Source organism: Cupriavidus sp. 291-E7 (genome assembly GCF_057798835.1).
On sequence record NZ_JBYOJV010000009.1, the window covers coordinates 1 to 57,671 of the forward strand.

General features: G+C 65.0%; 48 protein-coding genes and 1 pseudogene (1 of these 49 running past the window's edge). 20 read left to right on the forward strand and 29 right to left on the reverse strand.

The window, feature by feature from the left end:
* Window positions 1-1,003: calcium:cation antiporter (locus AC3FLX_RS16810; RefSeq protein WP_488698373.1), on the forward strand; the 1,003-nt coding region annotated here is incomplete at its 5' end.
* 58 nt (window positions 1,004-1,061) lie between these two features.
* Here the strand turns inward: AC3FLX_RS16810 and pcaD are convergent.
* Genes pcaD through AC3FLX_RS16830 form a run of 4 tightly spaced genes read right to left on the reverse strand, consistent with a single transcriptional unit; the run spans window position 1,062 to window position 4,293 of the window.
* Window positions 1,062-1,838, reverse strand: a complete 777-nt coding sequence (gene pcaD, locus AC3FLX_RS16815) for a 3-oxoadipate enol-lactonase (protein WP_488698375.1) — start codon at window positions 1,836-1,838, stop codon at window positions 1,062-1,064.
* Window positions 1,828-2,820 (reverse strand): tripartite tricarboxylate transporter substrate binding protein, encoded by a 993-nt coding sequence (locus tag AC3FLX_RS16820; protein ID WP_488698376.1) that lies wholly within the window; start codon window positions 2,818-2,820, stop codon window positions 1,828-1,830. The genes pcaD and AC3FLX_RS16820 overlap by 11 nt, the downstream gene beginning before the upstream one ends.
* A gap of 31 nt (window positions 2,821-2,851) precedes the next feature.
* Window positions 2,852-3,130, reverse strand: coding sequence for a muconolactone Delta-isomerase (gene catC, locus AC3FLX_RS16825; protein ID WP_488698378.1), 279 nt, complete (start codon window positions 3,128-3,130; stop codon window positions 2,852-2,854).
* 38 nt (window positions 3,131-3,168) lie between these two features.
* The gene (locus AC3FLX_RS16830) at window positions 3,169-4,293 is read right to left on the reverse strand and encodes a muconate/chloromuconate family cycloisomerase (RefSeq protein WP_488698379.1); all 1,125 of its coding nucleotides are present in this window, start codon (window positions 4,291-4,293) and stop codon (window positions 3,169-3,171) included.
* Between the two features lie 144 nt (window positions 4,294-4,437).
* On the opposite strand from AC3FLX_RS16830, the gene AC3FLX_RS16835 reads away from it, so the two are divergent.
* On the forward strand, window positions 4,438-5,313 hold the full coding sequence (locus tag AC3FLX_RS16835) for a LysR family transcriptional regulator (RefSeq protein WP_488698380.1): 876 nt from the start codon (window positions 4,438-4,440) through the stop codon (window positions 5,311-5,313).
* Between the two features lie 48 nt (window positions 5,314-5,361).
* On the opposite strand, the gene AC3FLX_RS16840 is transcribed toward AC3FLX_RS16835, so the two are convergent.
* From AC3FLX_RS16840 to AC3FLX_RS16860, 5 genes are all read right to left on the reverse strand, one after another.
* Window positions 5,362-6,513, reverse strand: a complete 1,152-nt coding sequence (locus tag AC3FLX_RS16840; RefSeq protein ID WP_488698382.1) for an OpgC domain-containing protein — start codon at window positions 6,511-6,513, stop codon at window positions 5,362-5,364.
* Window positions 6,514-6,637: 124 nt separating this feature from the next.
* Complete coding sequence (locus tag AC3FLX_RS16845) at window positions 6,638-7,210, reverse strand: TetR/AcrR family transcriptional regulator (protein WP_488698384.1); 573 nt, start codon at window positions 7,208-7,210, stop codon at window positions 6,638-6,640.
* A gap of 97 nt (window positions 7,211-7,307) precedes the next feature.
* Entirely contained in the window at window positions 7,308-8,168 is an 861-nt protein-coding gene (locus AC3FLX_RS16850) for a class II glutamine amidotransferase (protein WP_488698386.1), read from the reverse strand.
* A 345-nt stretch (window positions 8,169-8,513) separates the two neighbouring features.
* Window positions 8,514-9,920: a dihydrolipoyl dehydrogenase gene (locus AC3FLX_RS16855; RefSeq protein ID WP_488698388.1), complete on the reverse strand. Its 1,407-nt coding sequence runs from the start codon at window positions 9,918-9,920 to the stop codon at window positions 8,514-8,516.
* Window positions 9,921-10,117: 197 nt separating this feature from the next.
* Window positions 10,118-10,852, reverse strand: a complete 735-nt coding sequence (locus AC3FLX_RS16860; RefSeq protein WP_488698390.1) for a glutathione peroxidase — start codon at window positions 10,850-10,852, stop codon at window positions 10,118-10,120.
* 236 nt (window positions 10,853-11,088) lie between these two features.
* On the opposite strand from AC3FLX_RS16860, the gene AC3FLX_RS16865 reads away from it, so the two are divergent.
* Window positions 11,089-12,825, forward strand: a complete 1,737-nt coding sequence (locus tag AC3FLX_RS16865; RefSeq protein WP_488698392.1) for a dipeptidase — start codon at window positions 11,089-11,091, stop codon at window positions 12,823-12,825.
* Window positions 12,826-13,024: 199 nt separating this feature from the next.
* Here AC3FLX_RS16865 and AC3FLX_RS16870 read toward each other — a convergent pair whose 3' ends face one another.
* The 3 genes from AC3FLX_RS16870 to AC3FLX_RS16880 all read right to left on the reverse strand — a co-directional run bounded on the left by AC3FLX_RS16870 (window position 13,025) and on the right by AC3FLX_RS16880 (window position 15,341).
* Window positions 13,025-13,504 carry a nuclear transport factor 2 family protein gene (locus tag AC3FLX_RS16870; protein WP_488698394.1) on the reverse strand — a complete coding sequence of 160 codons (480 nt, stop codon included), beginning with the start codon at window positions 13,502-13,504 and terminating at the stop codon, window positions 13,025-13,027.
* 146 nt (window positions 13,505-13,650) lie between these two features.
* On the reverse strand, window positions 13,651-14,727 hold the full coding sequence (locus AC3FLX_RS16875; protein WP_488698396.1) for an alpha/beta fold hydrolase: 1,077 nt from the start codon (window positions 14,725-14,727) through the stop codon (window positions 13,651-13,653).
* A gap of 311 nt (window positions 14,728-15,038) precedes the next feature.
* A complete protein-coding gene (locus tag AC3FLX_RS16880) occupies window positions 15,039-15,341 on the reverse strand; it encodes a hypothetical protein (protein WP_488698398.1) in 303 nt (100 codons plus the stop codon).
* A gap of 437 nt (window positions 15,342-15,778) precedes the next feature.
* On the opposite strand from AC3FLX_RS16880, the gene AC3FLX_RS16885 reads away from it, so the two are divergent.
* Complete coding sequence (locus tag AC3FLX_RS16885; RefSeq protein ID WP_488698400.1) at window positions 15,779-16,756, forward strand: hypothetical protein; 978 nt, start codon at window positions 15,779-15,781, stop codon at window positions 16,754-16,756.
* 18 nt (window positions 16,757-16,774) lie between these two features.
* On the opposite strand, the gene AC3FLX_RS16890 is transcribed toward AC3FLX_RS16885, so the two are convergent.
* Together AC3FLX_RS16890 and AC3FLX_RS16895 are read right to left on the reverse strand one after the other, a co-directional pair.
* Complete coding sequence (locus tag AC3FLX_RS16890; RefSeq protein WP_488698402.1) at window positions 16,775-17,767, reverse strand: tripartite tricarboxylate transporter substrate binding protein; 993 nt, start codon at window positions 17,765-17,767, stop codon at window positions 16,775-16,777.
* A 168-nt stretch (window positions 17,768-17,935) separates the two neighbouring features.
* Complete coding sequence (locus AC3FLX_RS16895) at window positions 17,936-19,690, reverse strand: FAD-dependent oxidoreductase (protein ID WP_488698698.1); 1,755 nt, start codon at window positions 19,688-19,690, stop codon at window positions 17,936-17,938.
* 393 nt (window positions 19,691-20,083) lie between these two features.
* On the opposite strand from AC3FLX_RS16895, the gene scpC reads away from it, so the two are divergent.
* Window positions 20,084-21,610: a succinyl-CoA:acetate CoA-transferase ScpC gene (scpC, locus tag AC3FLX_RS16900; protein ID WP_488698404.1), complete on the forward strand. Its 1,527-nt coding sequence runs from the start codon at window positions 20,084-20,086 to the stop codon at window positions 21,608-21,610.
* Window positions 21,611-21,668: 58 nt separating this feature from the next.
* Here the strand turns inward: scpC and AC3FLX_RS16905 are convergent, their stop codons facing one another.
* Complete coding sequence (locus AC3FLX_RS16905) at window positions 21,669-22,418, reverse strand: AAA family ATPase (RefSeq protein ID WP_488698406.1); 750 nt, start codon at window positions 22,416-22,418, stop codon at window positions 21,669-21,671.
* 245 nt (window positions 22,419-22,663) lie between these two features.
* Here AC3FLX_RS16905 and AC3FLX_RS16910 point away from each other — a divergent pair, with 245 nt between their 5' ends.
* From AC3FLX_RS16910 to AC3FLX_RS16930, 5 genes are all read left to right on the forward strand, one after another.
* Window positions 22,664-23,620 (forward strand): patatin-like phospholipase family protein, encoded by a 957-nt coding sequence (locus AC3FLX_RS16910; protein WP_488698408.1) that lies wholly within the window; start codon window positions 22,664-22,666, stop codon window positions 23,618-23,620.
* Window positions 23,604-24,443, forward strand: coding sequence for an AraC family transcriptional regulator (locus AC3FLX_RS16915; protein ID WP_488698409.1), 840 nt, complete (start codon window positions 23,604-23,606; stop codon window positions 24,441-24,443). The genes AC3FLX_RS16910 and AC3FLX_RS16915 overlap by 17 nt, the downstream gene beginning before the upstream one ends.
* Window positions 24,444-24,518: 75 nt before the next feature.
* Complete coding sequence (locus AC3FLX_RS16920) at window positions 24,519-24,920, forward strand: cupin domain-containing protein (protein WP_488698411.1); 402 nt, start codon at window positions 24,519-24,521, stop codon at window positions 24,918-24,920.
* 206 nt (window positions 24,921-25,126) lie between these two features.
* Window positions 25,127-25,498, forward strand: coding sequence for a hypothetical protein (locus AC3FLX_RS16925; RefSeq protein ID WP_488698412.1), 372 nt, complete (start codon window positions 25,127-25,129; stop codon window positions 25,496-25,498).
* Window positions 25,499-25,727: 229 nt separating this feature from the next.
* Complete coding sequence (locus AC3FLX_RS16930; RefSeq protein ID WP_488698414.1) at window positions 25,728-26,939, forward strand: BON domain-containing protein; 1,212 nt, start codon at window positions 25,728-25,730, stop codon at window positions 26,937-26,939.
* Window positions 26,940-27,013: 74 nt separating this feature from the next.
* Here AC3FLX_RS16930 and AC3FLX_RS16935 read toward each other — a convergent pair whose 3' ends face one another.
* Together AC3FLX_RS16935 and AC3FLX_RS16940 are read right to left on the reverse strand one after the other, a co-directional pair.
* Window positions 27,014-28,957, reverse strand: coding sequence for a methyl-accepting chemotaxis protein (locus AC3FLX_RS16935; protein WP_488698416.1), 1,944 nt, complete (start codon window positions 28,955-28,957; stop codon window positions 27,014-27,016).
* 241 nt (window positions 28,958-29,198) lie between these two features.
* On the reverse strand, window positions 29,199-29,963 hold the full coding sequence (locus AC3FLX_RS16940) for an SDR family NAD(P)-dependent oxidoreductase (protein ID WP_488698418.1): 765 nt from the start codon (window positions 29,961-29,963) through the stop codon (window positions 29,199-29,201).
* Window positions 29,964-30,124: 161 nt separating this feature from the next.
* On the opposite strand from AC3FLX_RS16940, the gene AC3FLX_RS16945 reads away from it, so the two are divergent.
* Window positions 30,125-30,736 (forward strand): TetR/AcrR family transcriptional regulator, encoded by a 612-nt coding sequence (locus AC3FLX_RS16945; RefSeq protein ID WP_488698420.1) that lies wholly within the window; start codon window positions 30,125-30,127, stop codon window positions 30,734-30,736.
* Window positions 30,737-30,787: 51 nt separating this feature from the next.
* On the forward strand, window positions 30,788-32,092 hold the full coding sequence (locus AC3FLX_RS16950; RefSeq protein ID WP_488698422.1) for an MFS transporter: 1,305 nt from the start codon (window positions 30,788-30,790) through the stop codon (window positions 32,090-32,092).
* Window positions 32,093-32,108: 16 nt separating this feature from the next.
* On the opposite strand, the gene AC3FLX_RS16955 is transcribed toward AC3FLX_RS16950, so the two are convergent.
* The gene (locus AC3FLX_RS16955) at window positions 32,109-32,978 is read right to left on the reverse strand and encodes a LysR family transcriptional regulator (RefSeq protein ID WP_488698424.1); all 870 of its coding nucleotides are present in this window, start codon (window positions 32,976-32,978) and stop codon (window positions 32,109-32,111) included.
* A gap of 141 nt (window positions 32,979-33,119) precedes the next feature.
* Between AC3FLX_RS16955 and AC3FLX_RS16960 the strand changes: the two genes are divergently transcribed.
* From AC3FLX_RS16960 to AC3FLX_RS16980, 5 genes are all read left to right on the forward strand, one after another.
* Window positions 33,120-33,542, forward strand: a complete 423-nt coding sequence (locus AC3FLX_RS16960; protein ID WP_488698426.1) for a VOC family protein — start codon at window positions 33,120-33,122, stop codon at window positions 33,540-33,542.
* Window positions 33,543-33,588: 46 nt separating this feature from the next.
* A complete protein-coding gene (locus AC3FLX_RS16965) occupies window positions 33,589-34,284 on the forward strand; it encodes a fumarylacetoacetate hydrolase family protein (protein WP_488698428.1) in 696 nt (231 codons plus the stop codon).
* Window positions 34,285-34,467: 183 nt separating this feature from the next.
* Entirely contained in the window at window positions 34,468-34,683 is a 216-nt protein-coding gene (locus AC3FLX_RS16970; RefSeq protein ID WP_488698430.1) for a hypothetical protein, read from the forward strand.
* On the forward strand, window positions 34,680-35,339 hold the full coding sequence (locus AC3FLX_RS16975; protein WP_488698432.1) for a copper resistance protein CopQ: 660 nt from the start codon (window positions 34,680-34,682) through the stop codon (window positions 35,337-35,339). Before AC3FLX_RS16970 ends, AC3FLX_RS16975 begins: the two co-directional genes overlap by 4 nt.
* 237 nt (window positions 35,340-35,576) lie before the next feature.
* Entirely contained in the window at window positions 35,577-36,182 is a 606-nt protein-coding gene (locus tag AC3FLX_RS16980; protein WP_488698433.1) for a TetR/AcrR family transcriptional regulator, read from the forward strand.
* A 229-nt stretch (window positions 36,183-36,411) separates the two neighbouring features.
* On the opposite strand, the pseudogene xth reads toward AC3FLX_RS16980, so the two are convergent.
* Window positions 36,412-37,176, reverse strand: a pseudogene (gene xth, locus AC3FLX_RS16985) (exodeoxyribonuclease III); the annotation flags it as partial.
* An 82-nt stretch (window positions 37,177-37,258) separates the two neighbouring features.
* Between xth and AC3FLX_RS16990 the strand changes: the two are divergent.
* The 3 genes from AC3FLX_RS16990 to AC3FLX_RS17000 all read left to right on the forward strand — a co-directional run bounded on the left by AC3FLX_RS16990 (window position 37,259) and on the right by AC3FLX_RS17000 (window position 41,068).
* Window positions 37,259-39,592: an ATP-dependent DNA helicase gene (locus AC3FLX_RS16990; RefSeq protein ID WP_488698435.1), complete on the forward strand. Its 2,334-nt coding sequence runs from the start codon at window positions 37,259-37,261 to the stop codon at window positions 39,590-39,592.
* A 70-nt stretch (window positions 39,593-39,662) separates the two neighbouring features.
* On the forward strand, window positions 39,663-39,989 hold the full coding sequence (locus tag AC3FLX_RS16995) for a thioredoxin family protein (RefSeq protein ID WP_488698437.1): 327 nt from the start codon (window positions 39,663-39,665) through the stop codon (window positions 39,987-39,989).
* Between the two features lie 128 nt (window positions 39,990-40,117).
* Window positions 40,118-41,068, forward strand: a complete 951-nt coding sequence (locus tag AC3FLX_RS17000; RefSeq protein ID WP_488698439.1) for an MBL fold metallo-hydrolase — start codon at window positions 40,118-40,120, stop codon at window positions 41,066-41,068.
* Window positions 41,069-41,309: 241 nt separating this feature from the next.
* Here AC3FLX_RS17000 and AC3FLX_RS17005 read toward each other — a convergent pair whose 3' ends face one another.
* From AC3FLX_RS17005 to AC3FLX_RS17050, 10 genes are all read right to left on the reverse strand, one after another.
* Window positions 41,310-43,739: a CHASE2 domain-containing protein gene (locus AC3FLX_RS17005; RefSeq protein WP_488698441.1), complete on the reverse strand. Its 2,430-nt coding sequence runs from the start codon at window positions 43,737-43,739 to the stop codon at window positions 41,310-41,312.
* Window positions 43,729-45,387 carry a FecR domain-containing protein gene (locus AC3FLX_RS17010; RefSeq protein ID WP_488698443.1) on the reverse strand — a complete coding sequence of 553 codons (1,659 nt, stop codon included), beginning with the start codon at window positions 45,385-45,387 and terminating at the stop codon, window positions 43,729-43,731. Before AC3FLX_RS17010 ends, AC3FLX_RS17005 begins: the two co-directional genes overlap by 11 nt.
* The gene (locus tag AC3FLX_RS17015) at window positions 45,380-46,087 is read right to left on the reverse strand and encodes a response regulator transcription factor (RefSeq protein ID WP_488698445.1); all 708 of its coding nucleotides are present in this window, start codon (window positions 46,085-46,087) and stop codon (window positions 45,380-45,382) included. The genes AC3FLX_RS17010 and AC3FLX_RS17015 overlap by 8 nt, the downstream gene beginning before the upstream one ends.
* A gap of 220 nt (window positions 46,088-46,307) precedes the next feature.
* On the reverse strand, window positions 46,308-47,678 hold the full coding sequence (pelG, locus tag AC3FLX_RS17020) for an exopolysaccharide Pel transporter PelG (protein WP_488698447.1): 1,371 nt from the start codon (window positions 47,676-47,678) through the stop codon (window positions 46,308-46,310).
* A 1-nt stretch (window position 47,679) separates the two neighbouring features.
* Window positions 47,680-49,278 carry a GT4 family glycosyltransferase PelF gene (gene pelF / locus AC3FLX_RS17025; RefSeq protein WP_488698449.1) on the reverse strand — a complete coding sequence of 533 codons (1,599 nt, stop codon included), beginning with the start codon at window positions 49,276-49,278 and terminating at the stop codon, window positions 47,680-47,682.
* Window positions 49,275-50,261, reverse strand: a complete 987-nt coding sequence (locus AC3FLX_RS17030) for a tetratricopeptide repeat protein (RefSeq protein WP_488698451.1) — start codon at window positions 50,259-50,261, stop codon at window positions 49,275-49,277. Before AC3FLX_RS17030 ends, pelF begins: the two co-directional genes overlap by 4 nt.
* A gap of 3 nt (window positions 50,262-50,264) precedes the next feature.
* Window positions 50,265-51,749 (reverse strand): PelD GGDEF domain-containing protein, encoded by a 1,485-nt coding sequence (locus tag AC3FLX_RS17035; protein ID WP_488698453.1) that lies wholly within the window; start codon window positions 51,747-51,749, stop codon window positions 50,265-50,267.
* 38 nt (window positions 51,750-51,787) lie between these two features.
* Window positions 51,788-52,336, reverse strand: coding sequence for a penicillin-binding protein activator LpoB (locus tag AC3FLX_RS17040; RefSeq protein WP_488698455.1), 549 nt, complete (start codon window positions 52,334-52,336; stop codon window positions 51,788-51,790).
* Between the two features lie 29 nt (window positions 52,337-52,365).
* A complete protein-coding gene (locus AC3FLX_RS17045) occupies window positions 52,366-56,529 on the reverse strand; it encodes a tetratricopeptide repeat protein (protein WP_488698457.1) in 4,164 nt (1,387 codons plus the stop codon).
* Window positions 56,492-57,671, reverse strand: partial view of a bifunctional glycoside hydrolase/polysaccharide deacetylase family protein gene (locus AC3FLX_RS17050; protein WP_488698459.1) — the 3' end only. 1,724 nt of this gene lie beyond the right edge of the window; 1,180 of the gene's 2,904 nt are visible here — the last part of the coding sequence; the start codon falls outside the window, past its right edge; it ends in the stop codon at window positions 56,492-56,494. Before AC3FLX_RS17050 ends, AC3FLX_RS17045 begins: the two co-directional genes overlap by 38 nt.

A 57,671-nucleotide genomic window follows, 5' to 3' on the forward strand; every position in this document is an offset into this window, starting at 1 on the left:
GATGACGGGCCAAAGCTGGCTGATTGCATTGATGGCCGCCGCACTGGCCGGCGCGGTGTTTTCCGCCGTGCATCATGCCGAGGTGGTAGCGCACCGGGTGGGCGAGCCTTTCGGCACATTGGTGCTGGCGATTGCGGTGACCGTGATCGAGGTGGCGCTGATTGTGTCGGTGATGCTGTCGTCCGGGCCGGAGAAAGCCGGCCTTGCGCGCGACACCGTGTTCGCGGCAGTCATGATCATCTGCAACGGCATCGTCGGCATATGCCTGTTCGTCGGCGCGCTGCATCATCGCGAGCAAGCGTTCCAGGCGCCCGGCGCCAACGCCGCGATGGCGATTCTGGTCACGCTGCTGGGGCTGACAATGGTGCTGCCGAACTTCACCAGCACCACGCCAGGCCCGGTGCTGTCACCATCCCAGCTGGCGTTCTCCGGTGTGATGTCGCTTCTGCTGTATGGCTGCTTCGTGTTCGTGCAGACGGTGCGGCACCGTGACTACTTCCTGGTGGAAGGCAATCACGACGAGAGCGTGCATGCCCCGCCTCCGCCAGACCGCGTGGCCGTGGCCAGCGGCGTGCTGCTGGTGGTCTGTCTGGTGGCCGTGGTGGCGCTGGCCAAGCTGCTGTCGCCTTCAGTGGAAAAGGCCGTCGCCGATGCGGGCCTGCCCGCCGCGGTAGTGGGTGTGGTGATTGCCGCGCTGGTGCTGCTGCCGGAAGGATTGGCCGCCCTGCGCGCCGCGCGGTCGGACCGCATTCAGACCAGTCTGAACCTGGCGCTGGGTTCCGCGCTGGCCAGTATCGGCCTGACCATTCCCACGGTGGCCGTGGTCTTCATCACGATCGGACAGCCGCTCGAACTTGGGCTCAGCGCAAAGGAGATGGTGCTGCTTTTCCTGACCATGATCGTGGCGTCCCTGACGTTGGGCATGGGCCGCACGACCATTCTTCAGGGCGTGGTGCATATGGTGATTTTTGCGGCGTACCTGTTCTTGACGGTGGTGCCGTAACTCCGCGGATTACCGGAGGCTCCCCTTCCCGCTTGCGGGAGGGGAGAACCCCGGCCTGTCAATGGCGATCCAGGAAATCGATCACCGCGTTGCCGAACGCCTCCGGCAATTCCCAGTTCGATAGATGCGCGGCCGGCAGCGCCACGTACCGGGCGCCGGGGATCGATTCCGCAACCTCGCGCCCCTGCGCGGCCGTCGTCGCCAAGTCCTGCTCACCGGCGATCACCAGTACGGGCGCGTCGATCTCCGCGAGCAACCCGCGCAAGTCCGCGTCGCGCACCGCCGCGCAGTTGGCCGTATAGCCCGCCGTACTGGCGGTTTCCAGCATCGCGCGTACCGGGGCCATTTCATCACGGCGCGTCAGCACGTAATGCTCAGTGAACCAGCGGGCCAGCACGCCATCGACGATAGCCGCCATGCCGTCGCGGTGGACCGTGGCGATACGTGTGTTCCAGACCGATTCGGGACCGATCAGCGCCGCCGTATTGGCCAGCACAAAGCGGTCAAAGCGCGCGGCATGGTGGCGTGCCAGCGCCATACCCGTCATCCCGCCCATCGACAACCCGCAGAAATGCGCGCGCTCGATGCCGGCGTGATCCAGGATCGCAATCACATCGGCCGCCAGTTCATCAACACCGAACGAAGTGGCCGGCAATGCCGAGCGGCCGTGGCCGCGCGTGTCATAACGCAGCACGCGGTAATGCTGTGTCAGCGCCGCCATCTGTGGGCGCCACATTTCCAGCGTGGTACCCAGCGAGTTCGACATGACGAGGACGGGCTTGCCCGCGTCGCCCTCGATGACGTAGTGCAGTTGACGGGTCGGCTCAGTCGGCATGGATGCCCCGCTCGCGGATCAGCGCGCCCCACTTCACCGTTTCCTTGGCCAGATGGTCCTTGAGCTGCGCCGGCGAGCTGCCGATCGGCTCCGCGCCGATGCCAGCCAGGCGCTGTTGCACCGCCGGCTTTTTCAGCGCTTCGAGCATGGCCTTGTTCAACGCGTCGATCACCGGCTGCGGCGTCTTGGCCGGCACGAACGCCGCGAACCACGGCGACAGTTCATAGCCCGGCACACCCGCTTCGGCCACCGTCGGCACATTGGGCAGTGCCGACGACCGCTTGCTCGTGGTCACCGCAATCGCGGTCAGCTTGCCGCTGTCGATATGAGGCTTGGCCGACGTGATGCTGTCGAACATGTAGTCCACCTGGCCGCCCAGCAGATCGGTCATCGCGGGGCCGGACCCCTTGTACGGGATATGCAGCAGATCCACGTGCGCCATCGACGTGAACAGTTCACCCGCCAGATGGATCGACGTGCCGTTGCCCGCCGACGCATAGGTGTATTTGCCCGGCTTGGCCTTGGCGCCGGCAATGACCTCGGCAACCGTCTTCTGCGGGTTCTTCGCCTTGTTGGTGACCAGCACGTTGGGCACCACGGCCAGCAGCGATACCGGTGCGAAGTCCTTGATCGGGTCGTAGCTGAGCTTGCCATACAGCGCCGGATTCACCGCCATGCCGTTGGCCACGATGATCAGCGTGTAGCCGTCAGCCGGTGCGCGCGCGACCATCTCCGCGCCGATATTGCCGCCGGCGCCGGGACGATTCTCGACCACGATGGCCTGGCCCAGCGTCTTCGACATGTCTTCGCCCAGCGTGCGGGCGATGTTGTCCATCGCACCGCCCGCGGGGAACGGCACCACCCAGCGGATCGGATGGTCGGGATACGCGGCGTGCGCGGGCGCGGCTGCCGCAAACAGCAGCGATGCGGAAATGGCGAATGCAGCCGGCATGCGGGCCGACCGTTGCAGCAAGGACTTCATTTGTCTCCGTTCCTTCTTTTCTGGTTGCCGATCAGCGGATCGACGAAGGGTGTTTGGCCAGCGGCGTGACGTGGATCTTCATGTACGGGAACAGCGGCAGGCTAGCCAGCAGCGTGTGCAGTTCGTCGTTGGATTCCACGTCGAACACGCTGTAGTTGGCGTACTCACCGACCACGCGATACAGCGCCGGCCACTTGCCCTGGCGCTGCAAGTCCTGCGAATAGGCCTTTTCGCGGGCCTTGATCTCGTCGGCCGTATCGGCCGGCATGTCGTGCGGGATTTGCACGTCCATCCTGACGAGGAACAACATGGGAAGGTCTCCAGTATGAAATGGATGCAGCCAGCAAATCAGCCGGCCTTGCGGCGATAGTGTTTGAGCTTGTCTTCGTCGATCGCCAGGCCAAGCCCGGGACCTTGCGGCAGGTGCAGCGAGAAGTCCTTGAACACGGGCCGCTCCGTGACGATGTCGTCCTTCACCAGCAGCGGGCCGAACAGCTCCGTGCCCCACGCCAGTTGCGGCAGCGTGCTGAAGCCATGCGCGGCAGCGATGGTGCCCACCGCGCCTTCGAGCATCGTGCCGCCATACAGCGCGATGCCAGCGGCATCGCCCACTGCCGCCGTGCGCAGCATGCCGAAGATGCCGCCCGATTTGGCGATCTTGAGCGCGAACACATCGGCCGCGCCCAGGCGGGCCAGTTCCAGCGCATCCTCCGGACCGGTCACGGCTTCGTCTGCCATGATCGGCACGATGAACCGCGCCGCCAGCCGTGCCAGCGCCGCGCGGTGCTCGCGCGGGGTAGGCTGCTCGATCAGGTCGATACCGGCCGATTCCAGCATCGCGATGCCAGTGGCTGCCTCAGCCTCATTCCACGCCTGGTTGACGTCGACGGTCACGCGGGCGCGATCGCCCAGCGCACGCTTGATGGCCGATACATGGGCCACGTCGTCGCGCACGCTGCGGCGGCCGATCTTGAGCTTGAACGTGTTGTGGCGGCGCTCTTCCAGAAAGCGCTCGGCTTCCTCGATATCGCGGCCGGTATCGCCACTGGCCAGCGTCCACAGTACCGGCAGCGTGTCGCGTACCGCGCCGCCCAGCAGCGTGGCCAGCGGCACACCCAGCCGCTTGCCCTGCGCATCGAGCATGGCCGATTCCAGTGCCGACTTGGCAAAGCGGTTGCCTCGCGCCACCTTGTTCAGGCGTGCCATCGCGCCATGCACATTGGTGGCATCCTGCCCCGCCAGTGCCGGCGCCAGGTAGGTATCGATCGCCAGCTTGATGCCCTCGGGACTCTCCTCGCCGTAGGACAGGCCACCGATCGTGGTGGCCTCGCCGATGCCTTCCACGCCGTCGCTGCAGCGCAGGCGCACGATCACCAGCGTCTGCTGCTGCATCGTGGCCATCGCCAGTTGGTGGGCCCGGATCGTCGGCAGATCGACCAGAATGGCCTCAATCGAAGAAATCGTCGCAGTCATACCTTTTCCATGCAATCTTGTCTTGTGAACGGAGTATGGACCTTGACCGCATGGGTGTCTAAGACCGATGATGTCTCGATCCATACCTTCCAGGTATGCTTCACCGACGCTTCCGCGCCCTCACCCCACGAGCCACGAGACGACATGGAACTCCGCCACCTCCGCTATTTCCAGACCGTTGCCCAGGAACTCAATGTGACGCGCGCGGCAGAGAAGCTGCATATGGCACAGCCGCCACTCTCGCGGCAGATCCGGCAGTTCGAGGATGAAGTGGGCGTGGCGCTGTTCGACCGGGTCGGGCGCGGGCTGAAGCTGACCGAGGCGGGCCGCTTTCTGCTGGAGCAATCGCTGCAACTCACGCAGCGGCTGGAAGAAACACTGGAAGGTACGCGGCGCATCGGCCGCAACGAGAAACGCTGGTTCGGCATCGGATTCGTGCCGTCGGTGCTCTACGGCGTGCTGCCCGAGTTGATACGCGAGCTGCGCGGAGACAACAGCGAGGTAGAGGTCGGTCTGACCGAGATGATCACGGTGCAGCAGCTGGAAGCGCTCAAGTCCGGGCGCATCGATCTGGCGTTCGGACGCCTGACGTTCAACGATGCCGCCATCGTCCAGCAGGTTGTCATGGCCGAAACACTGGTGGCCGCCATGCCGGTGACCGCGCCACCGCCATCCAAACCGTTCGATGCGGCGTCGCTGGCGCGGCAGCCGCTGATCCTCTACCCTGCCCGGCCACGACCGAGCTATGCGGACCACGTGCTGTCGCTGTTCCGCGCGCAGGGGCTGCAACCGCGCGTGGTGCAGGAAGCGAACGAGTTGCAGACCGCGCTGGGCCTGGTCGCCGCGGGACTCGGCATCACACTGGTGCCGTCGTCGGTGCAACGGCTGCATCGTGACGACGTGCGCTACGTGCCAATCGAAGCGCCGGGCTTTATGTCGCCCGTGATCATGAGCTATCGCGCGGGTGACACCTCGCCGTACCTGGCGCGCGCCATCGCCTGGGTTCAGGCGCAGGCGTGACGGTTAGCGTGGCGTCGGCTGGCGGCGGCCTGGGGTAAATCGCCGCCGTTATGCCGAAACCATTTTCAACTTGGCGGCCACCTTCCTGGCTTCCTTGCGGCGGCCGTACCAGCCGCCCACCACCAGCAGCACCGCCACGGCGACGATGTCTCCGGTCAAGGCCACCGGCCGCGTCGGCCGTCCTCCGGCAAAGCCGTAAGTCAGTCCTTCGATGCCCACCGACACCACGGCGCCGAGCACGAAGCAGAACAGGCTGTGGCGGCCAATCTGCACGACCGGCCCCATGAAGCGGGCCAGCCGTTCCACCCAACCCGCCCGCACAGCCAGATAAACCAGCCACGCCAGACCCAGGAAGCTGATCACGCGCAGTGCTGCAAGGCTCTGCTTGGGCAGCGGGAAGGCCATCGTCGGAATCCATGCCGGCAGCCACGCTTCATAGAGATGCGGGCGCATCCACAGGTAGGCTGCCGCCATACACAACAATGCGACCACCACGGCGCCGGCGGTAAAGGCGCGACGCACGATGGTCTGCTGCGGCAGCACAAAATCGGGACGCAGCCGGGCAAGCAGGCCCATGCCGAACATCAGTTGCCAAGCAAACGGGTTGAAGCTCCAGCCGCGCGGCTCGCTGCTGGGCAGCAACGGCAGCAACGTCGGCGACATGATCCAGAGCGCCACGCTGCCGCAGATGAATGCCAACGGCTGCGCGCGGGCAAAACGGATAGCCAGCGGGGCCAGGCCGATGAACACGGCATACATCGGCAGTACATCGGACACAAAGGGCTGACGCGCCAGGCCAATCACCTGCAGCACGGTGGCAATGGGTTGCGCCATGAAGTCCAGCGCTTCGGTCGCGCGCACGGCGGGTGCCGGGATCTTGCACATCGCCAGCACAAATCCGAACAGCAGCATCAGCACGCCGGTCAGGACGAAAGCCTTGTAGATTTCCCAGCTACGCCGACGCAGGCGCTTGCGCGCGGCGCTGGCGCCGTGGCGCGCTTCCATCGCCAGATATGCCGCGCCCGCCGAATAGCCGGCCAGAAAGACGAACACCTCGGCTGCGTCGAAGAGCTGAAAATTCCGGATCGTGTAGTCGGCCAGCACACTGCCGTTGACGTGGTCGACCACGATGAAGAGCAGCGCGATGCCGCGAATCAGGTCGATCTCGGTGCGCCGCTGATTGTTGTTTGCTGCGTTCACAGGCGTACATCCCTAGGCTTGCCTGCGGCATCGGGGGCGCCACGCGGCAATTACGGGACGCATCTTACCGTGACATCAGGGTTTACCTTGTATGGCTGTGTTTCAGCAAGTTACGCGGCGCGTTTCAGGTGGCGTATGCGGCGTGCAGCCTTGCCAGCGTGCGGCGTCCAGCGCTGACGACGGCCTCATCGTGCGTGGTTTGCGCGCGCACGATCATCCCCTCGATACAGAGAATCGCCTCTTCGGCAACTTCGGCGGGGTTCGACAAGCCCAGCTCTTTCGCGACCGTCCGGGCAAAGTCCTGCAGTGAAGCCTTGTGGGATACCGCCTGCTCCAGCAGTCGCGGATCGTCGCCAGCACCGCCGCCGGACTCGGCAACCATATTGATAAAGGCACAGCCCCGGAAATCTTCGCCGCCGAACCACTCGCCCAAGGTGTCGGCCAGCACGTCCAGATTGGGGCGTTGTGCCAGGCGTTGCCGTACGCCCGTTTCAAACCAGTCCATCCAGAATTCGTGACGGCGCTGCAGATATTCGAAGATCAGATCGTTCTTCGACGCGAAGTGCCGGTACAGCGACATCTTGGCCACGCCCGATTCGGCGATGATCCGGTCGATACCGGTGGCACGGTAGCCGTCGCGATAGAACAGGCGCGCGGCAGTGTCGAGAATGCGCTCGCGGGCGGAGGGAATAGCCATTGGCGTGGGGTCAATCTTCTGCGGAGACAAGCGCCATTATAGTAGACAGGTCTGTCTTTCCGCGAGGACAGCAAGGCGGCATCGGCGTATCGGGCGCTCAGCCTGTCGCGTGGCGCGCGTGCGCCTCTGGCAATCTGGGCGTGAAGCAGCGCTGCTCTATTTCTCCGCCGCGCGCCACCAGGATCGTCGCCTCGGGGATTTCCTCCCAGACGCCCTGAACATCGATCAATGGCTCGGAAAGCACGAGGAATGCGTCGTCGCCAGCGGCGATGATGCGTGGATCTTCCGGATACAGCGCGCGCAACTGCCGGAACGACGTGCTATGAAACAGCGACCGTGAATCGCGCTCGCTGGAATAACGGGCCGCGACGATCTGTTGCCCGTCGGTCACGCAGACGGTCATGTTGAGCGGGGATTCCACGTCGTTACGGTGCCCGACCTCTTCTATCAGGCCGGCCATCTGCTCCAGCGCACCCTGCGGATCGCGTTCGAGGCCGAACGTCAGCGCCAGGAAGAACATCACCTCCGAATCGGTCGAGCCCTCGATCCAGCGAAACAGGTGCGGCGCCACGGACATCATCAGGTCTCGCCGCACGAGCGGATATTCCCGAATGAGTCCATTGTGCGCAAACAGCCAGCGGCCGAAGCGGAACGGATGGCAGTTGGTTTCCTGGGTGGGGGTACCCGTGGCCGCGCGCACGTGCGCCACGAACAGCGGTGCACGAACCGCGCGTGCGGCCTCTCGCAAGTTGGTATCGCTCCACGCGGGGTGCAGGCAGCGATAACGGAACGGCAGCTCGGAATGCCGCCCGTACCAGCCGACACCAAAACCATCGCCATTCGTGGTGGTGTGTCCCAGCCGTGCGTTCAGGCTCTGATCGATCAGTGAATGATCAGGCTGAAACAGCACTGCCTCCAGCGGCACGGAACGGCCCGAATAGGCCAGCCAGCGGCACATGGCGCTCTCCTCCGGTCTGATTGGTGCGGGGTCTTCACTTCAGCATAGCAAGTGGCGCGGCAAGGGTCAGCAGGGCAATTCCCATATGGGGCGTACCTTCTGGCATTCCGCTTTCGACCATGCCGGAGCAATTTGGCGTACAGCCAGGGTCGGCCGGCGCTCTGGGGCGTCGATGTTGGGGGGGCGTTTCAAACACCGGCACGTCTGCCCGCGCCGCGTGGGGCATCAATCGTGCTACATCGCATACGCGTGGATGGCGTTGCGCGGTGCGCAAAAAGGCCGGGTAGCGGCACACCGCTCCCGGCCCTTCTCTTGCATCGTCGTCAAACGATCACGCTCCGATCGTCAGGCAGCCACCTTCAACTGCGTCAGCCTGGCTTCCGCATCGCGGAGTGCGGTGCGCAGACCCTCTTCCACCACCGGGTGGTAGAACGGCATGGCCAGCATCTGCGCGATCGTCAGGCCTTGCTGGTAGGACCATGCCAGCAGATGCGCGATATTTTCCGCGCGCGGCCCGATCCACTCGGCGCCCAGGAAGCGGCCCGTGGCGCGGTCGGCGTAGACGTGCATCATCCCCCGGTTCTTCAACATCACGCGGCTGCGGCCCTGGTCTTCGAAGCTGACCTCACCGGTGACAAAGCTGCCCTGGGTCAGATCGGCAAAACGCTTGCCCACCATCGCGATCTGCGGGTCGGAAAACACAACGGCGATCGGCGCGCGGCGCGTCAGCGGCTTCAGGTTCGGCCAGTGCGCGGCATTTTCACCAGCGATGCGGCCTTCGTCGGCTGCCTCGTGCAGCAGCGGCAGCACGTTGTTGGCGTCGCCTGCGATAAACACGGGCGCGTCGCCACACTGCAGCGTCACCGGATCGAATACCGGCAGGCCACGAGCGTCGAGTTCCAGCGCGGTGTCCTCGATCGCCAGGTTGTCGACGTTCGGCCGACGACCCGTCGCTGCCAGCACATAGGCAAAGCGCTCGGTCACCGTCTGGCCGTGTTCGTCCTCGAACGCGATCACGGCTTCGTCGCCCTCGCGGCGCATATCGGCGATCTTCGCGTCTGGCAACAGCGAGAATTCCGCATTGAAGGCCTTCGCGGCATAGGCGCGGATTTCCGGGTCGGACAACGGGCCGACACCACCACCCACGCCGAACACACGAACCCGCACACCCAGCCGGGACAGTGCCTGGCCCAGCTCCAGGCCGATCACGCCAGGACCGAACACCGCCACGCTTTCGGGCAGGTCGTCCCACGAGAACACATCGTCGTTGATGATCAGCCGGTCACCGAATACGGCAAACGACGGCGGTACCGCCGGGCGCGAGCCGGTGGCAATCACTACACGGCTGGCACGCACGACTGTGTCGTCGCCCACCTGCAGCACGGTGTTGTCGATGAATTTTGCAAAGCCGAGCAGGCGGTCCGCCTCGGGAATGGTTTCCACGCCACGCACGACGAAGCCGACAAAGCGGTCACGCTCGCTGCGCACGCGCTGCATGACTTCGCGGCCGTCGATACGCACCGCGCCATCGATATGCACGCCAAACGGGGCCGTGTGACGTGCCTCGTGCGCGGCTTCCGCGGCGGCGATCAACAATTTCGACGGCATGCAACCCACACGGGCACACGTGGTGCCATAGGCGCCGCCTTCGATGATGACGGCGCGCTTGCCAGCGGCAATTGCGGCGCGATATGCGGCCAGCCCGGCGGTACCTGCACCAATCACTGCCACGTCGGTCTGAATCGTTTTCATGTGCGTTTCCTGTTCGAGATGCTTGGCTATCAATCAGCGGATGGGATGGCACCGTCCGTGCCCTGGCGCGGGCAAGGCGATGCCATCGGGTCCGGCGACTGCCGGCCCACGGTGCCGCTGCGATCAGCGGCGAAGCGCGGGGAGAAAGGTGCCCAGGACACCGGTCGGGGGAACCGGGCCCGGGCGGGGGAGGATGATCAGGCCGCGGCCAGGTACTGTTCCAGCGCGGTGGCACCGCCAACCAGCTGGCCGTTGATGAACACCTGCGGCGCGGTCATTTCGCCAGACACGGCGCCCAGCACCTTGCCGCGAATCTTGTTGTCCAGCGGCACGTCGATGTACTCGTAGCCCTTGTCCTGCAGCAGTTGCTTGGCCTTGGCGCAGTGCGAGCAGCCCACCTTGGAGAACACCACCACCTGGTCCGGACGCTTTGCGTTCGGGGCGATGTAGTTCAGCATCGTGTCGGCGTCGGAAACCTTGAACGGGTCGCCCGGCTCTTCCGGCTCGATGAACATCTTGTCGACCACGCCATCCTTCACCAGCATCGAATAGCGCCAGCTACGCTTGCCAAAGCCCAGGTCGGCCTTATCGACGAGCATGCCCATGCCATCGGTGAATTCGCCATTGCCGTCGGGGATCATGACGATGTTCTCGGACTCCTGATCCTTGGCCCATTCGTTCATCACGAACGTGTCGTTGACGGACACACACAGGATGGCGTCAACGCCAGCAGCCCGGAACACCGGCGCCAGTTCGTTGTAGCGCGGCAGGTGGGTCGACGAACACGTCGGGGTGAAGGCGCCTGGCAGCGAGAACACTGCGACAGTCTTGCCGTTGAACAGCTCGGCCGTGGTCACGTCCTTCCACTCATTGTGTTCACGCACACGGAACGAAACGTTGGGAACGCGTTGGCCTTCACGGGATTGCAGCATCGGAACGACTCCTTGGGTTAGTTAGGCGCCACAGGCAGTGGCGATGGAATGCATTCTCCCGGTCTGAATGTGATCCGTAAAATTCATTGTCTCAACCGGATCGATTGAGAATTTCTATTATCAATCGGAAATATTCGATTGATTTTGGCTATCGACGAATGTGCGCATGCGCTTCCGCTCACACGTGGACGTGGCTATCATGCGGGCACACAAGAACCATGAAGGGACAAGAATCCATGACACGCCTGCCCATTCGACTGCCCGCGGCAACCCTGCTGGCAGTCGCGCTGCTCGCCATCACCCCAGGCGGCACAATGGCCGCCACGCTGGCCAAGCCCGAACTCGACAAGCTCGTGACCAGCGCCAGTGCAACGCCACCCGCGAGCTTCAATGCGTTCCTCGATGCCGCCGTCAAGACCGACCCAAAGCTTGCTGCCTCGGTGCGCGCCTACCGCGCGAAGAAGCCGCTCCAGGGCGCCGATCTGACCAACATCGGCCGCCTGCTCGGCGTCTACAACCGCGTGCATAACCTGCAGGCCGTGCTCGACACCATCAGCGAAATGGTCGCGCTGCGCACCGTGCGCGACGACAAGGTGCCGCAGCACGAAAACCCCGCGATCATTGATTTCGGCAAGCTCGTGGAACGCATGGCCAAAGACTTCGGCCTGCAGTTCCGCAATGTCGATAACCGCGTATTCGAAGTGACGCTGCCGGGCCAGGGCAAGGAAACCTTTGGCATTCTCACGCACGCCGACGTGGTTCCCGTCGTGGCCGACGAATGGGTACTCGACGACGGCACGAAGCTTGATCCGTTCAAGGTCACGCGCGTGGGCGACTACCTCTATGGCCGGGGCACGATCGATGACAAGGGGTCCATCGCCGCGGCGCTCTACGCGATGAAGACGGTGCGTGAAAGCGGCGTACCGCTGGCACGCACGATCCGCCTGATGATCGAGACCACCGAGGAAACCGGTGGCGACGGCATGAAGTACTACCGCGACAAGACCGCCCTGCCCGAATTCAACATCGTGCTCGACAGCAAGTACCCGGCAGTGGTGGCCGAAAAAGGCTCCGGCGCGCTGACAGTACGCTTTCCCGACCAGCCCACCGACGGCAAGCAGGCGGCCATCGTCGCGATGGCAGGCGCCGCATCGGCGAACGCCATTCCGCAGACCGCCACCGCACGCATCACCGGCGGTGACCTGAATGCCGTGGCGGCGACGCTGGAGCAGGCTCGCGCCGGATTCATTTCCCAGCACGCCGCGCAAGGCAAGTTCTCGATCGATATCGCGCGCGGCGGTGACGCCATCGACGTGAAGGTCACCGGTTCTTCGGCGCACGGCTCGCGCCCCGAGGAAGGTGTGAACCCCGTGCCGCGCCTGGCGATGTACCTGCAGGCATCGGGCGTGCCGTTCGCGGACAACCAGTACGCGCGTGCCACGCGCTATCTGACCGACCTCTACGGCACCGGATACCTTGGCGAAAAACTCGATGTGGGTTATCGCGACGACTTCATGGGGCCGCTGACGATCTCGCCGACGCTGATCCGCGAGCGCAATGGCAAGCTGGAAGTCACTGCCAACGTGCGCATGCCGCGCGGCTCCACGCCCGATGCACTGCGCGCGAAGATTGCCGAGCGCGTGCAGGCCTGGGCCACCCAGAGCCACACCACGCTTGAAATCCAGCATGACCAGGGCGACTGGATGGCACGGGACCCCAAGGGCGCATGGCTGGCAACGCTGCTGAACATCTACGGCGACACCACCGGCCTCGAAGCCAAGCCCGTGCCGACGGCCGGCAGCACAACGGCCAAGCTGATGCCGAACGCGATCAACTTCGGACCGGCGATGCCCGGCAAGAAGTACACCGCGCACAACGCCAAGGAGTACAAGGAAGTCTCCGACCTGAACCTCGACATGCAGATGTTCACGGAAATGCTGGTGCGCGTGGGGAACCTGCAGAAGATGCAGTGATGCGGAAGTTGTAGGGCCACTCTGGTGGCCTCAGATATGCGCTCCCCTCTCCCATGAAATGGGAGAGGGGTTGGGGGAGAGGGCATTGCGGTTCTGCTTGCCGACTTTGTCGCATTCAGAACCGCTCGCCCTCTCCCCCGGCCCCTCTCCCGCTTGCGGGAGAGGGGAGAAAAACACCGGGGGCGCGCCCGGCAATATCCTAGAACCCCAGGTCGCTCAGACTCGGGTGGTCGTCGGGCCGACGGCCCAGCGGCCAGTGATACTTGCGATCCGACTCGCGGATCGGTGCGTCGTTGATGCACGCAAAGCGGCGACGCATCAGCCCGTTCTCATCGAATTCCCAGTTCTCGTTGCCATACGACCGGTACCAGTTGCCCGAGTCGTCGTGCCATTCATAGGCAAAACGCACGGCGATGCGGTTGCCGTCGTGTGCCCATAGCTCCTTGATCAGCCGATAGTCGAGTTCCTTCTGCCATTTGCGGCTCAGGAAGGCCACGATCGCCTCGCGCCCGTTCACGAATTCGGCACGGTTGCGCCATGCGCTGTCGACGGTATAGGCCATCGCCACGCGCTGCGGATCACGCGTATTCCAGCCATCTTCAGCGGCACGCACCTTGGCAGCGGCGGTTTCAAGGGTAAAGGGGGGAAGCGGCGGGCGAACTTCAGGTTGGCTCGACATCGGCAAGGCTCCTTGGGAATGGAAAATTGGTCAAACGATCGGGAAAACTCGGCTGGCGATCTGCATGAGACAGATCTGTCTCATAGTGTTGAATAGACAGATCTGTATGTCAAGCGGAAGTTTCGGCTTCGACCGATAGGCGATCGCTACAAACGCTGGCGGTCAAAGCCGGATTCGCGCGCCAGGACGATAGCTTGCGAGCGATTCTCGACTTCCAGTTTCGAGAAGATGCTCGTAATGTGGTTTCGAACGGTTTTCTCGCAAAGACCCAGGTGCGCAGCGATCTGCGCGTTATCGCGGCCCTGCGCGATCAGCACGACGATGTCGCGTTCACGCCGCGTCAGCGTGCCGAAGGCTGGGTCCGTGGACGGCGCCGGCGCCGGCAGGAATGCGCGCACTTCCTCGATCCAGCGATCCCAGGCCGACTCGGTTTCCAGCAGCAGGTGATTACCGCTATCGAGCGGCACAAAGCGTGCATTGGGAATCATGCTGGCAATCAGCCGCCCTTCGTCGAACGGCACGCGCGCATCGCGCACGGCATGCAGGACCAGCGTCGGGCAGGTGACCAGCGGCAGCAGGTCCACGACATCGATATCGTTGAAGATGCGCATGAAGCGGGCCGCGTTCGTCGGCGACGTTGACACCCGCTCCAGTTCATTGAACCAGCGGTGTTGCTCGGCGGACCCACCGGGAATGAACTGCGTCGTAAAGAACTGACGGAATGCGGGGTTCTCCTGCCCCCACCCGATTTCGGCAAGGCGGATCATCAGCTCGGATTCCTCGCGCATTTCCGGACCCAGGTTGCGCTTCAGCCTGCCGCGGGCATAGCCGCCATGCAGGATCAGATGACTGACCCGCTCGGGATGCGCCACGGCATATGCCACGGCGATCGATGCACCCTGCGAGATACCCAGCAGCGCAAAGCTCTCGACGGCCATCGCATCGACAATGGTTTCCAGATCGCGCAGCCATGCATCGAACGACAGATCGTCCACGTGGCGGTCCGACAGTCCGCAGCCGCGTTCGTCGTAGCGGATCAGCGTGTGCTGCTCGGACAGCGCACACAGCATGTGGCTCCAGACCGGGCTGCCGACGTCGAATTCCAGGTGGCTCATCCAGTTGGCGGCCTTCACCAGGGGCGGCCCACTGCCCGTGATGGCATACGCCAGGCGTACGCGGTCCGGGCAGGTGCATAGGCGGATCTGCTGCTTGAGCATCGGCATGGGCGGGTCGCGCGCGGGGCAGGTTACGGACGCGGAGGCGTGCCGCCGTCGATCGTCCGACAGAGGCTTGCCGCCTGCGTTCGTGCCGGGCGACTCACCTATCTTAGACAACGAACCCCACCGCACCGACATCGATGCAGCCAGTCGGCGTTGCAAAGTGCGGAAGGCCAGACGCGGCGCATGCGCGGCGCGCCGGATGCGGTACTCGACGGACAAGGTCGGCGGCAGAGTGTCGAAAAAAGCCGGCCGCATGGCGGCGAACCATGCGGCCGGCCTGCGCCTTGCAGGACGCTAGCGCGCGTCAGCAGGCATCATGCCGCGCGCATTGCGCAGTCGCCCTGCGCACCAACACTGCGAGCGCCGTCGGTGTACGCGTCGCGCGGACCCATGCGATTGCCACCATCACTGTATGCATCGCGCGGCCCCATTCGCGCGCCGTCGGTATAGGTATCGAAGCTGCCACGCTTGCACGCGGACTTGGATGCGTGCTGCGTCGATCCATTCGACGGGATGAACACTTCGCTCCACGCAGCGTGGGCGGTCTGGGCGATGCCGATGGTCAATGCGGAAACGGCGGAAACGGCAAGCAGGGTCTTTGCAACTTTCGTACACATCTCGACTACTCCAACTTTTGAACTCCAATCAGAAGAAAAACACGGATGGCATTGGCCGGGATGGCATTGGCCGATCCGTGGAGTCATTGTCGGAAATCGCTTGCAACCGCGTACGTGACAGGTGTCCCGGTTTTTGCCGCCATCGCGGGAAAACCCGGTGCCAATGCGTGGGACTTCGGTCCTGTGCAGGCGAAAGGACCGGGCCGGTTGCCGGCCTTGGAGACCTGCAGGCCGCGTCCAGCATGGCATTACAGGTACTCCTATCGTATTTGGCCGCGTAAACCCGCGCCAAGGACGCACGTCCCACTTTCCTGAGCCGATTCCGATGTAAACGATTGCAGTCGGGACACCAGCCTCACGCGCGATGGACAACATGCCCCCAGTATCCGCACACGTCCTCAGTGGGACGGGTTTTCACGTATCGAGGAGTCACCGCAATGCAAGCTGTATCCCTTTATGCCGACACACAACGCTACGCCCGCTGTATCGCCGCTTCGCGCCGTATTCGCTGGGACATTGACCAGGACGTGATTCGCGGCCGCACGTTCGACCTTTCTCACAAGTTCATGCCCGACGGACTGTCGCTCGTCGATGAACTGCCATTCCTGAGCGCATCGGAGCAGCGCTTCCTGAGCCAGGTGCAGGGCCGTACCTACGCAAACATGTTCGGGCTGGTGGAGCGCTTTGTCAGTGCAAAGGTGCTGGAGTTGACGGGGCAACATGCCCTGGGCGACCAGGTCGCGCTGGAGGCGCTGATCCGCTTTTCCGACGAGGAACTGAAGCACCAGGAACTGTTCCGCCGCATCGAGCGGCTGGCCGCGCAGGACATGCCCGCCGGCTATCGCTTCGATCACCAGCCCAATGACGTGGCAGCGTTTGTGCTGGGCAAGCGCTCATGGGCCGTGCTGGCCGTCATCTGTCAGCTGGAGCTGTTCTCGCAGGCGCACTATCGCGCGAGCATTGGCACGGCACCAGATCTGTCCGACCTGTTCAAGGACGTCTTTCTGTACCACTGGCGCGAAGAATCGCAGCACGCGATCCTGGACGAGCTGGAATGGATCCGCGAGAACGCGCGCGTCAGCGACGCCGAGCGCGATGCGGCCATCGACGACATGCTGGCGATCGTCGGCGGTTTCGACGCGATCGTCCAGGCACAGGCGCATGCCGACGCGGCCTACTTCATGCGCGTGATTCGCGGCACCCCGGACGCTCCGCACGCCCCTGAAGTGGAGGCGGTGGTACTCAAGGCGTACCGCTGGACCTACATCGTGTCGGGCATGTTCGAGCCGCGCTTCTGCAAGCTGCTGGATGAGATGACCAATGACGAGCAGATGGCGCGCATCCAGACCGGCGCGGCACCGCTGATGTATGCGGTGCCCGCCAGCGGCGCGCCTGAACCGGCGATGGCGGCCTGACCCGCCCGGCTGGCGACCTTACTCGGGGGTGATCCCTGCCTGCTTGATCTGTGCTGCCCAACGGACCATTTCCTTGCGCAGCATGGCATCGGCTTGTGCCGGGGTCATCGTCAGCGGTTCAAAGCCTTCCTTGAGCAGCCGCGCCTTGAGTTCGGGCTGGGCCAGCGCTTCGTTCAGCGTCTGGTTCAGCCTTGCCAGCACTTCCTTTGGCGTACCGGCCGGTGCGCTGACGATGAACCACGTCTCGAAGGCGTAGTTCGGCAGCCCGGCCTCGTTCATCGTGGGCACGTCAGGCATCAGCGGCGAGCGCTTCGGCCCGGTCACGGCCAGCGCGCGCAGCTTGCCGGCCTGCACCTGCGGCAACGCCGCGGACAGCACCGGAAAACTCATCTGGACCTGCCCCGCGATCGTGTCCACCAGAGCGGGGCCGCCGCCCTTGTAGGGCACATGCAGGATGTCCGCGCCCGATTCGGTCTTGAACAGTTCGGCGGCCATGTGGAATGTGCTGCCCGCCCCGGCCGAACCGAAGCTCAGCTTGCCCGGCTGCGCCTTGGCCATCGTCACGAGTTCCTTCACGTTCTTCGCGGGCAGCGCGTTGGTCACGACCAGTACGTGCTGCGATGTTCCCATCGTGCCAACCGATGCAAAGTCCTTGGCCGTATCGAATGGCAACTTTGCGAACAGCGACGGATTGACCGCCAGTGCGACATTGTTGATCGCCAGCGTGTAGCCGTCTGGCCGGGCCTTGGCCAACTGGTCCATGCCGATGTTGCCGGACGCGCCCGCGCGATTGTCGGCAACAACGGGCTGACCAAGCTGCTTGCCCCAGGCATCGGTGATCAGGCGGCCGGCGATATCGACGCTGCCGCCAGGCGCAAATGGCACGATCAGGCGGATCGGGCGATTCGGAAAATTCTCGGCGGCGAGGACCGGCACGGCGGCAAGCGTGGCAGCCAATGCCGTGACGGCAATGCCCGCACGCTTCGCCAGGCTGGCGAAGGGGATACCCATGATGTTGTCTCCTGGTTGGCGCCGGGCTCGGGCCCGGTCGAATGCCTGCCATCCGGAGCAGTTCCGGACATGGCGCAGGCAGTGTAACCATGAAACAAAGCGCAGGGATGCCCCCTTCAGAACGACATTGGTGCCGTCAACTCACGAATCGGCGACCGGCTCCATCCCTCATACGCTGGCATGTTGCAGGGCCGCCAGGTAATGGTGGATCTGCGCGACGACCGCCGCGCCCTCCCCCACGGCCGCGGCCACGCGCTTCGTGGACCCGGACCGCACATCGCCAATCGCGAACACGCCGGGCACGCTGGTTTCCAGCGTGTAGTCGGCGCGCTCGGTGCATGAGTGATGCGCGTCGTAACCGGTCAGGATAAAGCCCTTGTTGTCGGTTTCCACGTTGCATGAGCGCAGCCATTCGGTATTGGGCGCGGCGCCGATGAACAGGAATACATGGCGCATCGGCACCGCCACGCATTCGGAACCCTGCGCGCGGTCCTTGTATCGCACGGTGGAAAGCCAGCCGTCTCCCTCCATCGCCGTGATCTGCGAATGGGTATGCAGATGCACGTTGGGCAGGCTCTTGAGGCGGTCGATCAGATAGCGGGACATCGTCGCTTCCAGGCCTTCGCCTCGCACCAGCATGTGTACCTCCGCCGCGTGCGACGCCAGGTACACGGCCGCCTGGCCCGCCGAATTGCCGCCGCCCACGAGCATCGCGTGCTCATCCTTGCAGAGCTTGGCTTCAACGGGCGATGCCCAGTAATAGACGCCACGGCCCTCGTACTTGTCGAGCGAGTCGATATCGGCGCGGCGGTACTGGGCACCACTGGCGATCACCACGGTGCGGGTGCAAATCCGGCGTCCGTCGGCCAGTTCGAGCTGGATCGGGCTTTCCCCGCAATGCAGTGCCTTGGCCTCCAGCGGAATGGCCAGGTGTGCACCAAACTTGAGCGCCTGCACGAACGCGCGGCCCGCCAGCGCCTGACCGGAGATGCCGGTCGGAAAACCCAGGTAGTTCTCGATACGCGCACTGGCACCCGCCTGACCGCCCGGCGACCGGCAATCGAGCACCGCCACCGACAGTCCTTCGGACGCGGCATAGACCGCGGTGGCCAGCCCGGCGGGGCCCGCTCCCACCACAATCACGTCATATACGTGTTCCGGATCGAATTCGGGCACCAGCCCCAGGCAACTGGCAAGCTGGCCTTCGTCGGGCGCGCGCAGCACGCTGCCATCGGGGCAGATCACCATCGGGAAGTCGCTCGCCGGCGCCTTGCTGATATCGAGCAGGCAGGTGGAATCGGTGTCCGTCTCGACATCGATAACCCGGTGCGGATGTCCGTTCCGCCGCAGGAAAGCCTGCAGCGCCAGCAGCAGCGGCTGGGTACCCTTGCCCACCAGCACCGGACCGCCGCCCTGCTCGATCAGCCCCACCCGGCGCAGGATCAGCGCCCGCATGATGCGTTCGCCCAGATCGGCCTCGGCCACCAGCAACGCGCGCAAGTTCGGCGGCGGAATGACCAGGATAGTGGAATCTTCAAGCGCCACGGCATCGACCAGCGTGGGCTTGCCGGTCAGTTGCCCCACCTCGGCCAGGAACTGGCCCGGGCCTTCCTCGGTGATCGGGGTGCTGTGGCCAAAACCATCCCGGCGGTCGATACGGACGCGCCCCGTCAGCACCACATGCATGCCGCGTCCAGAATCGCCAACCCGGAACACCAGCTCGCCGGCATTCCACGTGTGTACTTCGCCAAAACGCCGGATGCGCGCGACCTCGGCAGCCGTCAGGGTAGGAAACATCTGATGCCGGCGCGTTTCCAGATTGGAAAACGGCGCATCGAGTTCGGGCGCCGGCTGCTGCGCGGCCCGGACGTCGTCGTTGTCAGGATTGGCGTCAAGTTCCGACGTCGCCTGCGTCATCTCCATGCTTTCCCCCATTTCCGTAAGCTGCCGGCCGGTTGCCGGCTTGTCATGCATCGATCAAAGACTGCATGGCCAGACTTGCTGGCCGCGCTGCAAAAAAAATAGTAGTCCGAGCCGCGCGGAAACACATCCGGAGTTTGCCGCAACCGACTCGCGCATGGCGCTTGCGCAGGATCATGAGCCGCCGGCAAACCTCCATGTAAGGTTGCGCACGCTACAACATTGTCATGCCGTTTTCATGACTATGAAAAAACCGACTGACTTCCAGAGCTATAAATCATGGTGAGAATATTAAGCGCTGGCTACACTGTGCTTCGCGCCTCCAAGACGCACCGTCCGTCACGGACCCAAGAGGCCCCTGGCGGCAGATCAGACAGCCCCCAGCAAGGAGACTAGATGTACCGCGATCGTATTCGCCTGGCCGCCCTCCAGGACAGAATCATGTCGGCCGATGAAGCCGCGACCCTGATCAAGGACGGCATGACCGTTGGCATGAGCGGATTTACGCGGGCCGGCGACTGCAAGGCCGTACCCATCGCACTGGCGCGCCGGGCTGCCGCCGATCCGCTGCAGATCACCCTGATTACCGGCGCCTCGCTGGGACACGATACCGACAAGATCCTGGCCGAAAGTAATGTGCTGGCACGCCGCATGCCGTTCCAGTCCGATGCCGCGCTGCGCCGCCGGATCAACGACGGCGAGGTAATGTTCATCGACCAGCATCTGGGAGAGACCGCCGAGCAGCTGCGCAGCGGCCAGATCGGCCCGGTGGACGTGGCGGTGATCGAGGCCGTGGCCATTACCGAATCAGGCGGCATCGTGCCCACCACTTCGGTCGGCAACTCGGCCAGCTTTGCAAAGATGGCAAAGCAGGTGATCGTCGAACTGAATCTGAACATGCCGGTTGGGCTGGAAGGCCTGCACGACATCGCATTCCCGGTGCAGCGGCCCTATCGCCAGCCGATTCCGCTGATTGCCGTGGAGCAGCGTATCGGGCTGCCGTACATTCCCGTCGATCCGGCGCGGATCGCGGCCATCGTCATCACGCAACGCGACGACAGTCCGTCGAACGCGCTGCCGCCCGATGCCGAAACCAACCAGATCGCCGGCCACCTGAACGCGCTGCTGGAGCGCGAGGTACGAGCGGGACGCCTGTCGCCGTCGCTACAACCGCTGCAGGCCGGTATCGGCACCATCGCGAATGCCGTGTTGCACGGCCTGTCCGAGTCGCCCTTTCACGACCTCACGATGTATTCCGAAGTGTTGCAGGACAGCACCATCGCCCTGCTCGACTCGGGCAAGATGCGTTTTGCCTCGGCTGCATCGATGACACTGTCCGCACCGGTGTATCGCCGCGTGCTCGACGACATCGAGCGCTACAAGCACAAGCTCGTGCTGCGTCCGCAGGAAATCAGCAACCACCCCGAAGTGCTGCGCCGGCTTGGCCTCATCACCATCAACACGGCGCTCGAGTGCGACATCTATGGCAACGTCAACTCCACGCATGTGGGTGGCACGCACATGATGAACGGCATTGGCGGCTCGGGTGACTTTGCGCGGAATGCTTATCTGTCGGTCTTCGTGACGAAGTCCGTGGCCAAGGACGGCAAGATTTCGAGCATCGTCCCGATGGTGACGCACGTCGACAACAGCGAGCACGACGTCGACATCCTCGTGACCGAACACGGCCTGGCGGATTTGCGTGGCCTGGCTCCCCGCGAGCGCGCGCTGCAAGTCATCAACAACTGCGCCGACCCGGCCTACCGCGATGGCCTGCTTGACTACTATCGCCGGGCCTGCCTGCGCGGTGGCCAGACGCCACACGTCCTGGAAGAAGCGTTCGCGTGGCACGTGCACTATCGCGACCACGGCACGATGCTCACGCAAGTGGGCAAGCCGGCGAACGAACCGCTCGCGGCCTGAAACGCGCGGCGCCACTCGGCGCCGCCTGCAATCCGGAGCGTTCGCTCCGGATTCGCTCCTACTCCTCCATCAGGACTCGAAGCATGCGCTCCGGGTCCACGAGAAAATCGCGCGTGATCTGGTAGTGCTCGGTCTCTTCATAAGCGACACGCACCACGCCATTGGCGGAGCAATGGTAGATCCACGCCTGCGGATAGGCCATCAGGATCGGCGAATGGGTGGCAATCAGGAATTGCGACCCATCACGAACCAGGTCATGCAGACGTGAGATCACTGCCAGTTGCCTTGCGGGCGACAGCGCCGCTTCCGGTTCATCGAGGATATACAGGCCCTCTCCTTGAAACCGCTCGGTAATCAAGGCCAGGAAGGCTTCTCCGTGCGACTGCTCATGCAGTGACCTGCCACCGTATGAAGCGATCACGGGCGGACCGAACCCTGGCTCCTCGTCGAGCCGCTCGATTTCCGTTGCCACGTTGAAAAAGCTCTCGGCGCGCAGGAAGTATCCCGTGCGCGGCCGGCGGATGCCCTTGGCGATGCGCAGGTACTCGTGAAGCTCGGAATGCGATGCACGGGTCGAGAAGCTGAAATTCCGGCTGCCCCCTTCAGCATTGAATCCGAGCGCCACCGCGATGGCTTCAAGCAGCGTCGACTTGCCCGAACCGTTCTCCCCGACGAAGAACGTCACCTGCGGATGCAGTTCGATATGGTCGAAGTCGCGTATCGCCGGCAGCGCGAATGGATAGCGATCGAAATCGGGCACCTTGTCTCTGAGCAGCGTGACCCGGCTGGCGTACTGGGTGGATAGCATGGCGGCAATCGATGCAGGAAGGCCCCAATGCTCACACATCTCGCGTCCTGCAGACCACCCCCCTGCAAGCCACAATATACGGGCGCCTCTGCTTCTTGGCGGTTAATTGCACTTCAATAAGGAGCGCTTTCGGCAGGACGACAATTTCAGAGCGCTGATCTTTTTGCCGGCCAGGAAGTGGCCTATCCTCTCCACACGACAGTACATTGACGATTTGACGGGCAAAGCTGCCCAACCATAACGACATGGAAAAGACTGCATTCGTGTTTGCTGGTGGCGGCAGTTTGGGCGCCATCGAAGTTGGCATGCTCCGGGAACTGGTGAACTGGGGCGTTTCGGCGGATCTGGTGATCGGCGCGTCGGCGGGTGCCATCAACGGCGCCTACTTCGCCAGCAATCCGCACGCCGAAGGTACAGCCAAGCTCGAAGGCCTGTGGCGCAGCATCACGCGCTCCGAGGTGTTGCCGTGGTCATGGCGCAGCATGTTCGGCATGATCATGGGCAATCGCGGGCATCTGGTGGAATCACAGGCATTGAAGCGCCTGCTCAATCGCCATTTTGGCGACGCGCGCGTGGAAAACGCCGAAGTGCCCCTGCACATCGTGGCCACCGACATGCATACCGGCGCGGAAGTGCTGCTGTCGTCGGGCAGCATGGTCAAGGCCGTGCTGGCCAGTGCGGCCATTCCGGGCGTCTTCCCGCCGGTCGAGATCGACGGCCGCAAGCTGATCGACGGCGGCGTGGCCAACAACACCCCGGTGTCCACGGCAATCCGGCTGGGAGCCACGCGCATCATCGTATTGCCGGCGGGCTTTGCATGCGCGGAGCGTCGCCCGCCCAAAGGCGCGATCGAGCACGCGTTCAATGCCCTGTCACTGCTGGTGGCGCGGCAGCTGGTGCATGACCTGGAACGCTGGGGAGATCATGCGCACATCGCCGTGGTGCCTCCGCTCTGCCCGCTCGAAGTCTCCCCGTACGACTACAGCCAGTGTGGCGAACTGATCGATCGTGCCGCGGCGGCCACGCTGGCCTGGCTGCGCGCGGACGGGCTTTCCAGCCGTCGCGTGCCCGGGGCGCTGGAACCGCACGATCACGACGCCGAGAATCCGAGTTGCAGCGCCGATATCGGTATGCCGCCTGCCAGCGCCACCCACTCGCACCATTCGCACGATCACTCGACCACGCATGGCAACGTCCACTGACATGGGCGCGGATTTACCTGGCAAGCGGGATTGGGTCCAGCGCGACGCCTCCGCGCGGAGCATGGAACGCATCGAGGCGTTTTTCGGCGGCCACGGCTATGACATGCACCGCCACGACACATATGCGATTGGCCGCACGCTATCCGGCGTGCAGAGCTTTTCGTATCGCCGTGGCATGACCCATAGCACGCCCGGCGGAACCATCGTGCTTCATCCGGACGAGCCGCACGATGGGCACGCCGGCACGGACGCAGGCTTCCACTACCGGATGCTCTATATCGAACCGTCGCTGGTGCAGCGGGTGCTGGGCGGCAGACCGCTGCCGTTCATTGCCGGGGGCCGCACCAGCGATATCCGGCTGTTTGCCGCGTCTGGCGTGCTGCTCGATGCAATGGACCATGCGCTCGATCCGCTGGAGGAGGACGATGCCATTTTCGATCTCTCCCACGCACTGGCCGCCGCCGCAGGGGTACCGCGCGGACGTCAGGCCGTCGACTACCGCGCTGCCGAGATCGCCCGTACCTGCCTGCTCGACAATCTAGATCGCACCGTGACCCTGGAGGAACTGGAGCAGGCCAGCGGCCGCGACCGCTGGAGCTTGTCGCGCGATTTTCGGGTGCTGTATGGCACCAGTCCCCATCGCTACCTGGTCATGCGCAGACTGGACACCGTGCGGCGGCTGGCCTCAGCGGGCCAATCGCTGGCCGATGCCTCGGTCTGGGCGGGCTTCTCCGACCAGAGCCACATGACACGGCACTTCACGCGCGCCTTTGGCCATTCACCGGGCCGCTGGCTACGGGCATTGCGCGGTACGTCCGGTTGACCTGCACGATCGTGCAAGACGGCGGCGCGCCGGGCCGTGCAGACTGGTTGCGTCCATCCACATCCAGGAGCCGTCATGAGTCACTCCCCGAGCCCATCGCCCGCCGCGCCAAAGTCCTATCACCCGATCAACTTCGCCCAGAAACTGAGTCTGTTCTCGGACCAATGGCAACCGCGCGTGATTGCCGAGATGAACGACTACCAGTTCAAGATAGTCCGGATCGAAGGTGACTTCATCTGGCACCAGCACGCCGACACCGACGAGACTTTCCTTGTGATCGATGGGCAGTTGCGCATTGATTTTCGGGATGGCCACGTCATGGTGGGTGCCGGTGAAATGTACGTCGTGCCGAAAGGCGTCGAGCACAAGCCGTCGGCACAAGGTGAAGTTCACATGCTGCTGATCGAGCCGCGCGGCGTGGTCAATACCGGTGACGAGGGCGGCGACCGGACCGCGCAGAACGATCTCTGGATCTGACGCAAGCTGTTGGCTTACGCCCAACCATTTTGCGGCCGGTGTTGGGCGAATCATCGTCCAACACCGTGTTTTCCCCGCCAAAAGTGATAAAAACCGCGCCCATCGGCGGTATTTAACGATGGCATGTTCTCTGCAATCAGACGGATAGAGCGCGGCGCCGCGCACGACCCTGATCCGGAGCCCACGGCTCCCCCCGGAGAACTGCCATGTTGATTCCGCCCCAGTTGCGGCCAGGCGTTGTTGCGCCGCCTCGCCCAAGCCAAGCCCGCATCATCCGCTATCGCCTTCGCGGCTTCATCCTGCTGTTGCGGGTGTTGCTGCTTTGCTTCCAGACTGCCGCGCACGCCGACAAGGCATTGCCGACGGCGCCCGCCCCAAACGCGGCACCGGGATTCCTGGAGGCCGTCGCCGTTGATTATGCGAACAGCCAGCTGTTCAACGCCGTCGAAGGCATTGCCGCCATCCGCGAGCCACGCGCCGTCCGTTCCGCTCCATCGCCCGCCCCCAGCGCGCCGGCTTCGAACCCTTCGACCGTCACGCCGGCGCCCGCGAATATCCGCCGAGTGAACGCGCAGTAACCCTGTCAGTGGCGCGGCGTGCAGTCTTTACATGCAGCGGCGCAACGCTTGCATGGCGCCCGGCCGGCGCGGCACACCGCCATGCCAGTCCACACAAGGCCTGGCGTCCGCGGTACGAAAATTGCCCCATTCCTGAAATGACCAGCGACGATGTGCGGCGAGTTTGCATGTGTTGACACGTGCATGCTGCCTCACCCGCCTGGTAATCCATCACTTTCAGGAGCGCAACATGGGTGACTATCACAGCGAGCGTTATCGCCGGAATACCCCCTGGCGGGCCGATGAAAGCCGACGCGACGACGACCTGGGTGACCCCTGGGACGACGGGCGCGGCTCACGCTGGTCTGACGAAGACTGGCAGCCCGAATCGTTCGACGATAGCTGGGACGACGCACGCCGACGCCAGCGGATGACCCCGGGCCAACTCAGCGAAGGCGGCCCCGCGCCTTCGGGATACCGCGGCACAGGCGACGCAGACGATCAAGGTAGCGATCTGCGCTACGGATTGAACGGCGGCTACGGCACGTCCCCCGAGGAAGAAGAGGCATGGCGGCTCAGGGAGCAGCACAAGAGCCGGCAATATGCCAGTGACTATGGCGACTACGGCGACATGGGCGATGAACGCCGCCGCACCGACTATGGCGTGCGCCGTCGCCAAGGCGAGTTCGGCAACTACGGTGGCGACTATGGCGGCCGTCGAGAGCGCCGGGACGAGCGCGAGCCTGGCCGATATCCCGACCCTGGCTATAGGCAGCGGCGCGGCTTTGGCAATGCGGATCAGGAATGGCTGCGCGAAGCGGATCGACGCGCCCCGCCCTATCGCAGCCAGCACGGCAGGCATACGGCCTACTTCAACGATCTGCGCAGCGATACGCGCTACTGGACCGAGCCGGACGACGAATGGGGCGAAAGCCGTCCGCCGTACCACGCACAACGCTATGGGCACGACTACCTTGGCTCGCGCGGCTATGACGAAGAACTCGGCTACGCGCCAACGCGCCGTGGGTCGTCATCGGGCGATACCTGGCGCGGCGACGACCGCGAACGTGACAGCGACCGCGATTATCGGGAGGACGAGCATGGTCCGCTCTACAACCTCGGCCATCGCATCGGCCAGGCCATGAGCGACTGGTTTGGCCCCGGATCGATGGAAAAGCGCTCCGGCCCGCGCGGCTATACGCGCACGGACGAGCGCATCCGCGACGAGATCTGCGAACGGCTGGCGTTCACGACCGGCATCGATGTCCGCGAAGTATCCGTGGACGTCGACAACGGCAAGGTCACGCTTGGCGGCACCGTGCGCACGCGCGGACAGAAGTACGACATCGAGGATCTTGCCGACAACACGTTCGGCGTGACCGAAGTCGAAAACAATATCCGCGTGCAGCGGCAGGACGTTGACTCCGCGGTGACCGGCGCGGGTGGCGCCAATGGCTGGTAGCAGCCAGGCGCCCTCCCGGTAACGCTACGGACCGATTGGGACTTGGTGCCCGCCTGACAGCGGGCACATCTTTTTCATGCGGCCAGACGGAATACGCTGACCGTCTGCTCCATCCGCTCCGCCTGTTCCTGCAGTGCGCGCGCCGCGGCGGCAGCCTCTTCCACCAGCGCCGCGTTCTGCTGCGTGACCTGATCCATTTGCGTAACGGCCTGGTTCACCTGTGCAATGCCGCCGCTCTGTTCGTGCGACGCACGGCTGATCTCGTCCATCATTTCGGTCACACGCTGCACAGCGCTCACCACCTCGCCCATCGTCGTTGCGGTGTCGTTGGCCAGCGCCGTGCCACTTGCCACGCGTCCGGTCGATTGCGAGATCACGGTACGAATCTCCTTCGCCGAATTGGCGGCGCGTTGTGCGAGCGTGCGAACCTCGCCAGCCACCACGGCGAACCCTCGCCCCATCTCGCCGGCGCGCGCGGCCTCGACGGACGCATTGAGCGCCAGGATATTGGTCTGGAAGGCAATGCTGTCGATCACCGCAATGATGTCGACGATACGGCGGGAATCGGCCTCGATCTCGCTCATCGTCTGGCGCATACGCACCACCGACTCGCCACCCGCCACGGCAATCCCCGCGGCTTCGGCGGCCAGCGTGCTTGCCTGGCTGGCGTTGCCAGCGTTCTGCTGCACGATCGAGGTCAGTTCCTCCATGCTTGCCGCAGTCTGCTCCAGCGAAGATGCCTGCGCCTCGGTGCGCTGCGACAGATCGGCATTGCCTTGCGCAATCTGCCCCGCCGCGACCAGCACATTCTGGGCGCTGTCCCGCGTGCTGCCGATGACGTCGCGCCATGCGTCCACCAGCGTCATCAGGTGGCGCTTGACGTCGCTCAGCTCATCACGGCCGCGCGCTTCGATCCGTACGCCGAGATCCCCGCCATTGATGCGTTCGACCAGTTCGGCCACATCCTGTACATCGTCACGCATGCCGCGGCTGAAACCCGCAAACAGGTAGAGCGCGCCGCCGACGGTGGCCAGCGCAAGCACCACCAGCACGACGAGCTTGCGCTGCTCCTTGCCGACGCGCTGCGCCAGCATGGTGCCCGCCAGCGCCGTGAACTCCCGGCTCACCGCCGACACGGCATCGATGGCGGCCGTGCCTTCCGCAAAGTACGCCTTGGCCTCGATCGTGATGCCGGCGGACCTAAGCATGCTGACCTTCAGCGTGCGATAGAAATTGTCGACGGCCGCCAGTTGCTTCGTCGCGGCCGCCACGCGGTCCCGATACTGCGGCGCTGCCTGCTCCACGCGGGCCATATCGCGGCGCACGGTTTCCAGTCCGTCCTGGATCTGGTCCGCCAGCGCGGCCAGATCGGCCTGCTGCGCGGCATCGGAATAGCCGCCTTGCGCGATGATGCCGGCGCCCCGGCCCCGCGCCAGCGCGCTCACTTCGGCAAGTTTGGGCATCGGCCCCACCATCAGGTTGATCAGATAGTACGAGCTGGCTTCAGGATCGAGCACAAGCGACGAACGATCGGCCACCTCGCCGATAAACAGCCGCGTCTGCTTCACCAGTGCCGTGTGGCGCTCGAACAGCGGCGCCGCAGGTGTGTCGAGGCCAAGCCTGCGGATCTGCTGCCAGGCTTCGTCAAGCTTCTTTGCCTCGGGCACCACGTCGAACGTCGTGATCGCGGCGGATTCACTGAGCAGGGCCGACAGATGCTGTGCGGCTTTGCCATCGGCGGCATCGAAAGTGGGCCGGAAACTGGCATTGCCCAGCAGCAAGCCATTGGCGGCACCACGGCGCACCTGCGATTCGCGCATGAAGTCCAGCGCGTATCCGGCGAGCTTCAGCCCGCGTTGTTCATCCTGCGTGTCCCGTATCGACTGGACCGACTGGTTCAGCACGGCAAACAACGCCCCGCACAGCGGGATCAGGAAGAGCACGGACAACAGCACCAGTTTGCGGGTGATGGTCAGGCGTGCCATCAGCCGAACGGCGGGAGTCAAAAAAGCGGTCACGATGCTCCTTGTATCGAGGGTCTCATTGCCCGCTGTAACGGCGCCGATCCCAGGAAATGAAGCCGTTTTTCCCGCTATTTCCAGCGTTCTTTGATGCCGCACAAACGCAGTGCAATCCGCGCACGACACCGGTGCCGCGCGCACAAAAAACGCGCGGCCAAACTGCACTTTCTTGTGCAGCCGGCCGCACGTTGGCGCGGTGTGCGGCGGTGTGTTTCCGATGCGGCGCTATGCCGCCATGTCAGGCCGTGGCGCCGCCATCCAGACCGATGGTCTGTCCAGAGATATAGCGGCCCGCCGGCGATGCCAGCAGCACGGCCAGCCCTGCCACATCGCTCGCCTCCGCGATGCGGCGCATCGGGATGGCGGCGGACAGTGCCTTCTCGCGCTCGGGGTCGCCCCACAGCGCGTCGCGCGAGAAGTCGGTGCGTACCGGACCTGGGTTGATGCTGTTCACGTTAATGTTGTACGGGCCAAGCGTCTGCGCCAGGTTGCGCATCGCCAGGTCCGTGGCGCCCTTCGAAATGCTGTACAGCGCCAGCATGGGCGAACCACGGCGCGCGGCGATGCTGGACATGAACGTGATGGAGCCATCCTTGCGCTCAATCATCTGCGGCGCCAGCGCGTTGACCAGTACCAAGTTGCCGCGCACGTTGCCGGCCATCACTTCATCGAACTGCTCAGGGCCCTGCCCCAGCATCGACCCCACTGCGGTACTGCCCGCCGCGTTCAGCACCAGCGCGTCCACGCGGCCGAACTTTTCCAGTACCTGCGCGGCAAAGGCGCGCACGCTGTCGACGTCGACGATGTCGCAGGCGACGCCGGTGGCATCGATGCCCTGCTCCCGCAGCCCGGCCGCCACTTGCTCGGACACCGCGGCCGCACGGCCGGAGATCACCACGCGGGCGCCCGCCTGCCCCAGCGCACGGGCCATTTCCAGGCCCATGCCCTTGGTGGACCCGGCAACTACCGCGACGCGGCCGGACATATCGAACAGTTTGAACATGACAGATTCTCCTTTGGACAAGGGACAGGTTTCAACACGGACCGCCATCGCTTCCATTTGGATGACGACCAACATTTATTGAATAAAGTATGGATGTCATCTAAACTCCGGTCAAGCTCGAATTTTCGGCATTCAATGCTTTTGCAGCAGGGAGAAGAAAGATGGCACGCGCGTCACGGGCAGTCGCCGATCAGCATAGGACAGCCATTGAAGAAGCGTCAGCCAGACTGTTTCGTCAGCACGGGCTGCACGGCGTCTCGGTGGCCCAGGTCATGGCCGAAGCCGGTCTCACCCACGGCGGCTTTTATGGTCACTTTGCATCGAAGGACGAACTGGCGGCGGTGGCCTGCGCGCGGGCCTTCAGCAGTTCGGCTGCCCGCTGGGAACAGAAGATCACCCAGGCCGGAGGCGACCGCCGCGCCGCGCGGCAGGGCCTTGTAGCGTCCTATCTGAACGAAATGCATCGTGACGTGCCCGGCCACGGCTGCCCGGCTTCGGCCCTGGTCACCGACGTGGCGCGCGAGCCGGCCGGCAAACCCGTACGCCAGGCGTATCTGGATGGCGTCAAGCAATTGCTCGCCGCGTGGAAAGCCACCGCGCCCGATGCAAGCGCGGACGACACCGCCGCCCATCGGGCCGCCCTGCTGGAGATGGCAACGCTGGTGGGCGCCATCACACTGGCGCGCGCCACGGCCGGCGACGCCATCTCCGACGAGATTCTCGAAGCCGCCCGCGCGTCGCTGCTCGATATCGACACTTTCACCACAGCCTGACCGGCGGGCACGCCCCCCCTTCTCTGCCCGCCCCTACCCTTACGGAGCCACATGTTTGCGCAAGCCCTATCGAGCCGGCTGGACCGGCGCGGCGTCCACTACGCCTGGATCGTCGCGGCCATCACGTTCTGCGTGATGCTGACCACTTCCGCCGCGCTTGGCCTGCCCGGCGCCTTCCTGAAACCGCTGACCGCCGAAATGGGCTGGAGTACCGACCAGGTATCGTCGATCCTGGCGTTCCGCTTTGCGCTGTTCGGATTGATGGCCCCGTTCTCCGCCCTGCTGATGGACCGCTTCGGGGTGCGTAACGTGGTCTGCGCGGCGCTGGCGCTGATTTCCGGCGGCATGGCGCTGGCAACCGTATCGACGCAGCTCTGGCAGCTGTTCCTGGCGTGGGGCCTGATGCTCGGCGTCGGCTCCGGCCTCACGGCGTTGGTGCTGGCCGCGCTGGTGGCCAACCGCTGGTTCACCGCGCGGCGCGGGCTGGTCATCGGCCTGCTCACCGCCAGCTCCGCCACGGGGCAACTGGCCTTCCTGCCGGTGGCGGCCTGGCTGATCGAACATATGGGCTGGCGCGTGGCCGTCCTGCCAGTGCTGGCCGCGTGCGCCACGCTGGCCGTGGTCGTGCTTGGTCTGATGCGCAACCGCCCGTCCGATGTCGGCCTGGCGCCGTTTGGCGAAGTGCCCGCGACGGCGTCCGCCGCGCCCGCGCCTGCGCCTGCCGCACCGATGTCATGGGCCGGCCCGTTCGCGGTGCTGCGCGACGCGGCGCGCACGCAGACCTTCTGGATTCTGGCCGGGACGTTCTTCATCTGCGGACTTTCCACCAACGGTCTGATCCAGACCCACTTCATCGCGTTGTGCGCGGACTTCGGCATGTCCGCCGTCCCTGCCGCATCGGCGCTGGCGATGATGGGCGCGTTCGACTTTGTCGGCACGATTCTGTCCGGCTGGCTGTCGGACCGCTACGACAGTCGCAAGCTGCTGTTCTGGTACTACGCGCTGCGCGGGCTGTCGCTGTTCTGGCTGCCGCACTCGGAATTCACGCTCTATGGCCTGTCGATCTTCGCCATGTTCTACGGCCTGGACTGGATTGCCACCGTTCCGCCCACGATCAAGCTGGCCGGTAGCACGTTCGGCCGCGAGCGCGCCCCAATGGTGTTCGGCTGGATCTTTGCCGCTCACCAGATCGGCGCGGCAACGGCCGCATTTGGCGCGGGGCTGTCGCGCACGCTGTGGCTGACCTATTCGCCCGCGCTCTATGTTGCGGGCAGCGCCTGCCTGGTTGCGGCTCTGCTGGCGCTGATGGTGCGGCGCAAGTCGCCGCAAATGGCGCCGCAACCGGCCCAGGCGTAACGTCTGGCGATGGACCCTAGACCGCGTCGGACGCGGTCGCCACGAATGCTTCGATCAGGGCGGCGGCCGACGCACGCTTGAGTGCCGACTGCCGCACCAGCACCCCGATCTCCCGATATAGCGGCTGGCCCGGCATCGGCACTTCAACGATGTTCGCGGTCTGCCGCAACGGCACGAGCACCGACGGAATGATCGCGCAGCCAAGCCCCTCGCTCACCATTTGCAGGATCACGGCAGGCTCGTCGAGTTCCATCCCTTCACGCACCCACATGCGGTGCCGCCGCAGGTAGCGATCCACCAGCTGGCCGCCCGTGGAGTGGCGGTTGTAGCGGATGAACGGCACGGTCTCCAGCAACGTCTTCAGGTTGTCCGGCGATCCTGTCGGCGCCACTGCCACAAAGCGCTCGCGCACCAGCGGCACCCATTTCAGTTCCGGCGGAATCCCAAGCCGAGGTTTCACCAGCACGGCGATATCCAGCTCGCGTGCATCCACCTGCGTCAGTAGCTGCGTCGACATACCCGGCACGATGTTCACATGGGTGTCCGGGTGCGCCATGCGAAAGCGCTGCATCGCGCGCGGCAGCAGGCTCGACTGCGCGGTGGACACCGCACCGAGGTCCAGCGGCGCCATGTCGCGCTGGGCACGCGCGCCCTTCATCGATTCATAGAGCGCGACGATGCGCGCGGCGTCCCCGAGCATCTGCTGGCCCTCGTCGCTCAACGCCACCGACTTGCCGGATCGGTCGAACAGCGAGCAGCCCAGATCTTCTTCAAGGCGGCGGATCTGGGTGCTGACGGCCGACTGGGTCAGCCCGAGTCGCGTACCCGCCGCTGAAAACGAGCCGGTTTCGGCGGCCACCAGGAAAGTCTTGAAATAGCGCAGCAAGGGACGGCCCCGGAAACAAGGAGTGGTGGCTCACGCATCGAAAATTTCGATACTCAGACAAAAAATGATTCGTTTCATATTACGAGTTCTGCTGATTACAATCAACGACACACGCTGACAACCACCCCGCAAACCCAAGCCATGAGCGCCATTCCCCTGTTTCACCTTGCCTTTCCCGTCCACGATCTAGCTACCGCGCGCCAGTTCTATGGCGATCTGCTCGGATGCCCCGAGGGCCGCAGCTCGGACGCCTGGGTGGATTTCAATTTCTACGGCCATCAAGTTGTTGCGCACCTGTCGCCCGACGAGTGCGGCCATCGCTCCACCAGCGCCGTTGACGGTGACGATGTGCCGGTACGCCACTTTGGCGCGATCCTGCCGATGGACGAGTGGGAGCGGCTGTCCGAAAAGCTGCGCGCCGCGGGCACGAAATTCGTGATCGAGCCGCACGTACGCTTCAAGGGCCAGGTTGGCGAGCAGGCCACGATGTTCTTCCTCGATCCGTCGGGCAATGCGCTGGAATTCAAGGCGTTCGGCGACCTGAGCCAGGTTTTTGCCAAGTAAGAAACCACCCACCGATATAGAGACACAGAGAGAAACCGAGCGAGACATGACCGAATTCGTGATCCAACCCGCGCTCCAGCCCAGCGTAGCCGTTGCCGGCAGCCAGGCCCGCTTTCCGATCCGCCGCGTGTTCTGCGTGGGCCGCAACTATGCCGCGCATGCGCGCGAAATGGGCAAGGACCCTGACCGCGAGCCGCCGTTCTTCTTCACCAAGCCCGCCGACGCCGTCGTTGCGGCCGAAGGCACGGTGCCCTATCCGCCGCTGACCGAGAACCTGCACCACGAGATCGAACTCGTGGTCGCCATCGGCAAGGCTGGCGCGAACGTCAAACCCGCCCAGGCGCTGGACCTGGTCTGGGGCTATGGCGTGGGCGTGGACCTGACGCGCCGTGACCTGCAGGACGTGGCCAAGAAGATGAGCCGCCCCTGGGACTGGTCGAAGTCGTTCGATGCATCGGGTCCGTGCGGTCCGCTGCAGCCGGCCTCCGCGATCGGTCATCCGTCGCAGGGTGCCATCTGGCTCAAGGTCAACGGCGAAACGCGCCAGCAAGGCGACCTTACCGAGCTGATCTGGCCCGTGGCCGATGTCATCGCCTATATCTCCGAGTCCATGACGCTGCAGCCCGGTGACCTGATCTTCACGGGCACGCCGGCTGGCGTCGGCGCGCTGAACCCTGGCGATGCCGTCACCGCAGGTGTGGAAGGTGTCGGCGAGATCGCTTTCACGATCGGCAAGCGCTAAGACATCGCTCCGCAAGTACCAAGGCGTTGGCATCCCAGAAGGATTGCCAGCGCCTTTTTTCTTTTATATTCAACGAATTACTATGGACTTCCGGCGCCATTTGAGCGATCGCTCCACCCCGTCCATCGGAATTTCTTCAAATTCTCCTTGCTTATCTATCTAGTAGTAGATAATATTTGACACATGGACGACGCGATGCCGGTAGCAACTGAAGCAGCAGCGCAGAAGCCAAGCAACAAAGGTTGTTTGTCAGTACCGGAAGCGGTCTTTTTTTTAACCCAGCGAATCTATCTAGCAGTAGATAGCAGCAAGAAAAAAGACCGCTACATCGCAGCACAGACATCGGCCAGCGATCCACACGAACCGAGATCGCCGGCTCTGAAAAGGAGAGCATCATGAACGCCAAGACCATCGTTACCGCCGCCGCCCTTGCAGCCGCTTTCGTTGCTGGCGCAGCCCAGGCCGCCCCCGCCGCTCAGAAGACTGGCGAAGTCTACGGTTACAGCTACCGCGTGCAAGACCAGCGCAGCGCCTTTACCGACGGCGCACGCCAAGGCAAGTTCGACTCGTTCAGCGAAGGTGCCCGCATCGGTAACCGCGACGCCTTCACCGATGGTGCCCGCGTAACGAACCGTGACGGTCTGGTTGCCGGCATCGGCAAGCGCGATGCCTTCACCGACGGTGCCCGCGTAACGAACCGCGACGGTCTGGTTGCCGGTATCGGCAAGCGCGATGCCTTCACCGACGGTGCCCGCGTAACGAACCGCGACGGCCTGGTTGCCAGCATCGGCAGCCGTGACGTCTTCACCGAAGGTGCGCGAGTTGGCAAGACCGACCCGTACACCGACGGTGCCCGCACCGTGGCAGGTCTGGACCTGAAGGGTGTATCGGCCAGCCCGGCTCGCACGGTAGACCCGTACCTTGACGGTGCCAAGGCTGCCCCGTTCGACCCGTACAGCGGCGGTGCCCACACCGTCGCCGGACTGGACCGCACCGGCGTATCGGCCCAACCGTCGCGTAGCTTCGACGTGTTCACCGACGGCGCGCTGGCCTGAGCCCCCGCAGCGGTTGCGGCCCGAGTTGCAGTAACGGGTCGCAACCGCACCGAATACCTGGAGTTAGATCATGACCTTGCGTGATACAGCCCTGATCCTGGGCGGCTGGGTGGTACTTTGCCTCACCAGCGGCGCAGTCCTCTCGCTGGTTGCGCAGTCGCTGTCAATCTGAGGGCGATCAGAAAGACGAGTGAACAACTGGAGGGTCCGCAGCCTCGACGGGCGCGGTCAATTGCCATGAAAACGCATTCCGTACGTGATCAACTGCTCGAGCACGCCTCCGTGCTGATCCGGCAACGGGGCTACAACGGTTTCAGCTATCGCGATCTCGCGGAGCTGGTCGGCGTAAAGACATCGAGCATCCACTATTACTTTCCGGCCAAGGATGACCTGGTGCTGGAAGTAGTGCGCCTCTACCGTGAACGCTCGCAGGCTCGCCTGGCTGCCATCGACACCTCGCTGCCGCTGCTTGAACAGGCGGAACGATATGTGGGGCCGCTGCGCAACGACATCGAGCTGAATCAGATTTGCCTGGCCGGCATGCTGTCGGCCGAGGTGATGGCACTGCCCGATACGATCCGCAAATACCTGCAGGAGCATTTCCAGGCCAACGAAACCTGGATCGCCAACCTGCTGCGCCGTACCGAGATCGAGAGCGGCCGGCCATATCCGGTGCCGCCGCAGGTGCTGGCCAAGGTGCTGTATGGCGCGATCCAGAACGGCATCATCACCGCGCGGATGTCCGGCTCCAGTGACCGGCTCGATGCCGCGGCAGACATGCTGCTCGGCGCGGTGCGTGGTTCGCTGTGCGTGGTGCCCCATCACGAACCGGTAGCCGCGTGAACGATTTTCTGGGCGCCCCGGTTCAGGCGCCCGACGCCCGCCGCCCTGCTCTCCTGGCGGGCGTCACCACTTTCTCCGACGCCGGGTTCGTTCTCCCGGCGGTTTTTTTTGGCATCGCCGCCTTCTTATCGGCAGTCTTCGCCGGTGCCGCAGTCTTTCCCGCCACCTTCTTCGTAGCCACCTTCTTCGTAGCCACCTTCTTTGCCGGTGCTTTCTTTGCCGGTGCTTTCGCAGCAGTTTTCTTCGCGGCAGCCGGCATGATATCGATCACCGCCCACGCCGGCGCATGATCGCTCGCCTTCTCTTCCCCTCGCACCCACTTGTCGACGCCCGCGTCGCGCATCCGTAGATCCGGACTCAGCAGCAGATGGTCAATGCGCAGGCCCGAATTGGTTTGCCAGTGCTGGCGAAAATAATCCCAGAACGTATAGATCCTTTCGTCGGGAAAGCGCTCGCGCAATGCATCGGTCCAGCCCTGCGCAAGCAGCCGCCGGTAGCACTCGCGGCTTTCGGGCTGCAGCAGCGCGTCCTTGAGCCATGAGCGCGTGTTGTAGATATCGTCGTCGGTGGGCACCACGTTGAAATCGCCGGCGATCACCACCGGGTGGCCGCTATGCAGCAAGCCCTGCGCATGCTGGATCAACCGCTCGAACCACGCCAGCTTGTAGTCGAACTTCGGCCCGGGCTGCGGATTGCCGTTCGGCAGGTAAAGGCACGCGATCAACACGCCTTCCACCGCCGCCTCGATATAGCGGCTCTGCGTATCCGCGTCGCCACCCGGCAGGCCGCGCCGCACCTCCACGGGGTCGGCACCCTTGGCGAGGATCGCCACGCCATTCCACGATTTCTGGCCATGCCAGATGGCGCCATATCCGGCCGCGCGGATCTCTTCGATCGGAAAACCCTCGTCCACCGCCTTCAGCTCCTGCAGGCAGGCCACGTCAGGCGCCTCGCGTCCGAGCCAGTTCAGCAGTGCCTGCAGGCGCGTGCGCACGCCATTGTTGCGCGCGGATTTCCTGTCGGTGTCCGATCACTGTATATTTATACAGTCCCGCGATTCCATTGTCATTTGCGCCTTGCCCATCACCTCCGCCGATCCGCCCCGCTATACCGTCGCCGTGCGCACCCTGTGCGAGTTCACGGCCAAGGCGGGCGATCTCGACCTGCGCTTCACGCCTTCGCCCACCGGGCAGGAAGGCGTGGCTGGGCACGGCGTGGTGACCAGCCGGCGCGGCCCCGGCTACGAGGCCGAAGTGGCCCTGTCGGGGGATTTCGAAGGTTTGCGCGTGCGTGGCCGGGCCGATGGCTACAACCCGGTGACCAACCGCGTCGAGGAAATCAAAACCGTGCGCGGCGAGAAGGTGGAGATTCCGCCGAACCACCAGGCGTTGCACTGGGCCCAGGCCAAGATCTACGGCTGGCTGCTGTGCGAGTCGCGCGAACTGAAGCAGATCGACGTGGCACTGGTCTATTTCGATATCGTCAGCCAGCGCGAGCGCGTACTCAGGGAGCGCTTCGACGCGCAAGCGCTGCGCGAATTCTTCGAGGATAGCTGCCGCCGCTTCATGCATTGGGCCGAACGCGAAGCGGCACATCGCCTGGCCCGCGATGCCGGGCTGCAGACGCTGGCCTTTCCGCATGGCACGTTCCGCGATGGTCAGCGCCTGCTGGCCGAATCGGTCTACAAGGCCAACGCAACCGCGCGTACGCTGCTGGCCCAGGCACCAACCGGTATCGGCAAATCGATCGGCACGGTGTTCCCTGCCCTCAAGGCCATGCCGGCGCAGCGTCTGGACAAAATCTTCTTTCTGTCCGCGCGATCCACGGGCCGCGCCGTGGCACTGCATGCCACGCGGCAATTGCGACAGAACACCGACGAAACCCCGCTACGTGTGCTGGAACTCACCGCGCGCGACAAGTCCTGTGAGCATCCGGACCTGGCGTGCCACGGCGAATCGTGCCCGCTCGCACAGGGCTTCTACGACAGGCTGCCCGCCGCGCGCGACGCCGCCAGCCGCGCGCCGCTGCTCGATCGCGCCACCACGCGGGACATCGCCCGCGCGCACGATATCTGCCCCTACTACCTGGCCCAGGAGATGATCCGCTGGAGCGATCTGGTAGTGGCCGACTACAACTACTATTTCGATCGCAGCGCACTGCTTTACATGCTGACCGCGCTGAACGAATGGCGTGTCAGCGTACTGGTGGACGAAGCGCACAATCTTGTGGAACGTGGCCGCGCGATGTACACGTCCACGCTGGATCATGCGGCGTTCCGTGGCGTGCGGCTGGCCGCGCCGGGCGCGCTGAAACGCCCGATGGACCGCGTCTACCGGCAATGGAATTCCCTGGCAAAGTCGGGCGAGGCGGCGTATGAAACGCGCGACGACGAACCCGCGGCTTTCGTCGAGGCCCTGATCCAGCTCTGCACGGCCATCATCGACGACATGAGCGAGCATCCGCAGCGGCATGACGCCACGCTGGAACGCTTTTACTTCGATGCGATGCACTTTCTGCGTCTGGCCGAGCAGATGACCGAATATGGTGGCAAGCATTCGCTGTTCGACATCACGCGCACGCCGCGCAACAAGTCGGGTGTGGATGCCGACCTCTGCGTGCGTAACCTGCTGCCCGCCCCCTACCTGGCCCCGCGATTCGCGGGTGCCCATTCCACCACGCTGTTTTCCGCCACACTGCAACCGGCCGACTACTATCGAAACCTGCTGGGCCTGCCAGCGAGCGCGGTGTGGGTGGAAGTGCCATCGCCGTTCCAGTCCGAGCAGCTCGACGTCCATGTGGCACGGCACATCTCCACGCGCTATGCCCAGCGGCAGCGCTCGCTGCCCGCCATCGTTCGGCTGATGGCCGAGCAGTTTGCAAGACGGCCCGGCAACTACCTGGCTTTCTTCAGCAGCCATGAATACCTGCAGCAGGCGGCCGCGCTGCTGACCGAAAGCCATCCCGATATCCCGACGTGGTCGCAGGCACGCGGCATGACGGAAGCCGGCCAGACAGCATTTCTCGATGCATTTGCACCGGGTGGCCAGGGCATTGGCTTTGCGGTGCTGGGTGGCGTGTTTTCGGAAGGCGTCGATCTGCCTGGCGATCGCCTGATCGGCGCCTTCGTGGCCACGCTGGGCCTGCCTCAGGTGAATCCGATCAACGAGCAGCTGCGAGAGCGAATGGACGCCGCGTTCGGCCAGGGCTACGACTATGCCTACCTTTATCCGGGACTGCGCAAGGTAGTGCAGGCGGCGGGCCGCGTCATCCGTACCCAGCAGGACCGCGGCGTGGTCTGGCTGATTGACGACCGCTATGCGCGGAGCGAAGTGCGGGCGCTTTTGCCGGCATGGTGGGAAATTCTGACCGGCGCCCCGCCCAGCGCGCAACCGCTGTCGCTGGCAGAATGACGGCTACGCCGCCGGCGCGGAATTCGCGTGCCGGCGCATCAGACAACCGTGCCCGAACGGAGCCTCGCCGATGAGCATGACCCGCAGCTTTGCCACCACCGAACCCACGCGCGCGGAGATCGATGCCCTGCGCGGCGCCACGATCCTGGAGTTCGGCACCGACTGGTGTGGCTTCTGCCAGCGCGCACAGCCGCTGATCGAAACCGCTTTCGACGAACACCCGGCGATCGACCACATCAAGGTTCAAGACGGCAGCGGCCGCCCGTTGGGAAGATCGTTTCGTGTGAAGCTGTGGCCCACGCTGATCTTTCTGCGCGATGGCCAGGAAGTGGCCCGTCTGGTGCGCCCGAACGCGGCTCGGGAAATCACCGAGGCGATGCGCAAGATCGACGGGTGATTACCCGCAAAACCGGGCGGCTGGTTCGCTTTGTCCCACTGAACGTTCGATTCGTCCCTTGATGGCGCGCGAAGGCCGGCGCTAAGGTTGTGGCTCTCTTCGCCACGACAATATCAAGGAGACAACGCGTGTTTCAGCCCCAACGCCGCAAGGTCCTCGGCCTGGGCATGGCCGCCGCCGGCACGGCCCTGCTTCCACAACTCCCGTTCGCACAACCCGCTGCCAGACCAGGCGGCACCCGCCTGATCCTGCTCGGCACCAAGGGCGGCCCACGGGTGGGCGGCTCGCGCTCCAATCCCGCCAATCTGCTGCTGATCAACGGCGTCCCCTACGTGATCGACTGCGGCACGGGTGTGTCGCGTCAACTCGTCAACGCGGGCGTGCCGCTGTCGGCACTGCGCTATGTATTCATCAGCCACCACCATTCGGACCACGATCTCGAATACGGCAACCTGATCTATAACGCGTGGGCCACTGGCCTGAACCAGACCGTGCACACCTACGGCCCGAAAGGCACGGCCGAGATGACGCGCACGTACTGGGCGCTGAACCGCTTCGATATCGACACGCGCATCGCCGACGAAGGCCGCCCCGACATCCGCAAGCTCGTGGAGGCCACCGATATCACGGACAACGGTGTGGTCCTGCAGAATGCGGACGTCAAGGTGACCGCGTTCCGCACGCCGCATCCACCCATCGTCGACAACTTCGCCTACCGCTTCGAGACCGCCGACCGCACCATCGTGTTCTCCAGCGACACCGCGTACAACCCGAAACTGGCCGAGTTCGCCAAGGGTGCCGACGTGCTGGTGCATGAGGCGATGTACGGCCCGGGCATCGATGCGCTGGTCGCGCGCGTGGCCAACGGCGCCACCATCAAGAAGCATTTTCTGGAAAGCCACACGCTGACGGAAGACGTCGGCCGCATCGCCGCGGCGGCGGGCGTGAAGACGCTGGTGCTGAGCCACTTCGTGCCCGGCGACGACGATCGCATCACCGATGAAATGTGGGCGGCCGATGTGCGCAAGCACTACAGCGGGCGGATCGTCGTGGGTAAGGATCTGATGGAGGTACGGTAGGACCCGTGCGGTGCCTGCGTGCTCCGCAAGGTGTTTTGGAGGACGCAGCCCGCGAGGGGAGAAGCCCGGTTTCCAGCCCGTTTTGAAAAAAACGCCCACGCCGGGACACGACGTGGGCATGAAGACCACGGATGCGGTGTCCGTGGCCGACAGATCGTAGGCAATTTTTTCAAATCCGATTGCCAACAATTGTGTCGGCAAGCATCGTTGACGCGTGCGTCGCACACGCGCTTGGGCCCTTTCAGCCGGCCCGATAGCGTAGCGGCAGCCAGATCGAGAACGTTGCGCCCTCGCCCGCCGCGCTCTTCAGCATCACACGCCCGCCGTGCCGTTCGGCGACGGTTTTCACGAAGACCAGCCCCAGCCCGCTGCCCGATGGCGCGTCGCTACCCGGTGCATGCACGCGGCTGAATGGCCGGAACAGACGGGCCTGGGCCTCCGGCGCAATGCCCGGCCCCTGGTCGGTCACCTCGATGGCCATGTACGGCCCGAGCCTGCGCAGACCCACCGTGACCGGCGCCCCGTCGGGGCTGAACTTGATGGCGTTGCTGACGAGGTTTGCTATCGCGCGCACCAGCAGTGCCGGCGCGGCCCGCAACGTCACACCATCGCCATCGAGATCGAGCCTCAACTCAATGCCGCGCGACTTGGCCAGCGCCCACATCTCATCGGTGGCATCGAGCACCAGCGCGGTCAGCTCGACATCGGCAAACGCCAGGCTTTGCGATTCGGCCTGCGCAAGCCGGATGAAATCGTCGGCCAGCGCCAGCGTGCGGTACGCGTGCTCGCCGATGCGGCCCAGCAGCTCCGGCTGCGGCAAGGCCCGCTCGGGCCGCGACTGCAGGTCGATCAGCGCCAGAATCGAAGCCTGCGGCGAACGCATGTCGTGCGACAGGAAGTGCAGCGTCTGCTCGCGCTGGCGTTCCGCCCGCCGCACGGTCGTGATATCGATCAGACTGACGATGACACCGGCCGGGCGCCCTGCCTCGCCGTGCAGCGGTGCGCCATGAAGCAGGTAGCGACGATCGTCCTCGGTGGCCAGCTCCACGCCATGCGAATCCGATGACGACGTCACGGGGGCATCGGCATCCAGCGCGCCACACAGCGCGTCCCAGTACGCCAGGCCAGGCCCGGGCACCGGAAACAGCGTCTCGATGATGTCCGGCAGGCCGGGACGATCGAGTCCGCCATAGGCATCGGCGTGGTGCGCGGCATAGCCGTCGTCGGCGGGGAGTCCACCCAGGCCCGCCGGCTGGGGCAGGTCGTTGATCCCCTGCAGCACGGCGGGAACCAGCCCTACCGCGCGGCGATTGGCCACGAGGATGCCGCCATCGAGATTGCAGATCACCGTCGCCTCGGGCAGGCTTTCGAGTCCGTCCGACAGAAAGCGGCGCATGTCGCGCAGGCGCGACGTCATGTCGTAGACGGCCTGCATGCGGCCATCGAGCGAATGATCGACGCGCGTCGGCGCGCCAAGCAGGCCCGGCTCGCGCACCAGCCGCGCCAGTTCCTCCGACAGAAACCGCAGCGCGGCTTCCTGGCGCCGCCAGCTCCATAACGGATACACCAGCAGACAGCCAAACACCGCCGCGGACGGGGCGAACCAGAGCTGCATGCTGCCCACCAGCATGATGCTGCCGCCGATCAGCGCCGCCACCAGCACGGCCACCGCAATCAGCGCGTCGCGTGGCGTGAGCATCCACGCGGCCAGCGCCGCCAGCATTACGGGCAGCAGCGTCGCAAACCAGCCAGCCAGCGATGGCACCCGCACGATGCCCGTGCCATCGCGCAATGCCTGCAGCACGTTGGCCAGGATTTCCACGCCACTCATTCCACGGCCGTTGCGCGATACCGGCGTGGTGAACACATCGCCGATGCCGGTGGCCATCGCACCAACGATCACGTATTTGCCGCGAAAGAACCCGGCGCCAAGCTCGCCGGACAGGACATCGAGCACCGACACCCGCTGAAATGTGCCCGGCGGCCCGGCGAACGGAATCCGCAGGCGGTCTTCGCTGATCCAGCCCGCGCTGTCGATACGCCGCGCGACTTCATGGCGGAACGACGCCGGCGACGGCGGCGACGCCTGGCCGTAGGCGGCCATCGCCGCGGCAAAGTGCCAGGCCGGCGCGACATTGCCGTCGCCCTCTCGCAGATATACCGAGCGGGCCAACCCGTCGGCATCGGCAGTCATGTTGATATGGCCGGTGGTCGTGGAGAACGCTTCGAGGGGGCGCCGCATGACAGGGCCGGTCGCTCCCGATTCCGCCACCACGGGCAGGATCACGTTGCGCGCCCGCGCAATGGCCTGTGCCAGCTCCATGTCATCGGCGGGATATCGGATGTCCGGCTCGGACAGAATCACGTCCATACCGATGACACGCGGCTTGTCCGCCGCGATATGGTCGATCAATGACGCCAGTACCGTGCGCCGCCACGGCCAGCGCCCGATCGCGCTGATGCTCGCGTCGTCGATCGCCACCAGCACGATATCGTTGCGCGGCGCATGTGGCTGGCTTGAAATGGAGAAATCGAGCACGGCCAGGTCGGCGCGCTCGAACCATTTGAAGCGTGCCACCAGCGCCGTGACGAGCACCACGGCGACCAGCAGCAGCACCCACTCCACGCGGGTGCGGCGATGAAAAAAGGCGGCAGCGGTGCTAGCGGACACCCGTCTCGACGCCACGGTCCATGCCTCCCATCAACACCACGCCGCCGCCCGCGTCGCGCAGGACGGCGCGTAGTTCGATGCGCTGCGGCGCCGAGAATGCGCCACCCGTCGGCACATCCGTGCCGTCGGCGCGCGCCACCCGGACATAGTACGTGCCGGCCGCCGGGCGCGGCACTGCGAGTTCGTTGCGTTCCGCACGCAACGTCACGAGATTCCGCCCGAAGCCCGCATCGCTGGCCATCTGCAGGATGTAGCCCGACTGGGCGCCCCGATCTTCCGGCCAGCGCACCAGCAACTCGGCGCCATTGTCGCGGGCAGCGGGCACGGGTGGCGCCGGCTCTACGCGCAGGCGTTGCGCGTCGCCCCACGGCCCCGGTTCCCCGCGCGCGTCCAGCGAACGCAGCCGCCACCACCACTGCCCGTCGGGCAGTTTCCGGCTTGTTTCCACATCGGTCTCGCGGCGCACATCGCTCTGCCGCGCAAAGCCCGCATCGGCCGCAATCTCCAGCTCATAGCCCGTGGTACCGGGCACGGCCGCCCACCGGAACTGCGCTTCGCCGCCATAGGCCACGCCATCGGGCCGTGGCGTCAGCGAAAACGGCGCTGGCGGATTGCGTCTGACGGTGATCGGCAACACACCGGCATGACCGGCCAGGCCATCGGCGTCCAATGCCTGGACGGCCACGAACAACGCGCCATCCGGCAAATTGTCGAGTACCGCTTCCGGCACGGGCACCTCGGTGCCCAGAACCCATTCCGTCAATGCCGGGTCGCGCGCCACGCCCAGGCGATAGCCCGACGCGCCCGGTACCGCTGGCCATTGCAGCGTCAGCGCAGCCGTGGTCACGGGCTGCGCCACCGGGACCAGCCCGGGCGCCGGCAGCAGTGGCACCGGCTTGCCCAGCCGGCCATGCGCCGATGCATTGACGCCGAATCCGGCGGCCACGGCCTGCTCGCCGGTAGTGCGCGCGCCGACGCCGACCTTGCCCTCGGCAACCTCGCTGCGGCTGCCCGCGCGGTCCACGGCAACGCGATAGCGCGTGCCGCGTACGCCGGTCACCATCAGCGGCGTGCGGATTTCATAGCGGCCAACCCCACCGCCCTGCGGCGCCACACGCGAATCCGCCGCCCCGCGGCCCAGGTCGATCCGGGTATCGGTCAGGCCGCTGCGCGCAAAGGCCCGCAAACGGCGCACCGTGACCGACGTGGCGGCCGGCAGCGCCACGCGCGTGCCGTCCGGCAGTTCGAGCGTGACCGCGCCATCGGCGCCGGTTTCGATTTGGGAGGATTCGGGAAGCTGCATGCCAGCCTGGACGGGGCGGCCATCGGCCTGAACCTGTCCGCGCGCGAACACCACTTGCGCCACGACCGGCACCACGGGAATGCTGGCCAGCGGGATGCGAATGCGCGTCCCAGGCACCAGCCGGTACGGATCGGCAACGCGGTTGCGCGACTGCAACAGGCGCCAGTCATCGGGATGCTTCATATAGCGCGCGGCAAGCCCGATCAGCGTGTCGCCTGGCTCGACCTCGTAAATGAAGTCGCCGCCCTGGCTACCCGCGGGCCCCGCCATCGCACCGCCAGGCAGAATCAGACCAGCCATGCCGGCGCAAAGCGCCGCGCGGCCAAGCCAGCGCCGCTTACGCATCGCTCGTGCCGGCACCGGCGCCCTCGAAACGATAGCCGTGCGAATAGACCGAACTCAGGCGCACCCCGTGTTCGGGACGCAGCGCCAGCTTGATACGCAGGCGCGAAATATGGGTATCGAGGGTGCGTGAACCGGCATCCATCGCCCTGCCCCAGACGGCCTGCTCGATGACCTCGCGCGACAGCAGCCGGCCAATATTGCGAAACAGGAACAGCGCCAGGTCGAATTCGCGCGGCGACAGGTCAACGATCTGCCCTTCCAGCGCAATGGCGCGGCGGCGCGCGTCCACCACGTAGTCTCCCTGGCGGATCAGCTCATCGTCATGCACGGCCTCCGGATAGGCCCGGCGCAGCAGCGCACGCACGCGCGCCACGAACTCCGCTGGACGCAGCGGCTTGGCGAGGTAATCGTCGGCGCCCACGCTCAGGCCCGCGACGATGTCGGCTTCATCGATACGGCTGGTCAGGAACAGGATGGGCGGCAGCCGGCCCGAGTGCTGGCGCACCCAGCTGACCAGCTCGTAGCCGCTGGTATCGGGCAATTGCCAATCCATCAGGATCAGGTCGAACGCCTGATCGCGCAGCGCGCGCAGGAACGCGGCACCGGTGGCAAAGCTCGTGCAGCTGAAACCCGCTTCCTCAAGCAACTGCCGGATCTGCCCTGCCTGGGCAGTATCGTCCTCCACTGAGGCAATTCTCATCTACTTCCCTCTGATCATTGCGGCCTGTGTCTGGCACGGCGGCGTCATGTTACCGAAACGCGCCATGACGCGTCGAGGCCACGTTAGAGGGGAGGCACCGTATTGGGTGTTGCACGCACGCCGCAGACAAATGGCAGCACCGTTTTGAACTTGCGGGCGTAATAAAAACGTGGCCCGCGGCCCAGGACGGGCGGCGGGCCACGCACATGGCTGCGGAGGCTTACTGCAGCATGTAGGTTTCGTATTCCAGCCGGTCCAGCTTGCGGTCCAGCAGGTACAGCGACAGCGCCACCACGATCAGCAGCGATACCGCGAAGCCATACCCGTACCACGCCGGTCCCAGCGAAAGCGTCAGGCGGGTCAGCACGAAGTTCAGGACCACGAAGGTGCCGGTCAGCAGCAGCACCTCGCGGCGGCGGTCCAGGTAGAAGTAGATGTTCAGCACGCCCAGCAGTACCACCTGTAGGCTTGCGCCGATCACATCGACATAGAGCAGCGGCAGGTACAGCTCGGAGATACCCAGCAGCCGCAGCAGCCAGCCGCCCACCACGAACAGCAGCAGCGAAGCGATGGCCTGCACCTTGACGATCTCGTACAGGCCAAGGCGGATGGTCTGCACCATCGTATTGCGCATGTCTTCGATGTGCTCCAGCGAGCTGCCGCCGCGCACCGCGTTGTAGAACGCGTCGTAATACTCCACGAAGTCGGTTTCAATACGCACCAGGAACACCGCCATGCCGGGGATGATCGCCAGGTAGGCCAGGAATACCGGAATGTCGTAAATGATCGACGCATGCAGCGGCCCGATCACGGGCTGGCCCGTGGATGGCGCATACCAGAACATGAATTTGTCGATCCAGATGCCGAGGTTGTAAAACAACCCGATGGCCACCAGGCTCGGGTATGCATAGCGCCGCTGAAAGACCTCGAACGACATGAAGCGATGGCTCGTGTAGTTCCGGTAGATCAGCGTAATCATGCCCACCAGCAGGCATAGCTGGCCGAACACGAAGCCGCCGAGCAGCCCCTCCAGCCCATGCGACCGCAATCCCAGCGCCGTCAGCACGGTAATCGTGTATCCGACGAAGAACGTCCACACGATAGCCTTGTACTGCTTCATGCCCGACAGGAAAATCGCCGCGATCCAGATGTTGCTCATGATCACGAAGCCCGCGATCATCAGCAGCCGGTACAGCACCGACTGTTCGTCGAACGCCCACACCGCGCACGCCAGGCCGATGGCGCCTGCCAGCACGGTGCAGAGCAGCGCCACGGCGTGGTAGTTCGACAGCACCATGTCCGCGCGCTTTTCGAACAGGCGGTCCGACGTGAAGCGCGTAAACGATAGCTGCATCGGCCCGGTCAATATCAGGCTGCACGCTATCAGGTAAGTCACCGACACCTGGAACTGCGTGATCAGCGCGCCGGGAATCACCCATCCGATCGACAGCAGCCCAATCAGCAGAATGCCCAGAATCGACAGGACCCACGGGCCGGAGCTGATCACGCCAGCATAGGCGTACGCGCTGAGCATGCCCGACAGGCTATCCCGCCGGAGCATCTTGCGAAGTTCGAATCCAATCCCGGCCATGTCAGCGTCCTCCTGCCTGCGCACCGTGGTGCACCGGGCACTTCGCGGGGCTGGCGCCGTGCTCGCGGCGCGTGTTGTCCGGCATTGTCATCAGCTCCGAATAGAGCGTGCGATAGCTGCCCACCATCTGTTCCTGGGTGTAGAACTTCTCCACGCGCGCGATGCCCGATGCCTGTGCGGCCTGCCAGCGCTCCGGATGCTGCAGCAGGCCCAGCGCAGCACCCGCCAGCGCGGCCGGATCGGCAATTCGCACCACGTCGCCCGCGGCGCCCAGGTCGGCGTCCTCGCCAGGCAGGCCGAAGATCAGTTCGGCGCACGATCCCACGTCGGTGGTCACGCACGGCACGCCTGCCGCAAAACCTTCGAGCACCACCAGCGGCAGCGCCTCGGAGATCGAACTCAGCACCAGCACGCCTACCTTCGGCAATAGCTCGTCGATCTTCTGGAAACCCAGGAACTTCACCTTGTCCGCCAGCCCCAGGCTTTCGGCCAGGCTGCGGCATTCCCGCGCGTATTCCGGGTCCTCATCCTCGGGGCCCGCGATCCAGCCCTCTGCCTCGGGGTACTCGCGCACCACGGTCAGCATGGCGCGGATGAACGTCTTGATGTCCTTGATGGGCACTACGCGGCCAATCAGGCAAAGCACGGGCGGCACGCCAGGCGCGCGCTTCTCGCGCAGCGCCGACAGACGCGGCAGGTTGATGCCGTTCGGAATATTGCGCGTGCGCTCGGCAGCCGCACCGTCCAGCACCTGGCGGCGGCGGTTGCCTTCGTACAGCGCCGTGATTTCGTCGCCGGCCTCGTAGCAGACCCGGCCCAGCGTTTCGAAAAAGCGCACCCAGAGTTCGCGGAAATAGCTGATCTGGGAAATGTCGCGTTCGAAGATGTTGCGGTTGTCACGGATCCACTGGCTCTGGAACAGATCGATCTTGCGTTCCTTGGTGTAGATGCCATGCTCGGACACCAGCAGCGGCCGGCCGTTGCGATGGCGCAGCATCGCGCCCAGAAAACCCGCGTAGCCGGTGGACACCGTGTGATAGACCTTGGCCGGAATCAGGCCGTCGGCAATCCGCACGAGCTGCCACAGCGGCTTGTGCATGATGCGGATGGTCCAGAAGTAATCCGTGAACGACGGGTCCGTGCAGAACGTGCGGTACTGGTCGGTGATCGTGTCCCAGGCACGCTTGCTGTACAGGAACGCATCCTCGGACAGCGCCCCGCCCTCGCGCAGCTGCGGCATCAGTTCACGTATCAGCTCGCCGGCTTCGGCTTCCTTGCCCGGCTCGCGCAGCAGTTCGTGAAGTTCGTCGGAGCGGTCGAACGCATGCACGTCGCCGGGGGTGCCATGCACCAGCGGCGGCGGCGGAAAGTCGTACAGGAAATGGGTTTCCAGATGCACGACGTTGTCGGGCAACTGGTAGACCATGTCGCCATAGTCCTGGCGGCGGCTGCCGATGAAGACGATGCCGAAGCGGATATCGGGAAACGCGCGGATCATCTGGTTGACCCAGCTCGACACGCCCCCGCTTACATACGGGAACGTGCCTTCCAGCAGCAGCATGACGTCGGCGGACGTTCCCTTGACCAGAATTTCGCTCATGATTGCCAATACCGCAGCAGAGGCCGCACCAGCGGGAGCGGCGAAGGACTGTCGAAAGCCGCCATCAGGCGGCGCACCGCGGCGTAGTCGCGTTCCAGGTAGGCCGCTTCCGCCAGCAGCGGCAGCACGCGTTCGCGCGCAAAGCCCAGTGCTTCGGCACGGCCAAGGAAGTCGCGCGCCTCGCCCGGGGCATTGCGGGAAAGCGCCAGGCGGCCACGCATGTACCACAGGGCTGCATTGCTATCGTCGATCTCCAGCGCGGCGCTGGCGTAGCGCTCCACCTGACTGGCCGTGTAGCGATAGACATCGCCCTGCACCAGGTTCTGGTAGATCAGTTCCCAGTACAGATCGGCCAGGCGCTTGTTGATTTCCAGCTTTGCCTGCGGGGTAACGGCGGCTTCCAGGCGCGGCAGCTCGCCGAGTATCTTCTGCGTCAGCTGCTTTTCCGCGCCGTCCAGCATGCCGTAGGCCAGCAGGCGGATATCGTCGGTGCTGTCGGCCAGCAGTTCGCGCAGCACCGGGCTGGCCGTGCGCGTCGGCATCGACTGCATCGCCACCAGGGCCGTCATGCGCTCCGGCAACGGCGCGCGCGTATTGCCGAGCTGCGCGCGCAAACGCGCGCCGCCGCCATGCGTGACGCGCTGGATCAGATGCGTGACGAACTCGGGCAGCGCCACCGACGCGATGCCAGCGCTGTCTCGTTGCCGGGGGAACAGCTTCGAGAACAACAGGCTGCCCAGACAGACCAGCGCGCCGCCCAGCGGCACGAAAAAGCAGAACCCTGCCAGGTAGGCGTAGCTCCACACGAACGGCGTGCGAAAGCGCCGCGGCAGCAGGCGCCACAACGCCAGCCCGAGCAGCGCGGCGGCGGCCGCCTGCAGGCCCAGGAACGACAGCAGCAGCGGCAGGCCCGTGTCGCCACGGAACAGCAGGTACAGGGCCGATATCTGGATGGCGGTGCCGCCGATGGTCAGCTTGCCCATGCGTCAGCCCGCCTGCGTCTGGCCGGCGGCCGGCGCGGCGCCGGAGCCTGGCGTGGTGCCGGCGGTAACGGACGCCGTGGCATTGCCATCCAGATGGCAGCGATGCTGCAGGCGCACCAGCGCTTCTTCCGCGCCGGCAGCCGGCACGGACAACGTGTACACGCCGATATGCGCGCTGGCGAAATCGGTGCCGAACTGCGCGCGCAGCATATCCTCGATACGCACCAGGTAGGCCGATACCGCCTGGCTGTCCGACAGCGGCATCAGCGTCAGCATGGCACGCTGGTGCGCGCCACGCGCCGGCCAGGCCACGTCCAGTGCCCGGCGGCTGCGCACCACCTGCTCGAACAGCGCGTCGCGTGCTTCGTCCAGATCGAACACCAGGGCCACCACGGAGCTGTGGACGCCGGTTTCGCGGCGCAGGCGCGACAGGCGCGCATAGTCCAGCGCAAAGGCGTACGGAATCGCCGGGGCCAGCTCCTGAATGCCGTGCGTGGCCTGGGCATGCTCCACGCCATCGGCGTAGTAGCCCATCAGCACCATCAGCAATTGCAGGTTTTCATAGGTCAGCGAGAGGAACGGCATGCGCTCCACCACCAGCACACCGATCAGGCGGTCGGACCCGGCCAGCACCGGAGCCACGGCCACGTAGCGGGTCTGTGCTTCCTGCTGCAGGCCCGTGGTGCGCAGATGCGCCAGTTCGCGCGTGTCGATGCAGTGCCGCACGAGCGGATCGTCGACATCGAGCGTAAAGCCGGGACCGATCGACGCCACCGCATCCGGTACGATTTTCTCGCCCTCGCACGCGAACAGCGCCGCGCCTTCCACCTGGCAAGCCTGTGCCACCACTTGCAGCATCGGCTGCGCGCCGGCCAGGCGCTCGGCCTGTGCACCGCGCGCGGCGTCCTGCAGCGCCACGGCACGCAGCTGCGACAGCGTGTCGCGCAGCGTGGTCGGGCGGGCCAGCAGGTCGTTTTCGAGCCGAGCATGCGAAATGCGCAGCAGGTAGTGGTTCTTGGTGAGCGCGGCAAGCCGCTCGTCCAGGTAGCGGTTCACGGCGCGCGCACGTGCCAGCCGCGTGTTCCAGACATCGCCGAACTGCCCGGCCACCAGCACCAGCAGCAGGCCGCCCAGGAAGAACATGCGCGGGAACGCCTCGTGGTGCGCACCAATGCCGTCAAAGAAGAACCAGCCGCCCAGCAACATCAGCACGGCACCCACACCCACCAGCGTGCCGTAGCGCAGCGCCAGAATCACCGGCAGCAGCCACGCCCACGGAAAGCCCAGGCCCAGCAGCAGCGGGTTCTGCGGCAGGATCACCCAGGCGATGGCCAAGGCCGCCACCATCACGATGATCATTTCCAGCACGGCCGCCGCTCCGCCTCCCGCGGGCGCCAGCCAGCGCGCATAGCGCCCGCCAAGGCTGATGCCCTGCCCCTGGCGAGTCGTCTGGCGCTTTTTTTCCGCGGTGTTAGCCACGCTTGTCACCCGTCCTTGTTTTCAACTCTGTTCAACCTGACCTGTTCTCAGCCCTGCATCAGCGGGGCCAGCAGGCGGCGCAGCAACTTCTGCGCCACACCCGACAGCGACTCGCGGCTCCAGCCCGCGTTGCTGCCCGTGGCCGACCAGACCACCTGGCCGGTGGCCACGTCGATCAGTTGCAGCGAGATACCCACGGCCGGCTCGCCATCGACGCCCACCTTGTAGCGCCATTCCTGCACGGCACCGGTCAGCGCATAGCGCGCGCGTTCGCCACGTGCCCATTCCAGCGCCTTGCCCACCGATTCACGCTCGGCCGGCTCGAACAGCGTTTCCGGGTTCAGCGCGGCCGGATAGCGCTTCAGGTTGGCCACGCCGCCGGTCTTCAGCAGCGATTCCGCGATGGCTTCGGCACGCAGGCCGGCCTGCGGCGTTTCCGTGTAATTGACGATCGGCAGCACGGCCACGGTGTCGCCAGCGGCCATCTGCGGCGCGCGGCCCACATCGGTCACGGCGCAGCCGGCCAGCCACAGCGCGGCGCCGATTGCGGCACCCCATGCCATCAGCCGGCCCATGCGGGTATTGGTCCTGTTCATCTTAGATCCCCCTCGTTATCTTGAAAAAATCAATAGAGCCAGCGATAGCGCAGGCCAACTTCGGTCAATGGCGTGCCCGTGGTGCGGGCCGCGGTGTCATGCGAGACATACAGCGAAAGATGATCGTTGCCGAACACCGATCCGGCTACGCCAACCTGTCCCCGGAAGTTGTGCCCGGCGCGCGTGTCGTACAGTGCGCCGGCCTCCAGGAACGGCCGCCACTTGCGGGTGTAGTCGTCGATCAGGTCGGTGCCGAAGCCGAACAGCACACCGGCCTGCGTGAAGCTCTGCGGCATGTAGAACGCCGGCGTCGCATCGTCGTTACCGGCCGGCAGCAGCCGCTGCATCGTCGAAGACAACGTGCCGCCATTGGCGCTGTAGATGCCGCGCGTGCCAACGATGCGCACCGTGTAGTCCGGATACTGCGTGCGGATACGGTAGCCGGCCTCGACGTCGAATACCATGCCGTGGCCCAGTGCCGTGCGGTCCTGGCCGTAGAAATGGTTGTACTGCACGCGGCCGCCGATGAATTCGCGCAGGCCCAGCCGCCATGTGGCGCCAAGCTCCACGACATCCTTCATGCCGCCCACGCGGAGTTGCGACGATTCGTCGGCCGACTGGTTGTAGCCAAACGTGCCGGTGTACTGGATGCGGCCTTCCTGGTTCCAGTTGCCGGTCAGGCGGGCCGTGGTAAAGCCCTGCAGGCCATCGCGCCGGCCCACGCCGAGCAGCCAGTTCTTCTGGCTGTCCCGATAGCTCAGCCCCAGCTCGGCGCGGCGGTCCGATGCGGGCACGTTGTCCAGTTGCGTGCGGTCGATGCTGCGCTGGTCGCGGAACACGCCACGCAGATTCACCGCAAAGCCGTCCCACAGGCGCGCGCCGCCAGCCAGGCTGTACTCGTAATACTCCAGTGGCTTCTGGCGCTGGAACGTAACGCGCGGCTCGATGGCCTGGGCGTTGAACAGCAGTGCGTCTTCCAGCGTTTGCTGGAGCGTATCGTCGGTACGGGCCAGTTCCTGCGTTTCGAACGCCTGCGTCTGCGCGGTGGACAAGCGGTCCAGCTGGCGGTTGGCTTCGATCTGGCTCGTCACCGGTACACGCCCAGCCTGCCGTTCCATGATCCGGCCAAGCTGGTCCATGTCGTTGCTATCGAGCGCGATCGAGATTTCGGCATAAGCGGGGCGCTGCATCCGGTCAGCGTATTGCCGGGCCAGCCACGCTCGCGCGAGATCGTTCGATTCGGACGACATCGCCCACGCCAGCGCCGCCTCGCGGCCCGCCGCCGAAAGCTGGTTCTGCCGACGGCGCTGCGCCTCGGTCAGCGCTGCCGGCGGCGCCACGTCCAGCGACGGCAGGCCCGGCACATTGCCCAGTTGCGACGATGACTTCCGATCGCTCGGCGTCGTACGGCCCGCTGCCACTTCGGCGCGATCGCGGCGCAGCATTTCGATCACCAGGCTGCGCGACACATCGCCCGATGCAAAGATCTGGCCCAGCGCCACTTCCTGGCGGCGCAGGTCGGCGCGCGCGGGTCCGTCCTGCGCATCGTCTTCGTCATCGCCTTCCGAGGCGTTGGCCCAGTTCGCGCCGCCGGCCGCCCACGTGTGATGCAGGTCGATCCACGCCTGTTTGCGGATACGCCAGGCCGTCGACGTCTGGCCGATGGCGTCGTACGCATCGGCGGTCAGGCCCAGCCAGAGCGGATCGGCGTTCTTGCCCTGCTGCATCTTGTGCAGGTAGTGCAATGCGGTGCGGCCATCCTGAAAACGCATGGCACCCGCCGCGTACGCGCCCCATAGACCCGGGTCGTTTTCCGCGCTGGGCTTCAAACGCTGCATCACCGCGCGCACTTCGCTATCGGTGCCCGTATCCACGAGCGCCCACAGCAGCGCGCCGTAGGTCTCGCTGTCCGCGTCGGCCTGCCCGGCGGCACTGCGCAGGTCAGCCAGCGCGCGGTCGCGGTTGCCGGTCAGGCGCCAGTACTCTGCCCGGCGCATCAGAAACAAGGCCGACGATTCGGCTTCGGCCTTCTGCTCGGGAGTCAGGTCGGCCAGCAGTTTCTCGATGCGGCGATAGGCGTGCGCGCGCGTGTAGTAATACACCGCGAGCTGGAACTGATCGAACTTGCCGCTTTTGCGCCAGCCCGCTTCGGCGATACGACCCGCGTCGATGGGCGAGCGGTCGTAGTACTGGATCATGTTCGAAAAATCCGCTTCCTCCGTATCGCGCACTTCCGCAACGCAATCGTTGCGGGCGGCGCCGGGCGGAAACTGCATGCAATGATCGTCATGGGTCTGCGCCATCGCGAACATCATCTGGCGATAGCCGTCCTTGAGCAGATCCTCGCGTTGCGTCAGGCGGGCAAGCTCGGTGTACGTGCGCCAGTACAGCAGGTCCTGCGGGCCTGCCTGGCTGCGCGCCGGCAGCAGCGCGTCCATCGCCTCGTTCAGGCGGCCCCGTACGAAGAGGATGTTGGCGCGCTTGACCGCGTAGCGCGGCCGGGCGCCGAAGCGCTTCTGCAACTGGCCGTAGAGCTCGAAGGCGCGATCGTCCTTGCCCGCGCGCTCGGCCAGGTCGGCATTGCGCTCCATCACCTGGCGCGCATTCGGACCATTCGCCAGGCCATCGAGGAACGCCATGCCGGCCTCGGGTTCGCCGAGCCGCTCGTAGGCGGCAATCACCTCGTCGATCGTCTTCAGGTCTCCGCCCGCGGAACGGTGACGCAAGGCAGCCAGATAGGCGCGGTCGTCGTTGAGGCCCGGCGCCAGGCGCATCACGTTGTTCCAGGCGCGCTCGTCGTTGGTGGCCTGCGCGTATTCAAGCCAGCTCTGCAGCGCGACCGTCGGCTGGCGGTTCCATTCGGAAACCTGCGCCAGGCGCTCGCGCCAGACCGGCTCATTAGGCAGCCGGCGCACGGCGGTCTGCGCCACGCTCTGGGCCTGATCGAGCTTGCCCGCGGCCAGAAACACCCGATAGGCCAGGTCGTAGTCGTCGGCGTTGAAGGACTTGCCCGCTGCCACGGCGGCGGCCACTTCGTCCTTTGCGGTGGCCTGGGCTTCGGCCTGCGTAGGATTGCCCGGACCCGGCTTGGGCGCGGCCTGCGCCAGCATCGGCGCCACTTCCGCGTGCACGCGGCGCATGCCGAAATCGTGCATCTGCTCGCGCGCGGCCACACCGCGCGGGCCGTCCAGGAACACATAGCCACGGGCCAGCCACGGCTCGGTGTCCGATACACGGCGCATGGCGGCGCGCGCCTCGTCGCGGCGCAGCTCGGCCAGCGCGATCCGTGCAGCGTCCGATGGCTTGCTGGCCGACAGTTTCAGCAGCCGTTCGACGTACTTTGCTGCGACATCCGGCTTGTTGGCGGCCAGCGCCAGCTTCGTCAGGTAACGCAGGACCTCGGCATCGTCGAGCAGCTTGCCGCCGCGGCGCTCGGCTTCGACCAGGGCTTCGTCCAGCAGGTTGCCCGATTGCAGCGTCTGCAATGCCTGCAGGAACAGCGTGCGCTGTTCATAGAGGTTCTTGGAGCGTGCCTGCGCGTCGAACAGCGCCTGGGCGGAGTCGCGGTAATTGCCGCCGGCCAGCGCGATGCTGGCGAGCTGACGGTTATAGAAATCGAGATTGGCCGGGTCGCGCCGGCCCAGCGCGCGGAACAGCACGCCGGCCGCGTCGGCATCGCCGATCTGGCGCGACTGCGTGGCCAGCGTCTGCAGGTCGGCCAGCGACCAGCGGCGCATGGCGGCGTCGCCGGTGGCCTGCTTGAGCAGGTCCTTCATCAGCGTCAGGCGCTCGGCACGTTCCGGCGAATCCGGCTGCGCCGCATAGGCGCGCTGCTGCGTGATCTCGATGCGCGTGCGCAGGATCTGACCGGTCAGATCCTGGCCCTGCACCGCCATCATGCGTTCGAGCATCTTCTCGGCGTCTTCCAGCCGGCCGCTGCGCGCGTACTGTTCGGCCAGCACGCTCATGAAGCTCGTGTCGTTGGGCGCCACGCGCGACCAGGCTTCCAGATAGGCCACGGTCAGGCCATCGACCGTCCGGCCCTGGCCAAGCAGGCGTTCGCGCAGCGTTTCGCGCGGGAACATCAGCGCCAGGCCGACTCCCACCATTGCGGTAAAGGTCAGAACCAACGCCGGCGGCAACAGCCGCTCGCGCTCAGGCGCCGCAGCGGACTTCGACTTGTTGCTGGACATGGATCGGATCATTCACCGCAGGGGTATCGAAACGCAGCGTGTTGTTCTCGCGCACGCCACGGGCGGGCTTGCCATCGATCGTCACGCTGCACTGGCCGGCATTGGCGAGCCGGAAGAACGGCTTGTAGTAGCCGGAGAAAGCAAAACGGGTGGTGTTGCCGTCGCGGCGCCAGTCGCGCACCAGGCCGTTGGCCTCGGGCAGTTCCGGCACGGCGCGCGTGGCCGCCGGCACGAAGCCGAAGCGCGCATTGCCGCCGTCCAGGTGCACATAGACGCCACCGCCGGGCGCCGGCGACGAGCCGGTCACGCCGCTTGCCGAGGCCACGTCGGGCACGCCCGCGCCGCTCCAGCGCAGGTTGCGCAGGTTGCCGTCGCCGCGCACGCGCCACGCGCCATCGGCCGCCGCGCCGTCGGCGCCATCGCCAAGTTCGCGCGCCACGGCCATGCTCTGCCAATCGAGCACCTTAAGCACGTAATCCGTGGAGTGCATCGGCAACAGGTTCTGCGTCAGCACATAGTCGTACACCTTGCGCAGCGCCTTCAACGATGCCGCCTTGGTGCCCGCGTAGCTGTGGTAGTAGATATTCACGGCCTTGAAGCGATACGGCTTCTCGGTCATTTCGAAGGTCTCGATCACGCGTTCGAAACCGTAGTACGGACCGCGCCACAGATTCGTGTAAACGTTCTCGTTCTGGTTGGTCGCGAATACCTGGAACGTGTGATCGGCCTTGTGGATGCCCAGCGGCGCGATGGCGGTCCAGGTGGGATTGCTGCGCGTGATCAGCGTGTCGCCGCCGTTCATGTTCAGCACACCCGCGGCATCGGTCAGCTTGATCGCTTCTGGCGGGGCCTGGCAGTCGCCGGGCCACAACAGCATCTTCACCGGCTTGTTCGGCGACAGCACCTTGTTGATGTAGTCGATGGAGCCACCGATCTCGCGGTTCAGATCCAGCTTGTAGCCGGGGATCGCCAGGTGGTAGTCGTCGTCGCCTTCGGTGACGCGCGCGTCGTTTTCATGGCCCGGCACCGTGCGACCCCATTCAAACGGGTGCGAATAGGTGTGGCTGGCCACCTCGACATACGGCTGCGCGAAGATCTTGCGCGCGATCGGCTCCAGTTCGGGGCTCAGTTTCGGATACATG

What these genes read in the sequence shown, in the direction of transcription:
- AC3FLX_RS17015 (WP_488698445.1), bottom strand. Translation starts at nt 46,087, where the DNA reads ATGAGAATTGCCTCAGTGGAGGACGATACTGCCCAGGCAGGGCAGATC.
- AC3FLX_RS16835 (WP_488698380.1), top strand. Translation starts at nt 4,438, where the DNA reads ATGGAACTCCGCCACCTCCGCTATTTCCAGACCGTTGCCCAGGAACTC.
- AC3FLX_RS16845 (WP_488698384.1), bottom strand. Translation starts at nt 7,210, where the DNA reads ATGGCTATTCCCTCCGCCCGCGAGCGCATTCTCGACACTGCCGCGCGC.
- catC (WP_488698378.1), bottom strand. Translation starts at nt 3,130, where the DNA reads ATGTTGTTCCTCGTCAGGATGGACGTGCAAATCCCGCACGACATGCCG.
- AC3FLX_RS16975 (WP_488698432.1), top strand. Translation starts at nt 34,680, where the DNA reads ATGAACGCCAAGACCATCGTTACCGCCGCCGCCCTTGCAGCCGCTTTC.
- AC3FLX_RS17010 (WP_488698443.1), bottom strand. Translation starts at nt 45,387, where the DNA reads ATGCGTAAGCGGCGCTGGCTTGGCCGCGCGGCGCTTTGCGCCGGCATG.
- AC3FLX_RS16925 (WP_488698412.1), top strand. Translation starts at nt 25,127, where the DNA reads ATGTTGATTCCGCCCCAGTTGCGGCCAGGCGTTGTTGCGCCGCCTCGC.
- AC3FLX_RS16915 (WP_488698409.1), top strand. Translation starts at nt 23,604, where the DNA reads ATGGCAACGTCCACTGACATGGGCGCGGATTTACCTGGCAAGCGGGAT.
- AC3FLX_RS16860 (WP_488698390.1), bottom strand. Translation starts at nt 10,852, where the DNA reads ATGCTGCAATCCCGTGAAGGCCAACGCGTTCCCAACGTTTCGTTCCGT.
- AC3FLX_RS16995 (WP_488698437.1), top strand. Translation starts at nt 39,663, where the DNA reads ATGAGCATGACCCGCAGCTTTGCCACCACCGAACCCACGCGCGCGGAG.
- AC3FLX_RS17045 (WP_488698457.1), bottom strand. Translation starts at nt 56,529, where the DNA reads ATGTCCAGCAACAAGTCGAAGTCCGCTGCGGCGCCTGAGCGCGAGCGG.
- AC3FLX_RS16905 (WP_488698406.1), bottom strand. Translation starts at nt 22,418, where the DNA reads ATGCTATCCACCCAGTACGCCAGCCGGGTCACGCTGCTCAGAGACAAG.
- AC3FLX_RS16855 (WP_488698388.1), bottom strand. Translation starts at nt 9,920, where the DNA reads ATGAAAACGATTCAGACCGACGTGGCAGTGATTGGTGCAGGTACCGCC.
- AC3FLX_RS16865 (WP_488698392.1), top strand. Translation starts at nt 11,089, where the DNA reads ATGACACGCCTGCCCATTCGACTGCCCGCGGCAACCCTGCTGGCAGTC.
- AC3FLX_RS16945 (WP_488698420.1), top strand. Translation starts at nt 30,125, where the DNA reads ATGGCACGCGCGTCACGGGCAGTCGCCGATCAGCATAGGACAGCCATT.
- AC3FLX_RS16850 (WP_488698386.1), bottom strand. Translation starts at nt 8,168, where the DNA reads ATGTGCCGCTGGCTGGCCTATTCGGGCCGTTCCGTGCCGCTGGAGGCA.
- AC3FLX_RS16880 (WP_488698398.1), bottom strand. Translation starts at nt 15,341, where the DNA reads ATGTGTACGAAAGTTGCAAAGACCCTGCTTGCCGTTTCCGCCGTTTCC.
- AC3FLX_RS16930 (WP_488698414.1), top strand. Translation starts at nt 25,728, where the DNA reads ATGGGTGACTATCACAGCGAGCGTTATCGCCGGAATACCCCCTGGCGG.
- pelG (WP_488698447.1), bottom strand. Translation starts at nt 47,678, where the DNA reads ATGGCCGGGATTGGATTCGAACTTCGCAAGATGCTCCGGCGGGATAGC.
- AC3FLX_RS16970 (WP_488698430.1), top strand. Translation starts at nt 34,468, where the DNA reads ATGGACGACGCGATGCCGGTAGCAACTGAAGCAGCAGCGCAGAAGCCA.
- AC3FLX_RS16830 (WP_488698379.1), bottom strand. Translation starts at nt 4,293, where the DNA reads ATGACTGCGACGATTTCTTCGATTGAGGCCATTCTGGTCGATCTGCCG.
- pcaD (WP_488698375.1), bottom strand. Translation starts at nt 1,838, where the DNA reads ATGCCGACTGAGCCGACCCGTCAACTGCACTACGTCATCGAGGGCGAC.
- AC3FLX_RS16960 (WP_488698426.1), top strand. Translation starts at nt 33,120, where the DNA reads ATGAGCGCCATTCCCCTGTTTCACCTTGCCTTTCCCGTCCACGATCTA.
- AC3FLX_RS16890 (WP_488698402.1), bottom strand. Translation starts at nt 17,767, where the DNA reads ATGGGTATCCCCTTCGCCAGCCTGGCGAAGCGTGCGGGCATTGCCGTC.
- AC3FLX_RS16870 (WP_488698394.1), bottom strand. Translation starts at nt 13,504, where the DNA reads ATGTCGAGCCAACCTGAAGTTCGCCCGCCGCTTCCCCCCTTTACCCTT.
- AC3FLX_RS16910 (WP_488698408.1), top strand. Translation starts at nt 22,664, where the DNA reads ATGGAAAAGACTGCATTCGTGTTTGCTGGTGGCGGCAGTTTGGGCGCC.
- AC3FLX_RS16980 (WP_488698433.1), top strand. Translation starts at nt 35,577, where the DNA reads ATGAAAACGCATTCCGTACGTGATCAACTGCTCGAGCACGCCTCCGTG.
- AC3FLX_RS16820 (WP_488698376.1), bottom strand. Translation starts at nt 2,820, where the DNA reads ATGAAGTCCTTGCTGCAACGGTCGGCCCGCATGCCGGCTGCATTCGCC.
- pelF (WP_488698449.1), bottom strand. Translation starts at nt 49,278, where the DNA reads ATGAGCGAAATTCTGGTCAAGGGAACGTCCGCCGACGTCATGCTGCTG.
- scpC (WP_488698404.1), top strand. Translation starts at nt 20,084, where the DNA reads ATGTACCGCGATCGTATTCGCCTGGCCGCCCTCCAGGACAGAATCATG.
- AC3FLX_RS16965 (WP_488698428.1), top strand. Translation starts at nt 33,589, where the DNA reads ATGACCGAATTCGTGATCCAACCCGCGCTCCAGCCCAGCGTAGCCGTT.
- AC3FLX_RS16875 (WP_488698396.1), bottom strand. Translation starts at nt 14,727, where the DNA reads ATGCCGATGCTCAAGCAGCAGATCCGCCTATGCACCTGCCCGGACCGC.
- AC3FLX_RS16950 (WP_488698422.1), top strand. Translation starts at nt 30,788, where the DNA reads ATGTTTGCGCAAGCCCTATCGAGCCGGCTGGACCGGCGCGGCGTCCAC.
- AC3FLX_RS17040 (WP_488698455.1), bottom strand. Translation starts at nt 52,336, where the DNA reads ATGAACAGGACCAATACCCGCATGGGCCGGCTGATGGCATGGGGTGCC.
- AC3FLX_RS16885 (WP_488698400.1), top strand. Translation starts at nt 15,779, where the DNA reads ATGCAAGCTGTATCCCTTTATGCCGACACACAACGCTACGCCCGCTGT.
- AC3FLX_RS16940 (WP_488698418.1), bottom strand. Translation starts at nt 29,963, where the DNA reads ATGTTCAAACTGTTCGATATGTCCGGCCGCGTCGCGGTAGTTGCCGGG.
- AC3FLX_RS16920 (WP_488698411.1), top strand. Translation starts at nt 24,519, where the DNA reads ATGAGTCACTCCCCGAGCCCATCGCCCGCCGCGCCAAAGTCCTATCAC.
- AC3FLX_RS16895 (WP_488698698.1), bottom strand. Translation starts at nt 19,690, where the DNA reads ATGGAGATGACGCAGGCGACGTCGGAACTTGACGCCAATCCTGACAAC.
- AC3FLX_RS17030 (WP_488698451.1), bottom strand. Translation starts at nt 50,261, where the DNA reads ATGGGCAAGCTGACCATCGGCGGCACCGCCATCCAGATATCGGCCCTG.